The 57,121-nt window shown below is 67.1% G+C and carries 50 protein-coding genes and 1 tRNA gene (2 of these 51 only partly in view); 22 read left to right on the top strand and 29 right to left on the bottom strand.

The window, feature by feature from the left end; genetic code table 11:
- From B7Z76_RS09125 to B7Z76_RS09095, 7 genes are all read right to left on the bottom strand, one after another.
- Positions 1-597 carry the beginning of an amidase gene (locus B7Z76_RS09125; protein WP_291343494.1) on the bottom strand. Its footprint begins 885 nt before the window's first position, so 597 of the gene's 1,482 nt are visible here — the first part of the coding sequence; it begins with the start codon at positions 595-597; its stop codon lies off the left edge, out of view.
- Between the two features lie 6 nt (positions 598-603).
- A complete protein-coding gene (locus tag B7Z76_RS09120; protein ID WP_174504862.1) occupies positions 604-1,539 on the bottom strand; it encodes a branched-chain amino acid ABC transporter permease in 936 nt (311 codons plus the stop codon).
- Positions 1,539-2,426, bottom strand: a complete 888-nt coding sequence (locus tag B7Z76_RS09115) for a branched-chain amino acid ABC transporter permease (RefSeq protein ID WP_174503761.1) — start codon at positions 2,424-2,426, stop codon at positions 1,539-1,541. Before B7Z76_RS09115 ends, B7Z76_RS09120 begins: the two co-directional genes overlap by 1 nt.
- 30 nt (positions 2,427-2,456) lie before the next feature.
- Entirely contained in the window at positions 2,457-3,692 is a 1,236-nt protein-coding gene (locus tag B7Z76_RS09110) for an ABC transporter substrate-binding protein (RefSeq protein ID WP_174503760.1), read from the bottom strand.
- Positions 3,693-3,713: 21 nt separating this feature from the next.
- Complete coding sequence (locus B7Z76_RS09105; RefSeq protein WP_291343492.1) at positions 3,714-4,406, bottom strand: ABC transporter ATP-binding protein; 693 nt, start codon at positions 4,404-4,406, stop codon at positions 3,714-3,716.
- Positions 4,399-5,157: an ABC transporter ATP-binding protein gene (locus B7Z76_RS09100; protein ID WP_174503758.1), complete on the bottom strand. Its 759-nt coding sequence runs from the start codon at positions 5,155-5,157 to the stop codon at positions 4,399-4,401. The genes B7Z76_RS09105 and B7Z76_RS09100 overlap by 8 nt, the downstream gene beginning before the upstream one ends.
- A gap of 160 nt (positions 5,158-5,317) precedes the next feature.
- Complete coding sequence (locus tag B7Z76_RS09095; RefSeq protein ID WP_174503757.1) at positions 5,318-6,322, bottom strand: NADP-dependent oxidoreductase; 1,005 nt, start codon at positions 6,320-6,322, stop codon at positions 5,318-5,320.
- A gap of 120 nt (positions 6,323-6,442) precedes the next feature.
- Between B7Z76_RS09095 and B7Z76_RS09090 the strand changes: the two genes are divergently transcribed.
- The 3 genes from B7Z76_RS09090 to B7Z76_RS09080 all read left to right on the top strand — a co-directional run bounded on the left by B7Z76_RS09090 (position 6,443) and on the right by B7Z76_RS09080 (position 8,833).
- The gene (locus B7Z76_RS09090; protein ID WP_174503756.1) at positions 6,443-6,862 is read left to right on the top strand and encodes a ketosteroid isomerase-related protein; all 420 of its coding nucleotides are present in this window, start codon (positions 6,443-6,445) and stop codon (positions 6,860-6,862) included.
- Positions 6,863-6,969: 107 nt separating this feature from the next.
- Entirely contained in the window at positions 6,970-7,797 is an 828-nt protein-coding gene (locus tag B7Z76_RS09085; protein WP_174503755.1) for a UDP-2,3-diacylglucosamine diphosphatase, read from the top strand.
- On the top strand, positions 7,781-8,833 hold the full coding sequence (locus B7Z76_RS09080; RefSeq protein WP_291343488.1) for a glycosyltransferase family 1 protein: 1,053 nt from the start codon (positions 7,781-7,783) through the stop codon (positions 8,831-8,833). The genes B7Z76_RS09085 and B7Z76_RS09080 overlap by 17 nt, the downstream gene beginning before the upstream one ends.
- A 4-nt stretch (positions 8,834-8,837) precedes the next feature.
- On the opposite strand, the gene rplT is transcribed toward B7Z76_RS09080, so the two are convergent.
- The gene (rplT, locus tag B7Z76_RS09075; protein WP_174503753.1) at positions 8,838-9,194 is read right to left on the bottom strand and encodes a 50S ribosomal protein L20; all 357 of its coding nucleotides are present in this window, start codon (positions 9,192-9,194) and stop codon (positions 8,838-8,840) included.
- Positions 9,195-9,207: 13 nt separating this feature from the next.
- Entirely contained in the window at positions 9,208-9,411 is a 204-nt protein-coding gene (gene rpmI, locus B7Z76_RS09070) for a 50S ribosomal protein L35 (RefSeq protein ID WP_012040415.1), read from the bottom strand.
- A 320-nt stretch (positions 9,412-9,731) separates the two neighbouring features.
- Here rpmI and B7Z76_RS09065 point away from each other — a divergent pair, with 320 nt between their 5' ends.
- From B7Z76_RS09065 to B7Z76_RS09055, 3 genes are all read left to right on the top strand, one after another.
- The gene (locus tag B7Z76_RS09065; protein WP_291343483.1) at positions 9,732-12,335 is read left to right on the top strand and encodes a glycosyltransferase; all 2,604 of its coding nucleotides are present in this window, start codon (positions 9,732-9,734) and stop codon (positions 12,333-12,335) included.
- Positions 12,336-12,839: 504 nt separating this feature from the next.
- A tRNA-Asn gene (locus B7Z76_RS09060) sits at positions 12,840-12,915 on the top strand.
- 183 nt (positions 12,916-13,098) lie between these two features.
- Positions 13,099-14,745, top strand: a complete 1,647-nt coding sequence (locus B7Z76_RS09055; RefSeq protein WP_174503751.1) for a DUF1796 family putative cysteine peptidase — start codon at positions 13,099-13,101, stop codon at positions 14,743-14,745.
- A 131-nt stretch (positions 14,746-14,876) separates the two neighbouring features.
- Here B7Z76_RS09055 and thiE read toward each other — a convergent pair whose 3' ends face one another.
- From thiE to B7Z76_RS09030, 5 genes are all read right to left on the bottom strand, one after another.
- Positions 14,877-15,503, bottom strand: a complete 627-nt coding sequence (gene thiE, locus B7Z76_RS09050) for a thiamine phosphate synthase (protein ID WP_174503750.1) — start codon at positions 15,501-15,503, stop codon at positions 14,877-14,879.
- Complete coding sequence (locus B7Z76_RS09045) at positions 15,500-16,414, bottom strand: class I fructose-bisphosphate aldolase (RefSeq protein ID WP_174503749.1); 915 nt, start codon at positions 16,412-16,414, stop codon at positions 15,500-15,502. Before B7Z76_RS09045 ends, thiE begins: the two co-directional genes overlap by 4 nt.
- A 54-nt stretch (positions 16,415-16,468) precedes the next feature.
- A complete protein-coding gene (locus tag B7Z76_RS09040; RefSeq protein ID WP_174503748.1) occupies positions 16,469-16,879 on the bottom strand; it encodes a hypothetical protein in 411 nt (136 codons plus the stop codon).
- The gene (locus B7Z76_RS09035) at positions 16,860-19,301 is read right to left on the bottom strand and encodes a DNA translocase FtsK (protein WP_174503747.1); all 2,442 of its coding nucleotides are present in this window, start codon (positions 19,299-19,301) and stop codon (positions 16,860-16,862) included. The genes B7Z76_RS09040 and B7Z76_RS09035 overlap by 20 nt, the downstream gene beginning before the upstream one ends.
- A 125-nt stretch (positions 19,302-19,426) precedes the next feature.
- Positions 19,427-20,701: an ammonium transporter gene (locus tag B7Z76_RS09030; RefSeq protein WP_291343477.1), complete on the bottom strand. Its 1,275-nt coding sequence runs from the start codon at positions 20,699-20,701 to the stop codon at positions 19,427-19,429.
- Between the two features lie 286 nt (positions 20,702-20,987).
- Here B7Z76_RS09030 and B7Z76_RS09025 point away from each other — a divergent pair, with 286 nt between their 5' ends.
- Positions 20,988-22,178: a UbiH/UbiF/VisC/COQ6 family ubiquinone biosynthesis hydroxylase gene (locus tag B7Z76_RS09025; protein ID WP_174503745.1), complete on the top strand. Its 1,191-nt coding sequence runs from the start codon at positions 20,988-20,990 to the stop codon at positions 22,176-22,178.
- On the opposite strand, the gene B7Z76_RS09020 is transcribed toward B7Z76_RS09025, so the two are convergent.
- Positions 22,147-22,803, bottom strand: coding sequence for a COQ9 family protein (locus B7Z76_RS09020; RefSeq protein WP_291343475.1), 657 nt, complete (start codon positions 22,801-22,803; stop codon positions 22,147-22,149). The genes B7Z76_RS09025 and B7Z76_RS09020 overlap by 32 nt on opposite strands.
- Positions 22,803-23,357 carry a peptide deformylase gene (gene def / locus B7Z76_RS09015; RefSeq protein WP_174503743.1) on the bottom strand — a complete coding sequence of 185 codons (555 nt, stop codon included), beginning with the start codon at positions 23,355-23,357 and terminating at the stop codon, positions 22,803-22,805. The genes B7Z76_RS09020 and def overlap by 1 nt, the downstream gene beginning before the upstream one ends.
- A 207-nt stretch (positions 23,358-23,564) precedes the next feature.
- Between def and rpsU the strand changes: the two genes are divergently transcribed.
- Positions 23,565-23,768 carry a 30S ribosomal protein S21 gene (gene rpsU / locus B7Z76_RS09010; RefSeq protein ID WP_007421557.1) on the top strand — a complete coding sequence of 68 codons (204 nt, stop codon included), beginning with the start codon at positions 23,565-23,567 and terminating at the stop codon, positions 23,766-23,768.
- Positions 23,769-23,838: 70 nt separating this feature from the next.
- Here the strand turns inward: rpsU and B7Z76_RS09005 are convergent, their stop codons facing one another.
- Positions 23,839-24,213, bottom strand: a complete 375-nt coding sequence (locus tag B7Z76_RS09005; protein WP_236656370.1) for a DoxX family protein — start codon at positions 24,211-24,213, stop codon at positions 23,839-23,841.
- A gap of 107 nt (positions 24,214-24,320) precedes the next feature.
- Here B7Z76_RS09005 and B7Z76_RS09000 point away from each other — a divergent pair, with 107 nt between their 5' ends.
- Positions 24,321-24,962, top strand: a complete 642-nt coding sequence (locus tag B7Z76_RS09000; protein ID WP_291343464.1) for a 2OG-Fe(II) oxygenase — start codon at positions 24,321-24,323, stop codon at positions 24,960-24,962.
- A 30-nt stretch (positions 24,963-24,992) separates the two neighbouring features.
- Positions 24,993-26,204, top strand: a complete 1,212-nt coding sequence (locus B7Z76_RS08995) for an MFS transporter (protein ID WP_291343463.1) — start codon at positions 24,993-24,995, stop codon at positions 26,202-26,204.
- A 130-nt stretch (positions 26,205-26,334) separates the two neighbouring features.
- Here B7Z76_RS08995 and pnp read toward each other — a convergent pair whose 3' ends face one another.
- Positions 26,335-28,488 (bottom strand): polyribonucleotide nucleotidyltransferase, encoded by a 2,154-nt coding sequence (gene pnp / locus B7Z76_RS08990; RefSeq protein ID WP_174503739.1) that lies wholly within the window; start codon positions 28,486-28,488, stop codon positions 26,335-26,337.
- A gap of 289 nt (positions 28,489-28,777) precedes the next feature.
- Here pnp and B7Z76_RS08985 point away from each other — a divergent pair, with 289 nt between their 5' ends.
- Positions 28,778-29,539: an enoyl-CoA hydratase/isomerase family protein gene (locus tag B7Z76_RS08985; protein WP_291343461.1), complete on the top strand. Its 762-nt coding sequence runs from the start codon at positions 28,778-28,780 to the stop codon at positions 29,537-29,539.
- A gap of 104 nt (positions 29,540-29,643) precedes the next feature.
- On the opposite strand, the gene B7Z76_RS08980 is transcribed toward B7Z76_RS08985, so the two are convergent.
- The 5 genes from B7Z76_RS08980 to B7Z76_RS08960 all read right to left on the bottom strand — a co-directional run bounded on the left by B7Z76_RS08980 (position 29,644) and on the right by B7Z76_RS08960 (position 35,581).
- Positions 29,644-30,522, bottom strand: a complete 879-nt coding sequence (locus B7Z76_RS08980) for an NAD(P)-dependent oxidoreductase (RefSeq protein ID WP_174503737.1) — start codon at positions 30,520-30,522, stop codon at positions 29,644-29,646.
- 158 nt (positions 30,523-30,680) lie between these two features.
- Positions 30,681-32,606 carry an ATP-dependent zinc metalloprotease FtsH gene (gene ftsH / locus B7Z76_RS08975; RefSeq protein WP_174503736.1) on the bottom strand — a complete coding sequence of 642 codons (1,926 nt, stop codon included), beginning with the start codon at positions 32,604-32,606 and terminating at the stop codon, positions 30,681-30,683.
- 158 nt (positions 32,607-32,764) lie between these two features.
- Positions 32,765-34,114, bottom strand: coding sequence for a tRNA lysidine(34) synthetase TilS (gene tilS / locus B7Z76_RS08970; protein WP_291343458.1), 1,350 nt, complete (start codon positions 34,112-34,114; stop codon positions 32,765-32,767).
- Positions 34,015-34,896 (bottom strand): tol-pal system YbgF family protein, encoded by an 882-nt coding sequence (locus tag B7Z76_RS08965; RefSeq protein ID WP_236656368.1) that lies wholly within the window; start codon positions 34,894-34,896, stop codon positions 34,015-34,017. The genes tilS and B7Z76_RS08965 overlap by 100 nt, the downstream gene beginning before the upstream one ends.
- Positions 34,897-35,077: 181 nt before the next feature.
- Entirely contained in the window at positions 35,078-35,581 is a 504-nt protein-coding gene (locus tag B7Z76_RS08960) for an OmpA family protein (protein WP_174503734.1), read from the bottom strand.
- 894 nt (positions 35,582-36,475) lie between these two features.
- Between B7Z76_RS08960 and pheS the strand changes: the two genes are divergently transcribed.
- A complete protein-coding gene (gene pheS, locus B7Z76_RS08955; RefSeq protein ID WP_174503733.1) occupies positions 36,476-37,549 on the top strand; it encodes a phenylalanine--tRNA ligase subunit alpha in 1,074 nt (357 codons plus the stop codon).
- Positions 37,546-40,029 carry a phenylalanine--tRNA ligase subunit beta gene (gene pheT, locus B7Z76_RS08950; protein WP_291343454.1) on the top strand — a complete coding sequence of 828 codons (2,484 nt, stop codon included), beginning with the start codon at positions 37,546-37,548 and terminating at the stop codon, positions 40,027-40,029. Before pheS ends, pheT begins: the two co-directional genes overlap by 4 nt.
- 102 nt (positions 40,030-40,131) lie before the next feature.
- Here pheT and B7Z76_RS08945 read toward each other — a convergent pair whose 3' ends face one another.
- Positions 40,132-40,833, bottom strand: a complete 702-nt coding sequence (locus tag B7Z76_RS08945) for a hypothetical protein (protein WP_236656367.1) — start codon at positions 40,831-40,833, stop codon at positions 40,132-40,134.
- Positions 40,830-41,795 (bottom strand): Hsp33 family molecular chaperone HslO, encoded by a 966-nt coding sequence (locus tag B7Z76_RS08940; protein WP_236656366.1) that lies wholly within the window; start codon positions 41,793-41,795, stop codon positions 40,830-40,832. Before B7Z76_RS08940 ends, B7Z76_RS08945 begins: the two co-directional genes overlap by 4 nt.
- Positions 41,796-41,940: 145 nt before the next feature.
- On the opposite strand from B7Z76_RS08940, the gene rfaE1 reads away from it, so the two are divergent.
- From rfaE1 to B7Z76_RS08905, 7 genes are all read left to right on the top strand, one after another.
- Positions 41,941-43,401 carry a D-glycero-beta-D-manno-heptose-7-phosphate kinase gene (gene rfaE1, locus B7Z76_RS08935; protein WP_291343451.1) on the top strand — a complete coding sequence of 487 codons (1,461 nt, stop codon included), beginning with the start codon at positions 41,941-41,943 and terminating at the stop codon, positions 43,399-43,401.
- 30 nt (positions 43,402-43,431) lie between these two features.
- Positions 43,432-44,544 (top strand): four-carbon acid sugar kinase family protein, encoded by a 1,113-nt coding sequence (locus tag B7Z76_RS08930; RefSeq protein ID WP_291343449.1) that lies wholly within the window; start codon positions 43,432-43,434, stop codon positions 44,542-44,544.
- A gap of 66 nt (positions 44,545-44,610) precedes the next feature.
- Entirely contained in the window at positions 44,611-45,681 is a 1,071-nt protein-coding gene (gene pdxA / locus B7Z76_RS08925) for a 4-hydroxythreonine-4-phosphate dehydrogenase PdxA (RefSeq protein ID WP_236656364.1), read from the top strand.
- A gap of 102 nt (positions 45,682-45,783) precedes the next feature.
- The gene (locus B7Z76_RS08920; RefSeq protein WP_174503728.1) at positions 45,784-46,875 is read left to right on the top strand and encodes a substrate-binding domain-containing protein; all 1,092 of its coding nucleotides are present in this window, start codon (positions 45,784-45,786) and stop codon (positions 46,873-46,875) included.
- Between the two features lie 33 nt (positions 46,876-46,908).
- A complete protein-coding gene (locus B7Z76_RS08915) occupies positions 46,909-48,477 on the top strand; it encodes a sugar ABC transporter ATP-binding protein (RefSeq protein WP_291343446.1) in 1,569 nt (522 codons plus the stop codon).
- Positions 48,464-49,468 carry an ABC transporter permease gene (locus B7Z76_RS08910; RefSeq protein WP_291343444.1) on the top strand — a complete coding sequence of 335 codons (1,005 nt, stop codon included), beginning with the start codon at positions 48,464-48,466 and terminating at the stop codon, positions 49,466-49,468. Before B7Z76_RS08915 ends, B7Z76_RS08910 begins: the two co-directional genes overlap by 14 nt.
- Positions 49,465-50,415, top strand: coding sequence for an ABC transporter permease (locus tag B7Z76_RS08905; protein ID WP_291343443.1), 951 nt, complete (start codon positions 49,465-49,467; stop codon positions 50,413-50,415). The genes B7Z76_RS08910 and B7Z76_RS08905 overlap by 4 nt, the downstream gene beginning before the upstream one ends.
- A 109-nt stretch (positions 50,416-50,524) precedes the next feature.
- Here B7Z76_RS08905 and B7Z76_RS08900 read toward each other — a convergent pair whose 3' ends face one another.
- The 3 genes from B7Z76_RS08900 to B7Z76_RS08890 form a co-directional block, all read right to left on the bottom strand.
- Entirely contained in the window at positions 50,525-51,010 is a 486-nt protein-coding gene (locus tag B7Z76_RS08900; RefSeq protein WP_291343441.1) for a hypothetical protein, read from the bottom strand.
- Positions 51,011-51,154: 144 nt separating this feature from the next.
- On the bottom strand, positions 51,155-51,604 hold the full coding sequence (mntR, locus tag B7Z76_RS08895; protein WP_291343439.1) for a manganese-binding transcriptional regulator MntR: 450 nt from the start codon (positions 51,602-51,604) through the stop codon (positions 51,155-51,157).
- Between the two features lie 60 nt (positions 51,605-51,664).
- Positions 51,665-52,678, bottom strand: a complete 1,014-nt coding sequence (locus B7Z76_RS08890; RefSeq protein WP_291343437.1) for an MFS transporter — start codon at positions 52,676-52,678, stop codon at positions 51,665-51,667.
- Between the two features lie 254 nt (positions 52,679-52,932).
- Here B7Z76_RS08890 and gltX point away from each other — a divergent pair, with 254 nt between their 5' ends.
- Entirely contained in the window at positions 52,933-54,267 is a 1,335-nt protein-coding gene (gene gltX / locus B7Z76_RS08885; protein ID WP_291343435.1) for a glutamate--tRNA ligase, read from the top strand.
- 88 nt (positions 54,268-54,355) lie between these two features.
- On the opposite strand, the gene B7Z76_RS08880 is transcribed toward gltX, so the two are convergent.
- Positions 54,356-55,045, bottom strand: coding sequence for an OmpA family protein (locus B7Z76_RS08880; protein WP_291343432.1), 690 nt, complete (start codon positions 55,043-55,045; stop codon positions 54,356-54,358).
- A 380-nt stretch (positions 55,046-55,425) separates the two neighbouring features.
- Between B7Z76_RS08880 and pyc the strand changes: the two genes are divergently transcribed.
- Positions 55,426-57,121, top strand: partial view of a pyruvate carboxylase gene (pyc, locus tag B7Z76_RS08875; RefSeq protein WP_408736371.1) — the start only. 1,724 nt of this gene lie beyond the right edge of the window; 1,696 of the gene's 3,420 nt are visible here — the first part of the coding sequence; it begins with the start codon at positions 55,426-55,428; its stop codon lies off the right edge, out of view.

Below are 57,121 nucleotides of genomic sequence, written 5' to 3'. Positions count from 1 at the left end.
CATCGGACCCGAGGAGACTCGCCCGCGGGACGGCTTGAGCCCGAACAGCCCGCAATAGGAGGCGGGAATGCGGATCGACCCGCCGCCATCGCCCGCGCCGGCCATCGGAACGTAGCCGGCGGCAACCGCGGCGGCCGATCCACCCGACGATCCGCCCGGCGTATGGCCGGGATTCCACGGATTGCGGGTCGCGCCGTAAAGGCGGGTTTCAGTGGTCGCCTTGAGGCCGAGTTCCGGCGCCGTCGTCATCCCGGCGATCACCAGCCCGGCGGCGAGGCAGCGTTCGACGAAATGCGAGGACCGGGCGGCGACATTGCCCCGCAGCGGCAGGGCGCCCATCGTCATCGGCGCGCCTTCGTACTCCTGCGCGAGATCCTTGAGGAGAAAGGGAACGCCCGCGAAAGGCCCCTGCAATCCGGCGGCGATCTGCCGGCGGGCGCGGTCCCGCAGATCGGCGGCGATGGCGTTCAGCCGGGGTTCGCTGGCGTCGATCCTGGCGAGGGTTGCATCGAGCAGCTCCTCCGCCGTGATCTCGCCGCCCCTGATCAGGGCGGCGAGGGATGTTGCGTCGTGAGTTCCGAGTTGTTCAGCCTGCATGCCCCATCAAAGGGACAATTTGAGCCAGGATGCAACCTCTCCGGCAACGCCACGGCGGAAGGCGAGCACGCAGGCGATGAAGATCACGCCCTGGATCACCGTCACCCAGTCGCTGAAACTGGCGAGATAATATTGCATGGCGACGATGATCGCGGCACCGACGAGCGGGCCGAACACCGTCCCGATCCCGCCGACCAGAACCATCAGCACGACCAGGCCGGACGTGGCGTTGCCGACATCGGTGAGCGTGGCGATGCGGACCACCAGCGCATTCAGCCCGCCGGCAATGCCACCCAGCGCCGCGGACAGCACGAAGATGACCCATTTATACTGCTCGACCTTGTAGCCGAGCGAAATGGCGCGGCTCTCGTTCTCGCGGATCGCCTTCACCACCTGGCCGAACGGCGAGTGGATCACCCGATGGACGAACAGGAAGCCGGCGATGAACACGCCGAACACCAGCCAGTAGAGCTGCAGGTCGTTGTGCAGGGGCAGGCTGCCGAACAGGTTGCCGCGGGGGATGTTCTGGATGCCGTTTTCGCCGCCGGTAAAGCTCGTGTCCTGCACCGCGAAGAAATAGACGAGCTGCGCGAGGGCGAGGGTGATCATCGCGAAATAGATGGTTTGCCGCCGGATCGCGAGCCAGCCGAACACGACGCCGATGGCCGCGGCGGTGAGCCCACCAAGGATCAGCCCGACTTCGGTGGAAGCGTGCATCGTCTGGATCATGTAGCCGACGACATAGCCGCCCATGCCGAAGAAGGCAGCCTGGCCGAGCGAGAGCAGGCCGGTATAACCCATCAGCAGGTTCGCCCCCATCGCGAAGAGCGCGAAGCACATCACCTGCATGACGAAAATCGGATAGACGACGAAGGGCGCGACGGCGAGGATCGCCGCCATGACGACGAAGCCGATCGCCTGGGCGCGGGTGAAACCGAACATCATGCCGCCCTTCCGAACAGGCCGGCCGGACGGGCCAGCAGCACGACAGCCATCACCGCGAAGACAACGACGGACGATGCTGCCGGATAATAGACCTCGGTAAAGCCCTGGATGATGCCAAGGCCGAAGCCGGTGATGATAGCGCCGCCGATCGAGCCCATGCCGCCGATCACGACAACGGCGAACACCGTGTTGATCAGGTCGGTGCCCATGCCCGGATTGACCGAATAGAGCGGCGCCGCGAGCACGCCCGCCAGCCCCGCGAGGGAGACGCCGGCGGCAAAGGTCAGCGCGATCACCCGCGGCACGTTCACGCCGAAGGCCTGCACGAGCGCGGGATTTTCGGTCGAGGCGCGCAGCAGGGCGCCAAGGCTGGTCTTTTCGATCACGAACCAGACCGCCACGCAGATGATGATTGCCGCGGCCACCACGAAGCCGCGATAGACCGGCAGATACATGAAGCCGAGATTGAGCGTGCCGGACAGGATGTCAGGCGCCCCGTAGGATACGCCCGAGCTGCCATAGGCGTTGGTGAACAGCCCCTCCAGCACCAGCGCGAGGCCGAAGGTCAGCAGCAGGCCGTACAGAATGTCGAGCTTGTAGGTGAAGCGGATGAGGGTGCGTTCGAGCCCGAGCCCGAACGCGCCAACCATCACGGGGGCCAGCACCAGCGCCGGCCAGTAGCCGATGCCGAGATAATGCAGGAGCCCCCAGGTCACGAACGCGCCCACCATGAAGAGCGCGCCATGCGCGAAGTTGATGACGTTCAGCAGACCGAAAATGATCGCCAGCCCGAGCGAAAGCATCGCGTAGAACGAGCCGTTGATGATGCCGAGCAGCAGCTGCCCGAACAGCAGCGGCGCCGGCTTGCCGAGGATCATCAGCATGACGTGTGTCTCTTCATGGCGGGCTTGATCTCAGGCCTTGACCAGCGGGCAGCCTTCGGCGGCCATCGGCATGAACGCTTCCTTCGCCGGGGTCGTGGCGAGGAGATCGTAGTAGTCCCACGGCTCCTTGCTCTCGGACGGCGACTTCACGCGGAACAGGTAGGCCGGGCACATGAAGCGGCCATCCTCGCGGATGTAGTTCTTGCCGTAGGCATCGTCGTCGGTCGGCATCTTCTTCATCTGCGCGACGACGGCGGCGCCGTTCTTCACGTCCTTCATGTTGTTCATGGCATCGACGGCCTTGAGGAAGTGCAGCGTGCCGGAATAGCTGCCGGCCTGGCCCATCGAGGGATAGTTGTCCGGCGTGCGCGGCTTGACCCGCTTCATGAACGCGCGGGTGCGGTCGTTCAGGTTCCAGTAGAAGCTCTCGGTGAGCGTCAGGCCCTGCGCGATCTCGAGGCCCATGCCATGCACGTCGTTCAGGAAGATCAGCAGGCCGGCAATGTGCATCTTCTTGTTCAGGCCGAACTGATGCGCCTGCTTGATCGAGTTCACCGTGTCCTTGCCCGCGTTGGCGAGGCCGAGCACGTCGGCGCCGGAGGCCTGGGCCTGGATCAGGTAGGAGGAGAAGTCGGTCGTGGTCGGGAACGGATAGTTGATGTTGCCGAGCACCTGGCCGCCCATCTGCTTCACGACAGCGGCGGTCTGCTCGTGCAGCAGGTGACCGAACGCATAGTCGGCGGTGATGAAGAACCACTTCTTGCCGCCCGACTTCACGATGGCGCCGCCGGTGGAGTGCGACAGCATGTAGGTGTCGTAGGTCCAGTGCACGGTCTGCGCGTTGCAGAACTTGCCGGTGATGTCGGAGGAGGCGGAGTTGGTGTTGATGTAGGCGCGGTTCTTGTCGTGCGCGACGCCCTCGATGGCGATGCCGATCGCGGAGTTCGGGACGTCGATCACGAGGTCCGCACCCTGGTCGTAGAAGCGGCGGGCCAGCGCGGTGCCGACACCCGGGTTCTCCTGGTGGTCGCCACGGATCACCTCGACGTCATAGCCCTTCTGCTTGGCGCCGAAATCGGCGATCGCCTGCTCGACGCACGCAACCGAGGTCGGGCCGCCGATGTCGCGATAGGGGCCGGAAAAATCGCTGACGACGGCGATCTTGAGCTTCTTGGCCGAGGCCGCGCGCGCCCGCGTGCCGGGCAGCGAGGCCGCTGCAACGCCGGCGGCGGCGCCGCCGAGAAGGTTTCTTCTGCTCAGGTCCATGGATGTTTCCTTCGTTGAGGTTCAGATACCAAGTCGCCGGTTGAGCGACTCGGCGCGGGCGGCGAGCTCATTGGCCGGGATCATGTCCACGACCTGACCGTGCTCGACGAGGTAGTGCCGGTCAGCAAGCTTGGCGGCAAAGCGGAAATTCTGCTCCACCAGCAGCACGGTAAAGCCACGGCGCTTGATCTCCGCGATCATGTGGCCGATCTGCTGGACGATGACCGGCGCAAGCCCCTCGGTCGGCTCGTCGAGCAGCAGCAGCTTGGCGCCGGTGCGCAGAATGCGGGCGATCGCCAGCATCTGCTGTTCGCCGCCCGAGAGCTTGGTGCCCGGGCTTTTCGCGCGCTCGCGCAAATTGGGGAACAGCTCGTGGATATCGGCGACACTCATGCCCCCGGGTGCCACCACCGGCGGCAGCATCAGGTTTTCCTCCACCGTCAGCCCGGCGAAGATGCCGCGGTCTTCCGGGCAGAAGCCGATGCCGGCGCGGCCGATGACGTCGGGGCGGGCGGCGATCAGCTCGGCGCCGCGAAAGCGGATGCTGCCGGTGCGCTTCGGCACCAGCCCCATGATCGCCTTCAGCGTCGTCGATTTGCCGGCACCGTTGCGGCCGAGCAGGGTGACGCATTCACCCTCCCGCACCTCGAACTTCATGCCATGCAGAACGTGACTCTCGTCGTACCAGGCGTTGAGATCGGCGATTTCAAGCATCGGCGTGCTCCGAGCCGAGATAGGCGGTGATGACCGCCTCGTTGGTGGAGACGCTGGCGTAATCGCCCTCGGCCAGCACGCGGCCGCGCGCCAGCACCGTGATCCGGTCCGACAGGCCGGAGACGACGGAGAGATTGTGCTCCACCATCAGGATCGTGCGGCCCTTCCGGATCTGGCGGATGAGCGCGACGATCCGCGCCACGTCCGCCTCGGTCATGCCGGCTGTCGGCTCGTCCAGCAGCATCAGCTTCGGATCGAGCGCCAGCGTGGTCGCGATCTCCAGCGCGCGCTTGCGGCCATAGGAGAGTTCCGCCGCCGGCACCTCGACACTGTCCGACAGCCCGACATCGTAGAGCAGTTCGTGCGCGCGGTCGTTGAACACCGAAAGTGCGCGTTCGCTGCGCCAGAAATCGAAATTGCCGCCGCGCGAGCGGGCCAGCGCGACGCGCACGTTCTCGAGCGCGCTCATGTGCCCGAACACCGCCGAGATCTGGAAGCTGCGCACCAGGCCGCGGCGGGCGACATCGGCCGGCTTCAGGTCGGTGATGTCCTTGCCCTCGAATGTGATCTTGCCGGCACTCGGCTGCAGGAACTTGGTCAGCAGGTTGAAGCAGGTGGTCTTGCCCGCGCCATTCGGACCGATCAGCGCGTGAATGCTGTCCCGCTCGATCGACAGGTCGACGTCCTGCACGGCCATGAAGCCGCGAAAACCCTTCGCCAGACCGCGCGCCTCGAGTATGTTATCGGCCATGGATCGACCGATACCCTGCCGCCACGAGAGCGGGGGCCGATTTGACGATAAACGACATTTTCCCCTCGTCGGCCCCAGCCGGGCCGGTCACTGAATTGTGACGGCCTCGTGGCATATCGGCCGCGCCCACGCAAGAGCCTGAACGCGGCCAGTGATGATTTCACACTTTCGTTATGAGTTTTCCGAAATTGTCGCCGCTGAAAAGTTTCAGAAGTGTTTCCGGGAAATTTTCCAGCCCATCCACGATATCTTCACGGCTTTTCAGCTTTCCCTGCCGCAGCCACCCCGCCATCGCCTGCATGCCTTCGGGATAGCGATCGGCCCAATCGAACACGATCATGCCCTGCATGCGTGCTCGATTCACCAGAAGCGAAAGATAGTTCGCCGGCCCGCGCACCGGCGTGGTGCTGTTGTATTGGGAAATCGCGCCGCAGATCACGATACGGGCGCGCAGGTTGATGCGGGCCAGGCAGTCATCGAGGATCTGCCCGCCGACATTGTCGAAATAGACATCGATCCCGTTGGGGCAGGTCTCGCGCAGCCGCTCGGGCACGCTCTCGGATTTGTAGTCGATCGCCGCGTCGAACCCGAGTTCGTCGACGATGTAACGGCATTTGTCCTCGCGACCGGCAATGCCGACGACGCGGCAACCCTGGATCTTCGCGATCTGCCCCACCAGCGCGCCCACGGCACCGGCGGCGGCGGAGACGACGACGGTCTCCCCCGCCTTCGGCTCGCCGACCGCGAGCAGGCCGAAATACGCGGTCATGCCCGGCATGCCGAGGGTGGAGATGAACAGCGGCTTCGGCGCCAGGCTCGGGTCGACCTTCAGGCAATCCTTCGCGGCGATCGTCGCCACGCTCTGCACGCCGAACGGGCCGGTGACGACATCGCCGGCCGCAAACCCCGCCGCGCGGCTCTCGATGATGGTGCCGACCGCGCCGGCCCGCATGACCTCGCCGAGCCCGACCGGCTTGATGTAGGACTTGCCCTCGTTCATCCAGCCGCGCATCGCGGGGTCGAGCGAGATGTATTCGACGCCGACCATGATCTCGCCCTCCTCGGGCTTGCGCGCCGGCTCGACGCGATATTCGAAATCATCGCGCTTCGGCAGGCCGACGGGGCGGCGGATCAGACGGAACTGGCGGGATTCGGGCTGGCTCATGTTTCACTCCATATATTGACGTAAAGGTTAGGCCGTCAGCGGTATGACGGCAAGGGTGCCAAATCTTGAAGTGGCGCCGGAAGTCTGGAATGGTTCGGGACCACAGGGAATTTGAAGACCATGCAGAAGACCCCGGCCGAGACGACGACCGCGCTGATCGGCGCCTATTACGCCGCGTTCAACAGCGGCCAGGCGCGGGCGATGCTCGACCTGCTGTCCGACGACGTGGCGCACGACATCAACCAGGGCGCGCGGGAAACCGGGCGGGCGGCGTTTGCGGCGTTTCTCGACCACATGGACGTCTCCTACCGCGAGCATCTGACGGACATCGTCATCCTCGCCTCCGCGGATGGCAGCCGGGCGGCCGCCGAATTCGTGGTCCACGGCGAGTACCTGAAAACCGACCCGGGCCTGCCGGAGGCACGCGGCCAGCGTTATGTCCTGCCGGCCGGGGCGTTCTTCGAGGTGCGCGGCGGCAAGATCGCCCGCGTTTCCAATTATTACAATTTGCAGGACTGGCTGCGCCAGATCGGCGCCTGAACCGGCTGGGCAGAGCCCGCGAAAATCGTCATCGCTTTGTAAAGATCGTGGATCTGTCACCAGAGTTTCATTAGGAGCGGCGCGCCCGCCTGCCGTAGTGAGCGGGCATGACAGCCCCCGGCGCGATCACACGCTATCGCAGCGTGTTCATCTCGGACACCCATCTCGGCACGCGCGGCTGCCGGGCTGATTTCCTCGCCGATTTCCTGCGCAGGACCAGCGCCGAACACATCTATCTCGTCGGCGACATCATCGATGGCTGGCGCCTGCAACGCGGATGGTACTGGGACAAGCACCACGACGATGTCGTGACGCAGCTGCTCCGCAGCGCCCGCGCCGGCACCAAGGTCACCTACATCCCCGGCAATCACGACGAGGCCGTGCGGCGCTATCTTCACCTCAGCCTCGAGATCGCGGGGATCCGCTTCGCCGACGAGGCGGAGCACGTCACCGCGGCGGGGGAACGGCTGCTCATCATCCATGGCGACCAGTTCGACTCCGTGGTGTGCTACGCGCGGCTGCTCGCCGTGCTGGGCGACTGGGCCTATGGCGCGGCACTGGTCCTCAACCGCTGGTTCAATGTCGCGCGCGCGCGGCTCGGCTACCCGTACTGGTCGCTCTCCGCCTACCTCAAGCGCCAGGTGAAGGGGGCGGTCAAGGCGATCGACCGGTTCGAGGTCGCGCTGGCGGCCGAAGCCGCGTCGCGCGGGTTCGACGGCGTGGTCTGCGGCCATATCCACCACCCCGAGATGCGGGTGGTGAACGGCATTCGCTACATCAACGATGGCGACTGGGTGGAGAGCTGCACGGCGCTGGTCGAACATCACGACGGGCGGCTCGAACTGCTCGACTGGGCCGCCCTGAACCGGCTGTCCTTCCTTGCCCCCCGCGGCGCCGTCGTGCAGCCGGGCGCGATGGATGTCGCTCCTGCCTGAGCCTGCCCGGATCATGATCGTGAGCGACGCCTGGCACCCTCAGGTGAACGGCGTCGTGCGCACCCTGTCGATGCTGACCGACGAGCTGCGGCGCGACGGCCAGGAGGTCGTCGTCATCGGGCCCGACCGGTTCATGACGCTGCCCTGCCCGTTCTATGCCGAAATCCGGCTCTCGGTCGCACCGGGCCGGCTTCTGCGCCGGATGGTCGACGATTTTGCACCCGATGCGCTGCATATCGCGACCGAGGGGCCGCTCGGCATCGCGGCGCTGCGGCTGGCGCGCGCGCGCGGGTGGCGCTTCACCACCGCCTATCACACCCGGTTCCCCGAATATCTCGCGGCGCGGACCGGCCTGCCGCTCAGCCTGTCGCACGCGTGGCTGCGGCGGTTCCATCGCCACGGCGCGGGCACGATGGTCGCCACCGCCTCGATCGCGGCCGAGCTGCGCCGCTGGGGCTTTGTCAACACCAAACTCTGGTCGCGCGGGGTCGATGCCGCGCTGTTCCACCCGTCGCGGGCGGTCGATCTGCCCTATGAGCGGCCCATCTTCCTGTCGGTCGGGCGGCTCGCGGTGGAGAAAAACCTGCCCGCCTTTCTCGATCTGGACCTGCCGGGCACGAGACTCGTGGTCGGCGACGGGCCGGCGCGCGCGGCGCTGGAACGCCGTTATGCCGGGCCGCGCACCGTGTTTCTCGGCACACGACAGGGGCCGGATCTCGCCGCGCTGTTCGCGAGCGCCGATGTCTTCGTCTTTCCGAGCCGGACGGATACGTTTGGGCTTGTCGTGCTGGAGGCGCTGGCGAGCGGAACGCCGGTTGCCGCATTCCCGGTTCCCGGCCCGGCCGATATCATCGGCGGCGAGACGCCGGAGGTCGGGATTCTGGATGAGGATCTGGGGGCGGCGGCAAAGAAGGCCCTGCAGCTCGACCGTGCTGACTGCCGGCGCTTCGCAGAGCAGCATGACTGGGCGTCATGCGCGGCGCTGTTCATGCATCACCTGGTGCCGATCCGCCTCGACGGACCGGCACCAGATTGATTGTTTACGCGCGGACGGCCTTGGCCGCCTCGACGATCGCGGTGAAACCCGCGGGATCATCGAATGCCATCGCGGCGAGCACCTTGCGGTCCAGCTCGATATTCGCGGCCTTGAGGGCGGCGATGAACTGGCTGTAGGTCATGCCCTGCTCACGCACGGCGGCGTTGATGCGCTGGATCCAGAGCGCGCGGAATTCGCGCTTCTTGTTGCGGCGGTCGCGATAGGCGTAGCGGAGTGCCTTTTCGAGACGCTCGAGCGCAATCCGGTAATTGGTCGACGAGCGGCCGACAAACCCTTTGGACTGCTTGAGAACTTTCTTGTGACGGGCGTGGGTCGTCACACCCCGTTTGACGCGTGCCATGCTCTATCGCTCCTCAATCCAGACCGTAGGGGGCCCACTGCTTGACGGTCTTGCCGTCCTGCTCGGGCAGCGCCATCGTACCGCGGTTGGTGCGCTTCATCTTCTGGGAGCGATTGATCAGGCCGTGGCGCTTGTTGCCGTGGCCCGCCATCACCTTGCCGGTCGCGGTGATCTTGAACCGCTTCTTGACCGACGACTTGGTCTTCATCTTCGGCATTTCATACTCCTTCTCGTCCATACCCGGTCTCGACCGGGGGCGCGGCGTGCGGCCGGGCATGCCAAAAAGGCCCGGTCTCGCGACCTGGTCGCGCTGGAAGCGGGCGGTATAGGCAATCGCGCCGGGCTTGGCAACTCGATCCGCAGCGGCGCCGCGGCTTGCTTGCCGCCAAAACCCGATACCGGTAAACAATGGTTAAATATTATTCGATAGATTCGCTGAATTTGAGCGTCCCGACGCGGAACGCACCGACTATTTCACCACGGACCATTTCACAGGGAATTTTCATGGCAAAGCCTTCGGCGAATTCCAGGCGCAACGTGGCCGCTCCCCCCCGCGCCAGCACGGCCGGGCCGACCATCCTGGGGTTTCTCGACCGCATCGAGGAGGCATCGCTGGCCGGATGGGCGGTCGATCCCGGCGACATGTCCCGGCCGCTGTCGCTCCGCGTCATGATCGATGGCCAGATCGCCGATGTCATCACGTGCGATCTCGACCGGCCGGATCTGCACCAGCTGCACCTGCCGAACACCAGGGTCGGCTTTCACTTCGCGATCCCCTACCTCTATCAGGACGGGCTGCGCCACGTGCTGTCCCTGGCGACGATGGACGGGCAGAAGGTGACGCTGCCGGCGCGGGCGGGTTTCGCCCTGCCGGAGCTGCATTTCTGCCTGACGCGGCGTGTTCATGTCGAAGGTGTGCTCGACGGTCTCGTGGATGGGGTGGTCCAGGGCTGGGCCTTGCGCGTCGATGAGCGGGCGGGGCTGAAATCCGGCGGGCTTCGCATTCTCGTCTCCACCGGCGGCCAGCCTCTTGCCGAGCTTCTGGCCGACCAGTTCCGGGCGGACGTGGCCGAGGCGCTCGGCGCCGATCCGTGCTGCGGGTTTGCCTGGACGCCGCCCGCTTCACTTCACGCCAATGGCGCCAAGACCTTCGATTTTCATGTGATGCCGGATCGCATCCCGCTGCGGGGCAGCCCGGTCGAGCTGCGCATGCCGGGGACGTCCGAGCGAGCACGCATCAACGCGCTGATCGAGAAGGCCGACGATCTGCTGCGCTACGCCTACGGCCTGCGGCGGGATCTCAGGGCGGTGCTGCCCGCCGAGACATTTTGCCTCGCGAGATACCGCGAATGGGCCGCCCAGAGCCAACCGCTCGTCCCGGCGCGCATCGCGGCCCGCTACGGCGCGCGCGAAGATTCGCCGCTCGTGTCGGTCATCTGCCCGGTGTATCGGCCTGAGCAGGGCGCCTTCATCGCCGCGGTGGATTCGGTCCTGGCGCAGACCTATGGGAACTGGGAGCTCATCCTGGTCGATGACGGGAGCGACGATGCGCGGCTGACAGCGTTGCTGCGCCGCCTTGCCGGGGACTGCGAGCGCATCCGGGTCGAGACACTGCCGGCCAATCGCGGCATCGCCGCCGCCACCAATCGCGCGATCGAACTGGCGCGCGGCGCCTTCATCGCCTTCTTCGACCATGACGATTTGCTCGATCCCTGCGCGCTCGATGCGATGATGCGCGCGCAGGCGGCGACCGGGGCGCGGCTGCTCTATTCCGACGAGGACAAGATCGACCGGCGCGGCCAGGTTTCGGAGCCGAATTTCAAGCCGGATTTCAATTATCGCCTGCTGCTCGACCTCAACTATATCTGCCATCTGGTGGTGGTCGATGCGGCACTTGCCCGCGAGGCCGGCCGGCTCGACCCGTCGCTCGACGGCGCGCAGGATCACGACCTGCTGCTGCGGATGGTCGAGCGTCTCGGCGGGCACGAGATTCATCACGTGCCGGAAATTCTCTATCACTGGCGGATCACCGAGCGTTCCACCGCCGCCGCCGGCGCGGCCAAGCCGGCAGCGGCCGATGCGGGGGCGCGCGCCGTTGCCGCCCATCTGCGGCGCCGGGGGATCGCAGGCAAGACGGCGCGGCGCGGCGCGCTGACCTGCTACCGGACCAGCTTCGTGATCGACGACGATCCCGGCGTGTCGATCCTCATTCCGTATCGCGACCACATCGCGATGACGCAGCAATGCGTTGCCGCGATCCGCGAGGTTACGGCGGATGTTTCATGTGAAACATTGCTGCTCGACAACTGGTCGCAGGAGGCGGATGCGGAGCGCTTCGCCGTCGAACAGGGGAATCTGGCGGATACCAGGGTGCTGCGCATTCCCGAGCCGTTCAACTATTCGCGGATCAACAATCTCGGCGTGGCGGCGGCGCGGCATCCGTTCCTGCTGTTCATGAACAATGACGTGTTCGTGCGCGACCCGCTCTGGCTGCGGACGATGCTGAACGAGGCGCTGGCCGATCCGGGCGTGGGCGCGGTGGGTGCCAAGCTGCTGTATCCGAACGGCATGGTGCAGCATGCGGGGGTGGTTCTGGGTGTTGGCGGGGTGGCGGATCACGGGTTTCGCGGGCTGCCGGGCGACCAGCCTGGGTATATCGCGCATGCGATCGCGTCGCGCGAGGTTGCGGCGGTGACGGCGGCCTGCATGCTGGTGCGGCGGGAGGCGTTCGAGGCGGCGGGCGGGTTCGATGAGGCGGACCTGACCGTTGCGTTCAACGATGTCGATCTGTGCATGAAGATCCGGGCGGCCGGGTATCGGATCATCTATGCCGCCGATGTGGTGTGCGAGCATCGGGAGAGCCTGAGCCGGGGCGATGATTTCGACGATTCGAAGGTTGCGCGGTTCATGTTCGAGAACGAGGCGATGCTGGCACGCTGGGGGCGGGAGCTGGCGGTGGACCCGTTTTACAGCCCGCATTTCAGCCGCGAGGGCGGCGCCTATCGCGATTTGCGGGTGATCGACCCGGCGACGGTGGAGCGGGTAGCGCCGCAGCCGCCGGAGCGGTTTCCGCGCGCGGTTGCCCGCGCCGCCGGCACGGTGCCGGGGCGCAAGCGGCGGCGCGGGGCGGGGAGCGCCTGAGCGGCGCGCCGGCCGGCTCTTTGCAGCGCCGGCAGAATTCGATATATCCTGTAGCTACCGGCCCTCTGTCGGAATGGTAGACGAACGCGACTCATCGTAAATTGGGTGCCCGGGTGGAAATGCCCGGAGTAGAACCGCTCAAAGTCGGGGAAGGCTTGACTGCTAATCCCGAGCCAAGCCCGGAGACGGGAAGGTGTAGAGACTGGACGGGCGGCGCCTAACTCACCTGCGCAAGCGGGTGACAGGGCGAAGGGACAGTCCAGACCACGAACCCGCATGGGGCGGCGAAAGCCGAAGTGGTACGAAAATCGCGCGCCCTTGCGGGCATCCCGGTTCGAGTCCGGGGAGGGCCATTCCAAATTTTTCCAGGCGTATCTCGCCGCCCGTTTCGGCGACGGCGGGGGACAAAACTCTGCGGTGGCGTCCAGATCGGGTGGCGCAAGGCGGATATGAACCTCCCCTGTTGCCTTCCGCCGCGGCCTTCGCTAAGAGGCTTCCCACTGGTCCCGGATAGCTCAGTTGGTAGAGCAAGCGGCTGTTAACCGCTCGGTCGTAGGTTCGAGTCCTACTCCGGGAGCCAGTTTTCCTGACATTGAAAATCTTGTCTTTGTTGGCAATCGTGTCGGCAATGAAGATGCGCTTCTGCCGTTCGACGTGAATGTCCGAAACACCTTCCCGAGACCCGTTTTTTGAATTTAGATTTTCGGACCGGGTCCTCTCGATCTTGATAAACAACATTTAGTGATCTAGCCAATCGATCATATTGTCTGCGACCACATATCCAGCGCCAGCCGCGGCTATTTTTTTGGAGTTAATTATGGATTGTCGTATTTTTGATTGTTTTACTTTCTTTAATGAAATTGACCTTTTGGAAGTAAGATTTGAAGAGCTTTATGACGTTGTTGACTATTTTGTTATTTGCGAATCAGCCCTAACCTTTCAAGGAAAACCAAAACCGCTCTATTTCGCGGAAAACAAGCAGCGTTTTTCAAAATATTTAGATAAAGTAATTCATATTATCCTGAATGATTTGCCCGATACGGGAAATCCATGGGACAGGGAATTTGCGCAGCGTGATGCGTTGGCGGCAGGCTGCAATTTGGCTCGACCAGGTGATTTGGTTCTGGTCAGCGACGCAGACGAGATTTACCGACGCGACGTCATTCAAAATATTCGCGGGACGGATGGGTATATCGCTTTCGATATGCCAATGTTCCAGTACTATCTCAATTTGAGAGCTGAGCCTTCTGGATGGTCCAGAGCATTTGGTTTTACTTGGAAATACAGAGAAAAACTTCGTAATTTTACCTCTGGCCGCATAGATAAAGATTTATTAAAAGAAACTTTTGGTCATCTTTATCACGAGATACAGCAGTCCGGCTGGCACTTCACTTATCTTGGCGGCGCAGAAAAAATTCGGACGAAACTCCAGTCATTCTCGCATACAGAAGAGTGGTTCAAAGTCATGCTCTCTGAGGGGGGCATCGAGGATCAGGTCGCTTTAGGTGGAGTTGTTGGCAATTTCTGGCATCTCGCTGAATACATAAATATTGACCATAATTTTCCAACCCATATTCAAAATCGAGTCGATTATTTTAAACAGATCGGATTTATCCGCGATATTCATGAAGCCTATCGTGAGCTTCAGATCAGGTATCGGGATGTCCGTGAAAAACTAAAAGAACAAATTAGCATTAACTCACAGATTATCATATCGAAACAAATATCTGACGGCATCAAAAACGATCAAGAAACCGCCTTATCACACGCCGCACAAAATAATAGATTTGAAAATATCATCAGTATAGGAACATATTGTACAGCAGCAGCTCATCTGCGCGAAGCCGGTTTGAGGCGTGCGTCCTTCCCATTTGACTGGATTTTCTCAAATCCATCAATGATTGCTGATTGTTTCGAAGATGATTTTTCTACACTTTTAAATCGTAACTATCTGGTACCAATTGAAAATGGCTCCAAATGCCAGCATGCATTCTATCAAGAAAAATATTCGATGCCTCACGGGGCGATATTTAATCATCAAAACGTCGCTGATGATGCTGAATATCAAAAACTTACCCGACGCGTAGATCGCCTGAGACAGGCGATTTCAAATAAAGATAAAACTTTATTGCTTATGATGATGAATACTTCATCATTTTACGAAGATATGGCAGGAACAATATTCCGTATCAAAAAAGCGGCGAAAGATTGCCCGGTATTTGTTGTTGTTTTCAGCCAGAGCTATGCCGAACCGAGAGGAAAATTAGAAATCATATTTAAAGATGCAGGGGTCATAATCGCAAAACTATTTGTTCACTCAGATACTTCTGACGGGCTACTGTTCGATGACCGGCAGGACACTGAGGCTGTAATCAAATTCCTGCATAATCTGAATAGAACTGATATATAAGTTTTATTCAAAGACCAGGACATCATCCGATCGGATAAGAATGTCCTGGTTATTTATATGAAAGAGCATCATCCGATCCGAAAGGGTCGGAAAACGCTCCAGGATATTTCCCTGAATGTCATGAAATGACTTCAATCATGGCCGATCTTTTTTGAAAATCCCCGCACGCCCGCAGCCGGGCCATCCGGATGGTTCCAGACGGCGCCGATGACCGCGAGGAAATCGGCGCCCGCATCCGCGAGGGGGGCAAAATTGTCCTGGGTGATGCCGCCGATGGCAACCGAGGGGATTTCCATCAGTTCGGACCACCAGCGCAGCAACTCGATATCGGCGTGGGCTTTCGGGGTTTTGGTCGCGGTCGGGAAAAACGCGCCGAAGGCGACGTAATCCGCCCCCTGCTCGGCCGCTTCCATGGCGAGGTGCCGGCTGTCGTGGCAGGTGATGCCGAGGCTCAGCCCGGCGAGCGTCTGGCGCGCGCGGGAGAGGCCGCCATGGGCGGCGAGGTCGTCCTGCCCGAGATGCGCGCCGTCGCACCCGGTTTCGACCGCGAGGCGGGGATCGTCGTTCAGCAGGAAGGCGACGCCGCGTGATTGCGCGACGGGGCGCAGCGCATCGACCGCGCGGCGCACGTCGTCCGGCGTGGCGTCCTTGAGGCGGAGCTGGACGCAGGCCACCGGCCCGGCGTCCAGCGCGGCCGCCAGCGCATCGGCGAAATCGGGGCCGATGCGGGGCGGGGTGATGAGGTAAAGCTCGGTCAAGCCTTGCCCTGGTAGATGCCGACGATCTGCGCGAGCAGGGCCAGCGCCTCGTCCCGCGGGCGGGTGAAGGCGTTGCGGCCGATGATCGAGCCGGAGGCGCCGCCTTCGTTCAGGGCGCGCACGGTGTCGAGCAGGCTGGCCGAGTCGGTTGCCTCGCCGCCGGAGAACACCACGAGGCGGCGGCCGTTGAAGCAGGACTGGACGACGTGCTCGATGCGGCGGGCCATGGTCGAGACGTCCACCTTCTCATAGGCCTTCCGCGCGGCGTCGAGCCCGATATGCTCGGTGGGCGGCTTCACCTTGATGATGTGGGCGCCGAGCAGTGCCGCCATGTGCGCGGCATAGGCGCAGATGTCGATCGCGGTTTCGGCCTTCTTGTCGATCATCGGGCCGCGCGGATACGACCACAGCACGACGGCGAGGCCGGCGGACTTCGCCTCTTCGGCGAGTTCGCGGAATTCCTCCATCATCGCGAACTGGTGCTCGCTGCCGGGATAGATGGTGAAGCCGACCGCGGCGCAGCCGAGGCGCAGGGCGTCGGAAATCGAGCCGGTGACGGCCTGGTCCTTCTCGGTGGCCAGCGAGTTGGAGGAGTTGAGCTTGAGGATGGTGGGGATGCTGCCGGCGAAGGCGTCGGCCCCGGCCTCGATCATGCCGAGCGGGGCGGCATAGGCGGACAGGCCGGCATCGAGGGCGAGCTGGAAATGGTAGTGTGGGTCATAGGCGGCAGGATTGCTGGCGAAGCTGCGCGCGGGGCCGTGTTCGAAACCCTGATCGACCGGGAGGATGACCATCTTGCCGGTGCCGCCGAGCTTGCCCTGCATCAGGATGCGGGCGAGGTTGGCCTTGGTGCCGGGATTGTCGCTTTCGTACCAGCTCAGGATCTTCCTGACCCGTTGAGTGACGCGCATTGGGATCTCCCTCTGTAAAAGTATGCAGGCTGAAAGATGGCAAGCGGGATGCCGTTAAGCCGGATTTTTCACCGCGTCCAGCCATGCGGCGAGGGCAGCAGGGGCGATTTCGGCGGCGAGATCGAGCGCTGGCGGCGGTGCCGCGAGCAAGGTTGCGCCGGATTCATCGGCGAGGGCGGCGATGCGGGGAAAGGCCGGGGTCGCCGGATCGAGAACCAGGCCGCGCAGGCCGATCCGCAGCGCCTCCAGCGCGCGGCCGGGGGCATCGGCGCAGTCGAGCAGGGCGGGGCCGTCGAAGCGGGCGGCGGCGAGCAGGCTCTGCCACCACAGGCAGCCGGCATGGAGGGCGAAGCCGGGCGGCGAGAGCAGCGTGACCGGGCGGGCGGGGGCGAGCGCGCGGGCGATATCCGCGGCGTCGTGGACGATCAGCGCCGGGGGCAGGCGGTCAATCGCGCTCGCCGGCAATCAGCACCTCGCGCTTGCCGACATGGTTGGCCGGGCCGACCACGCCGTCCTTTTCCATCTGCTCGATCAGCTTGGCGGCACGGTTGTAGCCGATTTGCAGGTGGCGCTGGATGAAGGAGGTGCTGGCCTTGCCCTCGCGCGCGACCAGGGCGACGGCCTGCTGGTAGAGCCCGCCCTCGCCGCCCTCGGCCGCGGCGAGGCCGGGCATTGCGGGCGCGTCGTCCTCCACCGCCTCGGTCACGGCCTCGACATAGTCGGGCTCGCCCTGCTCGCGCAGATAGGCGACGACGTCCTCCACCTCGCGGTCGGTGACGAAGGGGCCGTGGACGCGGGTGATGCGGCCGCCGCCGGCCATGTAGAGCATGTCGCCCATGCCGAGGAGCTGCTCGGCCCCCTGCTCGCCGAGGATGGTGCGGCTGTCGAATTTCGAGATCACCTGGAAGGAGATTCGGGTGGGGAAGTTTGCCTTGATCGTGCCGGTGATGACGTCGACCGAGGGGCGCTGGGTCGCCATGATGACATGGATGCCGGCGGCGCGGGCCATCTGGGCGAGGCGCTGGACCGCGGCCTCGATCTCCTTGCCGGCGACCATCATCAGGTCGGCCATCTCGTCGATGACGACGACGATGAGCGGCAGGGCTTCGAGCGCCAGCGGCTGGTCCTCGAAGATCGGCTTGCCGGTTTCGGAATCGAAGCCGGTCTGCACCCGGCGGGTGACGACCTCGCCGCGGGCGAGCGCCTCGTTCACCCGATCGTTGTAGCCGGCGATGTTGCGCACCGAGAGGCCGCTCATCGCGCGGTAGCGGCGCTCCATCTCGCGGACCACCCATTTGAGGGCCGCGACCGCCTTGGCCGGCTCGGTGACGACCGGGGCGAGGAGATGCGGGATGCCCTCATAGACCGAGAGTTCCAGCATTTTCGGGTCGATCATGATCAGACGGCATTCGTCGGGCGAGAGGCGGTAGAGCAGGCTCAGGATCATCGCGTTGACGCCGACCGACTTGCCGGAGCCGGTGGTGCCGGCGATCAGCAGATGCGGCATGCGGGCGAGATCGGCGATGACGGGCTTGCCGCCGATATCCTTGCCGAGCGCGAGGCCGAGGCGGCCGGTGGTGGCGTTCCAGTCGGACGATTCGAGAAGCTCGGAGAGGAAGACGGTCTCGCGCTTCGCATTCGGCACCTCGATGCCGATCACGTTGCGGCCCTGCACCGTCGCGATGCGCACGGCGAGGACGGAGAGGCTGCGGGCGATGTCATCGGCCAGGCCGATGACGCGGGCGGAGCGGATGCCGGGGGCGGGTTCCAGCTCATAGAGGGTGACGACCGGGCCGGGACGGATCTCGACGATCCTGCCCTGCACGCCGTAATCGCCGAGAACGGTTTCGAGCAGCCGCGCATTGGCTTGCAGCGCCTCGGCATTGGGGCCGCCGGATGTCTGGCGCGAGGGCGCCTGCTTGAGCAACTCCAGCGGCGGCAGGCGCCAGAGATTGTCCGGCAGGGGCAGGCGCTCCTGACGCGGCGGCGCCTTGCGCGGCGGCGCGGCGCGGGTGAGCCGCGAGGGGGCGGATCGTCCCTCCGCCTGGCTGAACGATGCCGGCGGGTTGGCGAGGGCGGCGCCGGCCTCATCGTCGTAGGAGCCGGCGGGATCGCCGGTCTCGACGGGGCCGCGCGGGATGACGAGCGAGGCCCGATCGTCCGCCGCCGTGGTTTCGGACATCGGCTGCGAGGCCACGATGTCCCGCAGCCAGATCGACGTGCTGCCGGCCGCGCGCACGGCGCGGCGGCCCTGCCGGGCTGAGACGGCGGCCGCGGCGGCGGCGCGGCGGCCGGCCAGTTGCCACTCGCCGGAGGTCAGGCCGAAGGCAAAGACCGTGAATCCCGTGCCCAGCAGCGCGGAGAGGCCGAGCAGCGCGGCCCGGCCGATCATGCCGAGCGCCGAATGGGCGACATCGGCGCCATAGCCGCCGAGCAGCGTGCCGACAGCGCCGCCGGGGCCGGACGCGGCCGGCCAGCCGGGCGCGAAACCGGCATCGAAGGATTGCAGGACGCCCAGCGTGCAGGCCAGGGCCGGCAGCGCGAGCAGGGTGGACAGGGCGCGCAGCCGGAAGCGGGTGATCTCGCCACGATTGACGAGCGCGAATCCCCAGGCGAGCAGCACCAGCGCCGGCAGGGCGCCGGCGATGCCGAAACCTTGCAGCAGCAGGTCGGCGAGGATCGCGCCGAAGCGGCCGGCGAGGTTCTGCGGCGGCAGGGACGAGGCGGTATCGAATGACGGATCGCCCGGATGATAGGAGGCCAGCGACACCAGCACCGTCAGCCCGGCGAGAACGGCGCAGAGCGCGCCAAGCTCGGCCAGATGCCGGACGAAGCGCGCTTTCAGGGCGGGCGAGAGGAATTGACGGGTTTCAGTGGTCGCGGACATTTCGTGTGCCAGGCTCCGGCAATACGGCAGAGGTTGAACTATAACCTGAATCACACTGATCTGACAAAGAAAATGGCCGGAGGTTTCCCTCCGGCCCTTCGTATGTCCGATTTTTTGCCCGAAATTCAGAAGCCGTGCTGCAGAACCTCGCCATGTTCGGAGATGTCGAGCCCCTCGCGCTCGGCCTCCGCCGACACCCGCAATCCCATGGTCAGATCGATGACCTTGAGGATGATGAAGGAGACGATGCCACTGTAGAGCAGCGTGACGAGGATGCCCTCGGCCTGGAGCACCATCTGGTGCGGGTTGCCGGCGAGCAGGCCGTTGGTGCCGCCGATCGACTTGACCGCGAAGACGCCGGTGAGCAGCGCGCCGGCAATGCCGCCGAGCCCATGCACGCCCCAGACATCGAGTGCGTCGTCATACCCGAACATGCCCTTGAAGCCAGTGACGCCCCAGAAGCAGACGACGCCGGCGACGAGCCCGATGACCAGCGCGCCGCCGACCGGGACGAAGCCGCAGGCCGGGGTGATGGCGACGAGACCCGCGACCGCGCCCGACACGGCGCCGAGCAGGCTGGGCTTGCCCTTCATCATCCACTCCACCATCGTCCATGACAGGACCGAGGCCGCGGTGGCGAGATGGGTGTTGATCATCGCATACCCGGCCTGGCCGCCCGAGGTGAGGGCCGAGCCCGCGTTGAAGCCGAACCAGCCGACCCAGAGCAGGGACGCGCCGACCAGGGTGTAGCCCAGATCGGCGGGCGCCATGTTGGTCGTGCCGTAACCGGTGCGCTTGCCCACCATCAGGGCGGCCACGAGCCCGGCGACCGCCGAATTGATGTGCACCACGGTGCCGCCGGCGAAATCAAGCACGCCCTGGCCGCCGAGGAAGCCACCCGGCCCCCAGACCATGTGCGCGATCGGCGCATAGACGGCGATCAGCCAGATGCCGAGAAAGACCATGGCGGAGGAGAATTTGAGCCGGTCGGCCGGGCCGCCGAGGATCAGCACCGGCGTGATGATCGCGAAGGTGCACTGGAACATGCAGAATACCGTCTCGGGGATGGTGCCGGAGAGCGTGCCGGTGCCATCTCCCATCAGCATCACCCGCGACAGGCCGCCGATGAACGGCGTGCCCTTGGTGAAGGCCAGCGAGTAGCCGATCACCACCCACAGCACCGAGATGAGCGCGGTGGCGAAGAAGCATTGCATCAGCATGGCAAGAATGTTTTTCCGGCGGAGCAGGCCGCCGTAATAGAGAGCGAGACCCGGCACTGTCATCATCAGCACCAGGACCGAGGAGGTGAGCATCCAGGCCGTGTCGCCCGAGTCGAGCTTCGGCGCCGTGTCCGCGAAGGCCACCGCATTCCAGCCCATGACCCCCAGGGCAGCTCCCATGCCCCCGATGAGCAATCGTTTTTTCATCCGCCGTTATCCTTCCTGCTCTGCGATACGTTTGACCATGCTCCTCGCAATGCACAGAGCGTGCCATCGGCCTTGAGTTTGTTTATTAGGCAAAAAGGTGAGCGGCTCACTGATTTGTTGTTTTTGAAATCATATACTGCATATTTTTTAGCCATATTCGGGAATTTCCCGAACGTCGCGGCGCCGGGCAGATGAGCGCGCCGATGGCTTGCAGGATTTGCCGCAGATGCGACATCTGCAGCATCAGCGGAGGCGGGCCATGGCGGAGCAGACGGCGGATATTGCGATCATCGGCGCGGGACCGGTCGGGGCGGCGCTCGCCCTGCGTCTCGCCGCAGCCGGGCAGCGCGTCGTGCTCATCGACCGGGCGGCGCTGCCGCCGATGGAGCACCCCGCTTTCGACGGCCGCGCCTATGCCATCGCCTATGGCTCGCGCGACCTGCTCGACCGCGCCGGGCTGTGGGACAGGCTGCCCTTCCCGCCCTGCCCGATCGAGCGCATCCGCGTCTCCGACGGCAAGCCGGGCCGCCCGCCCTCGCCGCTGTTTCTCGATTTCGACCATCGCGATGTCGGCGACGAGCCGTTTGGCTGGATCGTCGAGGCGCGCTCGCTGCGGATGGCGATCAACCGCGCGCTTGCGGAGTCGACGGTCATGCTGCACGCCCCGGCGACCGCGCGCGTGACCCGCGATGACGAGGGCGCCACGGTCGCGATCGCCGGCGGGCCGGTCTATCGGGCGAAGCTCGCGGTCGCCGCCGATGGCAGGGGCAGCGCGCTGCGCGCCGAGGCCGGCATCCAGGTCACCCGCTATCCCTATCGCCAGAGCGCCGTGGTCTGCGCCGTGGAACACGAGCGGCCGCACCAGAACGTGGCGCTGGAGCATTTCCTGCCCGGCGGCCCCTTCGCGCAGCTGCCCATGAGCGATGCGGATGGCGCCCATCTCTCCGCCATCGTCTTTACCGAAAGCCACGCCAATGCCGCGCGCCTCGCGGCGATGGACGATCCGCGCTTCACCATCGAGGTCGCGCGGCGGCTGGGCGCGCATCTCGGCCGCATCCGCCTGGCGGGACAGCGCTGGACCTACCCGCTCTCGGCGCTGCATGCCCACCGCTATCATGCGACACGGCTGGTTCTCGTCGGCGATTCGGCGCATGGGGTGCACCCGATCGCGGGCCAGGGGCTCAATCTCGGCTTGCAGGACGGCATCGCCCTGGCCGGGCTGATCGAGGGGGCGGCCGATCCCGGCAGCACGGATCTGCTGGCGCGCTACCAGCGCATCCGCCGGCCGGCGAATGTGACGATGCTCGCCGCGACCGATGCGCTCGACCGGCTGTTTTCCACCGATCTGCCGCCGGTCAGGCTCGCCCGGGATATCGGTCTCGCCGCGGTGAACCGGATGCCCCGGCTCAAGCGCCGCTTCATGCGGACGGCGATGGGTCTTCGCGCATAGGGCCGCGCCGCAGCCCGGCAAGCCGCGATTCCAGGCGCTTGCGGGTACGGGTGATCAGCGCCACGCCTTTGAGCCGGCGGTCGAGAAAGGCCGCCGTATCCGCGCCAGCCTCCGATCCGTCGCGCAGCCAGTAGAGCAGCGTCGTCGAATAGACCGCGGCGAGGATCGCCCGCTTCGTGTACCAGGAAAAATCGGCGGAACGGTCGCCCGCCGCATGCCAGATCGCATCCACCGTGCGGCCGGTGATCCGTGCCGCCAGCGCCGCGTGGCGCGGCAGGGCGAGGATGGCCAAAGCGCGGCGGATCGCCTCGCGATGCGGCGCGGCGCGATCGAGCCGGAGCAGGATCAGGGCGCGCACCCGCGCCGAGAGGCGGGATTCGTCGATCGCGCCGGCGGCTTCCTCCATCTCGCGGTCGGCAAGGGCGGCCCAGGCCTCGATCATCGCCGGGGCGCCACCCTCGAACAGCAGTCCCGCCTCCGCCGGATCGCGGCCGAGCCGCGCCAGGGCGCGGCGCAGGGCCGTGCGCGTCCAGCCATCGAAGGGCACCTCCTCGATCAGGGCGCGGAGCAGCGCATCGTCATCCGCGCGGATCTCGTCCTCGCCCGTCATCGCCATCTCGTTCATCACAGCTCTCCTGCGGACCGCACGATCTCGTCGCGGAACCGCGCCACTTCCTCGTTGAACCCCATCAGCCGCGGATCGCGCAACCGCTGCGGATAGAGGATGCCGTCCAGGTGATCGGCCTCATGCTGGATCACCCGGGCGTGAAACCCCGCAGCCTCGCGGGCGAACGCGGCGCCGGTCGCGTCGATCCCGCGCAGTGTCAGGCGGGCGGCGCGGGGCACCAGCGCGCTCATGCCCGGGATCGACAGGCATCCCTCCCAATCCTCGACCGGATCGCCGGGATGCAGGACGAGTTCGGGGTTGATCACGGCGGACATGCCGCGCGGGGCATCGTGATCGCCGCCGGCGGCGCGGCTTTCCGGCACACGATAGATGAAGATGCGCAGCGGCACATGCACCTGCGGCGCCGCGAGGCCGACGCCGCCGGCATCTTCCAGCGTTTCGGCCATGTCACGCAACAGGCGCGCGATGTCCGGCGCGGCCGGATCATCGACCGGGGCGGCCTTTTCGAACAGCACGGGATGCCCGAGCCGGGCAAGCTTCAGAATCGCCATGAGCGACACATGGCGCGGATCCGCCAAATCGCAAAGGCGGATCGCGCCGGGCGGGCTGAAACAAGACGGTTGGCAAAACGGGGAATGTTGCTATAAGGGCGCCCATTGACGGGATATTCCCGCCATCGCCTATTGCTGCGTCAGGATTGGCGCAGCTTCTTTGCGTTCCATTGCAAGCGTTTCAACCGTTATGGAGTATCTGGCCAAGTGCAAGTTCTCGTTCGTGACAACAATGTCGACCAGGCGCTGAAGGCGCTCAAGAAGAAGCTTCAGCGTGAAGGCGTGTTCCGCGAGATGAAGTTGCGCCGGCACTACGAAAAGCCCTCCGAGCGCCGCGCCCGCGAGGCGGCGGAAGCCGTTCGCCGCGCCCGCAAGATGGAGCGCAAGCGGATCGAGCGCGAAGGGTTCTGATCGCACCACGCGATCGGTATTCCGAACGGGACAGGGCGCGGCCTTTACGGGCACGCGCCTTTTGCCGTTTTCAGCGCCGGTCGAGCGAATAGCGCCCCGGGCCGGCGGAGGCCAGCAGCAAAAGGCCGCCGCAAATCGCGAGATCGAGGAAGAACTGGATTTCCGCCATCGCCGCGGCGCGCCCGTGCATCAGCCAGAAGCGATGCGCCAGCCAGTTCGCGGCGATCGTGAACAGGACCAGCACGATGGCAGCCTGCCGGGTCCGCAGGCCCAGCATCACGAGACCGCCGGCGCCGAGTTCGCAGACCACGGCGATGACCCCGCCCAGGGTCGGCGCCGGGGCATCGAGATGGGTGAGCAAATGCACGATTCCCGGCCAGTGCACGAGCTTGCTCCAGCCCGCCTGCACGAAGAGTAAAGCGATCGCCAGCCTTCCGGCCAGCATTCCAACATCCGATATGCCGCGCTGCATGGTTTTCTTTCGATCCAGACCCTGTAAGTTATCCTTGAACCGGGCGCATCGCCCCGCCGCTTGTTAAACGGAACGCCATCATGACCGCCAGCCCCGTCGTCGATTTCGAAGGCCTCGCCGCGACCGAGATCTCCGCCGATCCCTTTCCGCATCTGGTGATGCGCGGCTTCGTCCGGCCGGACCGGCTCGCCGGCGTCGTTGCCGATCTGCCGCCGCTCGGCGCGCGGGGCAGTTTCCCGATCGAGTCGGTCAGGCTCGGGTCGAACGCCGCGCGGCTGATGGAGGACATGAAGGGCGAGCGGATGCGGGGGATCATCGCCGGGAAATTCGGCCTCGACCTCGACGGCGCGCCGGTGATGCTGACGCTGCGCGGCCGCACCGATGCGCGCGACGGCAAGATCCATTGCGACTCGATCGCCAAGCGGGTGACGATCCTGCTCTATCTCAATCCGGCCAGCGAGGCCTGGGCGCGGCAGGATGGCTGCCTGCGGCTGCTGCGCGGGCCGGACGATCTGGAGGATTACGCGGTCGAGGTGCCGCCGGTCGATGGCACGCTGCTGGTCTTCCCGAACGGCCCGACCACCTGGCACGGCCACCGCACCTATGTCGGCAAGCGCTACACGGTGCAGATGAACTACATGACCACCGACGCCAAGGCGCGCTACGAGATGCGCCGGCACCGGATTTCGGCGCTGGTCAAGCGTCTTCTGCCAGCCGCCTGAAAGGCTGCGGCCCGGCGCCGCAACACACCCATGACCCCTGAGACGAAGACGACGACCGCGGCCGCCGCCGAAAGCCCCCTGCGGAATCTCCTGCTCTTCGCCGGAATCCTGCTCATCGCGATGAACATGCGCGCGGCGCTGGCCTCGGTCTCGCCGCTGCTGACCCCGATCGGGGCGGCACTCGGCCTCGGCCCGCTCGGGCTGACCGCGCTCGCCACCATCCCCGTCGTCTGCTTCGCCGCCCTCGCCCCGGTCAGCATCATGCTGCAACGGCGGGTCGGGCTGGAAGCGGCGATGATGACGGTGCTGGTGCTGCTCGCTGCCGGCCTGCTGGTTCGCGTGCTCGGCGGGGCCGGCGCGCTGTTCGCCGGCACGGTGATGGGCGGGGCGGCGATCGCGATGGGCAACGTGCTGCTGCCGGGGCTGGTCAAGCGCGATTTTCCCACCCGCGTCGGCCTCGTGACCGGCTGCTATACCACGGTGATGACGACGATCGCCTCGGTCGCCGCGGCGATCAGCGTGCCGGTTGCCGATGCCAACCCCTTCGCCTGGCGCGGCGCGCTGGGGTTGTGGGCGGTGCCGGCGATCGTCGCGGCGGTGGTCTGGCTGCCGCAGCTTGCCCATGGCGCCCACCGGCTGAGCCACACGCCGAGCGCGGGCGCGTTCCGCAAGCTGGCGCGCAGCCCGCTGGCCTGGGCGGTGACGATGTTCATGGGGCTGCAATCGCTCGGCTTCTACTCGATCCTGTCCTGGTTGCCGGCCATCCTGCATGCCCACGGCATCAACCCGACCATGGCCGGGATCATGCTGTCGACGACCACGCTCGTCGCCATTCCGGTGGCGCTGGTCACGCCGGGCCTTGCCACGAGAAGCCGCGACCAGCGGTTGTTGCTCGCCAGCCTGCTCGCGATCGTCAGCGTCGGCTATGTCGGGCTGATGCTGGCGCCTGAAGCGGCACCCTGGGTGTGGGTGGTGTTCATCGGTATCGGGCAGGGCGCGTGTTTTCCGCTAGCGCTGACGCTGATGGTGCTGCGCACCGGCGGCCCGGCGGAGGCCATGGCGCTGTCCGCATTCTCGCAGATGGTGGGCTATGCGGTGTCGATCGCGGGTCCGCTCGGGCTCGGGGTGATCCACACGCTCAGCGGCCATTGGTGGCCCTCGGTCGCGTTCCTGGTGATCCTGCAGGTGCCCACGCTCGGCTTCGGCCTCGCGGCGGCGCAGCCGCGCACGATCCGGTTCTGACGTCCCAGAGCTGCCCCTCCGACCGGACAGCGAAACGGCCCCCGCGCCATCGCACGGGGGCCGTTCCTGTCATGCGTTCGCAACGCGCATCCGGTCAGGCGTTTCCACCTGACCGGACAGTGCGGATGCGTTACTCGAGGCCGTCTTCGCGCCGGCCGCCCTTGGCGCCGACCTGGTCGGAGATGTCGGCACCGGTCGCCTGATCGACCACCCGCATCGACAGCTTCACCTTGCCGCGATCGTCGAGCCCGATCATCTTCACCTTCACGGTGTCGCCGACCTTGACCACATCGCCGGTGCGGGCGACGCGGCCCTGCGCCAGCTCGCTGATATGGACCAGGCCGTCACGCGCGCCGAAGAAGTTCACGAAGGCGCCGAAATCGGCGATCTTCACGACCTTGCCGGTGTAGACCTGGCCGACTTCCGGCTCGGAGGTCAGCGAGCGGATACGGTCGATCGCCTTCTGCGCCTGCTCGTCCGAGGTGGCCGCGATCTTGATCGTGCCATCGTCCTCGATGTCGATCTTGCAGCCGGAATACTCGACGATCTCGCGGATCACCTTGCCGCCGGTGCCGATCACGTCGCGGATCTTGTCCTTCGGCACGTTGATCACGGTGATGCGCGGCGCGTTGGCGGACACGCCCTCGCGCGCGCCGGTCAGCGCCTTGGACATCTCGCCGAGGATGTGCAGACGACCGTCCTTCGCCTGATCCAGCGCGATCTTCATGATCTCGGGCGTGATCGAGGTGATCTTGATGTCCATCTGCAGGCTGGTGACGCCCGCCTCGGTGCCGGCCACCTTGAAGTCCATGTCGCCGAGATGGTCCTCATCGCCGAGGATGTCGGAGAGCACGGCGAAGCCCTTGTCCTCCTTGATCAGGCCCATGGCGATGCCGGCCACCGGGCGCGGCAGCGGCACGCCGGCATCCATCAGCGCGAGCGAGGTGCCGCACACCGTCGCCATCGAGGAGGAGCCGTTGCTCTCGGTGATCTCGGAGACGACGCGCAGCGTGTAGGGGAACTTGTCCTTGCCGGGCAGCAGCGGGTGGATGGCGCGCCAGGCGAGCTTGCCGTGGCCCACTTCGCGGCGGCCGGGGCTGCCGACGCGGCCCGTCTCGCCCACCGAGAAGGGCGGGAAGTTGTAGTGCAGCAGGAAGCGCTCGCGGTATTCGCCCTCGATCGCATCGACGATCTGCTCGTCCTGCGCGGTGCCGAGGGTCGCGACCACGAGGGCCTGCGTCTCGCCGCGGGTGAACAGAGCGGAGCCGTGGGTGCGCGGCAGCACGCCGACCTCGGCGAGGATCGGGCGGACGGTGCGGGTGTCGCGCCCGTCGATGCGGATGCCGTTGTCGAGGATCGCGTTGCGGACGATGTCCGCCTCGAGCTCCTTGAACATGCCCTTGGCCTTGTCGACCGGCCGTTCCTCGGCCGCGAGCGTTTCCAGCACAGCGGCCTTCACCGCGCCGATCTTCTCGTGGCGGGCGGTCTTCTCGCGCTCGGCATAGGCGGCGCGCAGGCCCTCGCGGGCGAGTTCGTCGACGCGGGCGGCGAGCGCCTTCTCCTCGGCGCTTTCCTCGACCAGCGGCCAGGGATCCTTCGCGGCGTGCTCGGCGAGCTCGATGATCGCCTGGATCACCGGCTGGAACGCGGCATGGCCGAAGGTGACGGCGCCGAGCATGGTCTCTTCCGACAGCTCGTGCGCTTCGGATTCGACCATCAGCACGCCCTCTTCCGTGCCGGCGAGCACGAGGTCGAGCCGGCTTTCGGCGATCTGCGCCGAGGTCGGGTTCAGGATGTATTCACCGTCGATATAGCCGACGCGGGCGGCGGCGACGGGGCCGAAGAACGGGATGCCGGAGAGCGTCAGCGCGGCCGACGAGGCGACGAGCGAGACGATGTCCGGCTCGTTCTCGAGGTCGTGGCTGAGGACGTTGACGATGACCTGGACCTCGTTGCGGAACCCGTGCGGGAAGAGCGGGCGGATCGGCCGGTCGATCAGGCGGCAGATCAGCGTCTCGCGCTCGGTCGGGCGGCCTTCGCGCTTGAAGAATCCGCCGGGAATGCGGCCGGCGGCGTAGAATTTTTCCTGGTAGTTCACGGTGAGCGGGAAGAAATCCTGCCCCGGCTTCACCGAGCGGGAGCCGACCACGGTGGCGAGCACCACGGTGTCGCCATAGGAGGCGACGACGGCGCCATCGGCCTGGCGGGCAACCTTGCCGGTTTCGAGGATGAGCTTGCGCCCGCCCCAGTCGAGTTCCTTGCGGAAATACTTGTCAAACATCATTCGGTCCTTGCAACGTCAGGACCGGGACGGCCACATCATCGGCGGCGCGGTGCGGGACGCGGCGTCTCGGGCGGCATGGGTCGGGCTGTGGGCGATGTCTCGTCACAGCCACGGGCCATGTGGCCGGAAACGCCGAAGAGACTCCGGCGTTGCGCGCAACCGAACGATCTGATCCGTTCCGATCACGACCGGAGGACGATCCCCCGGCTGAAGATGCGCCAGCGGCGCATGTCATCCTTATAGTGCAATTGCCGCCGCTCCGCTACTGCGGGGGTGTGAGGAGACCCGCATGACCGAAACGCCCCCGATTCTCGAACGCCGCGGCGGCATCGCCCGGCTGCGTCTGAACCGCCCTTCCCTGCGCAACCGGCTCGGCGCGGACGATCTCGACGCCCTGCTCGGCCATTGTGCCGCGATCGCGGCGGACGAAACGATCCGGGTCGTCGTGTTCGAGGCCGCCGGGACGGTGTTCAGCGCGGGCTTCGATCTCGATGCCCTCTCGCGCGGCGAGACCGGCGATGCCGAGGACGGGCCGGGCGGCATCGGCCGCGTGGGCACGGCGTTCGCCGCCCTGCCCCAGCCGGTGATCGCCCGGTTGCACGGCAATCTCTATGGCGGCGCGGTCGATCTCGCCCTCGCCTGCGATTTCCGCATCGGTGTCGCCGGCATGGAGCTGCTGATGCCGGCGGCGCGGATCGGCCTGCATTACTACCGCTCGGGGCTCGCCCGCGCGGTCGAGCGGATCGGGCCGGACGCGACGCGGCTGCTTTTCGTCGCGGCCCAGACGATCGATGCGGCAACGCTGCTGCGGATCGGCTACCTCACGCAGCTGGCCGACGCCGACGGGCTGGATGCGGCGGTCGACGCCCTCGCCGCCCGGCTGGACGCCAACGCGCCGCTTGCCGTGCGCGGGATGAAGGCGGCGATCGCCGGTCTCGCATCCGGGACACTGGATCATGACGCGTTCGCCGCCGGCCTCGACGCCGCACATCGCGACCCGGCCTTCATCGAAGCCATGGCAGCGTTGCGGGCGAAGAAGCGCGGCGGCTGAGCGAGAGCATCATCCGATCAGATGGAATCATCTGACCGGATAAAGATGCTGGATTTATCAGTATGATAGAGCACTTTCCGATCCAGAGGGATCGGGCACTGCTCTCAGGCGCGGAGGCTGAAGGCCGCCAGCGCCGCGAGGTCGCGGTCGCCCCAGCCTTCGCGCACGGCGTCATGCGCGGTGCGGCGGACGGCTTCGACCAGCGTAAGGTTGAAGCCGGCAGCACCCCCGGCCTCGTCCATCAGGCGGAGATCCTTCTCGACCGCCTCGATCGAGAAGCCGACCGAATCGCTGCGGGTGCCGCCCATCTCGGTGATGATCGCGGCGCTGCGGACGGCGAAGGCGGGCGCGCCGCCGGAGCTCTTGCCGATGATGCCGAGCAGCCGCTCCGGCGAAATGCCGTAATCGCGGGTGATGAGCGCGGCCTCGCCCAGCGCCTGGAACGCGGCCAGCAGCGGCAGGTTGACGGCGAGCTTCATCGCCGAAGCGGCCTGCGGCGTGTCGAACCGCTCCATCCGGTCGCACAATTCGTCGAGAACCGGCAATGCTGCGTCGATCGCCGCGGCATCGCCGCCGGCAAGGCCGAGCAGCTTGCCCGATCGCGCCGGGCCGACCGTGCCGCCCACGGGGCAGGCGACGAAGCGCCCGCCCTGCGCGGCCACCGCCTCGGCATTGGCCTGCATGTCGGCGGGTTTCAGCGTGCTCATGTCGATCACGAGGGCCTGCCGGAGAGTGGCGCCGAGCAGCCCGCCCTCGCCATGATAAACCGCGCTTGCGGCCTCCTCGTCCAGCAGCATCACGATCACGTAATCGGCCGCCGCCGCCACCTCGGCCGGGGATGACTTGACCGCCAGCCCCTCGATCGCCTCGGCCCGCGCCGCCGTCCGGTTCCAGCCACAGACCTGGTGACCGCGCTCGATCAGTCGCGCTGCCATCGCGGCACCCATCCGGCCGAGACCGATCACGCCAATCTTCAGACTCATGCTCATGCTCCTGTTCGTAATAGGGCATCATCCGATCCATCCGGATCGGAAATCGCTCCCGGGTCGTTGCGGGATATGGGCGGCGCCGGCCCATGAAAAAAGCCGGAGGCGATCGCCTCCGGCCGTTTCCGTCGATCAGGGCCCGCGGGACGCCCGGTTCAGCCCGGCGCGGGCAGCGGCCCGAGCCCGCCCGATTTCGGAACTTCCGGCTTCTGCGCGGACGGCACCGAGGCGCGGCGGCTGTCCGGCGCCGGCTCGTCGACAACCTGGCGAACCACCGGCTCGCCGCGCAGCACCGTCTGGATCTCGTCGCCGGTGAGGGTTTCGTATTCCAGCAGCCCCTTGGCGAGGCGGTGCAGGTCATCGAGCCGCTCGGTGAGGATCCGGTGGGCCTCGGAATAGGCGTGGTCGATCACCGACTTGATCTCGCGGTCGATCTCCTGCGCGGTCGCCTCGGAGACGTTCTTGTGCTGCGTCACCGAGTGACCAAGGAAGAGTTCCTGCCCGTTGTCGCCATAGGCGATCATGCCGAGCTTGTCGCTCATGCCCCATTCGGTGATCATCCGGCGGGTGATGTCGGTCGCCTGCTTGATGTCGCCGGAAGCGCCATTGGAGACGTTTTCGGCCCCGAAGATAACCTCTTCGGCGGCGCGACCGCCCATCGCCTTGACCAGTTCGCAGAGCAGCTTGGCCTTGCTCATCGAGTAGCGGTCGCCTTCCGGCAGGCTCATCACCATGCCGAGCGCGCGGCCGCGGGGAATGATCGTCGCCTTGTGCACGGGGTCGCAATGCTTCTGCGAGATCGAGCAGAGCGCATGGCCGGCCTCGTGATAGGCCGTCATCTTCTTCTCGTCCTCGCTCATCACCATCGAACGCCGCTCGGCGCCCATCATGACCTTGTCCTTGGCGTATTCGAACTCGGCCATGGCGACGACGCGCTTGCCCATGCGGGCGGCAAGCAAGGCGGCCTCGTTCACCAGGTTGGCGAGATCGGCGCCGGAGAAGCCGGGCGTGCCGCGGGCAATCACCTTCGGATCGACATCGGCGGCCAGCGGCACCTTGCGCATGTGGACCTTGAGGATACGCTCGCGGCCGTTCACGTCCGGGTTCGGCACCACCACCTGCCGGTCGAACCGGCCGGGGCGCAGCAGCGCGGGGTCGAGCACGTCGGGACGGTTGGTGGCGGCGATCAGGATGACGCCCTCGTTGCTCTCGAACCCGTCCATCTCGACGAGCATCTGGTTGAGCGTCTGCTCACGCTCGTCATTGCCGCCGCCAAGCCCGGCGCCGCGATGGCGGCCGACGGCGTCGATCTCGTCGATGAAGATGATGCACGGGGCGTTCTTCTTGCCCTGCTCGAACATGTCGCGCACGCGGCTGGCGCCGACGCCGACGAACATCTCGACGAAGTCGGAGCCCGAGATGGTGAAGAACGGCACGTTGGCCTCGCCGGCGATGGCGCGGGCGAGCAGCGTCTTGCCGGTGCCGGGCGGGCCGACCAGCAGCACACCTTTCGGGATCTTGCCACCCAATCGCTGGAATTTCTGTGGATCACGCAGGAAGTCGACGATTTCCTGCAACTCGCCCTTCGCTTCCTCGATGCCGGCGACGTCCTCGAACGTCACCCTGCCCTGCTTTTCGGTCAGCAGGCGCGCGCGCGATTTGCCGAAGCCCATGGCCCGGCCGCCGCCGCCCTGCATCTGGCGCATGAAGTAGATCCACACGCCCACCAGCAGGACCATCGGCGCCCACGACACGAGATAGTGCAGCAGCGGGTTTTCCGGCGGGTTGAGCGGCTTGGCGACGACGCTGACCTTCTTCGAGATCAGCGTGTTGACCAGGCCCGGATCGTCCGGCGCGTAGGTCTCGAAGGTCGACCCCGATTTCAGGGCGCCCGTGATATCATGCCCGCGGATCGTGACATGATCCACCTTGCCCGCGTTGACCTCCGACACGAAGGTCGAATAGGCCACTTGCGTACCGTGGCTGGTACTCGTGGTCGTGGGCTGAAACATATTGAACAATAGCACAAAGAAGAGTGCTATGATCACCCAAACCAGCAGGTTGCGCCCCAGATTGTTCATCAAGCTTCATCCAGTCCTGTTCACCCCGGAAGGCTAAAACCGAGGGGGCCGGCGGAAACCGGCCGAGAAATTCCGCCGAACCGTGTCTCGCCTCATCTTGGCACGGCTCCGGTCGGTTCGCCAATCCCTTTAGAGTGTGGGGATGATACGCGGATTTCCTATCCTTCCGGTGAACGGGAGACGCAGATCTGTCCGCCGCCGTACGCTGGCTCGAACGGCGCCGCCGCGGCGGGGCCGGGAGGGGCGAATATGACCGCGCCGGCCGGCCCCACGCCCAGATGCTGCACCGCCAGCACGCCACCATGATCGGCGAAGAAAACCGGCAGTGTCTGGCGCAGGACGGCGGGAAAGCGGGCGGCGGCGCGCGTCTCCACCGGATTCGTGCCGAGGGCGCCGAGGGTTCGCGCGCCCGGCGGCACATGACGGATGCGAAAGCGCCCGTCCCAGACCGCGCCCTCGACCGCCTGGATCGGGGGGGCGCAGGAAGCGGCCTCGCGGATCAGCATCCAGCCCGGGCCGTGCCGCCCGGCCGGCATGATCCGCACGCCGCCGAGCGTCGCGGGCTGCAACCTGCCGGCCAGCCGGGCGATCGCGGCGCGCGCCGGCGGGTAAACCTCGCCGGCGATGACCCGCAGCAGCGCGGCGAGCGCATCGGCGGGGAGCGCGTCCGCACGGACGATCGCCCACCCTTCCGGACGGAGGGTGACATCGCGCGCCAGATCGGCGGCGGCGATGCGTTCCGCCGTCGCGCGGTCAGCTGAAGCCGCCAGCGCGTCGCCGGGCGGCGGCAATGCGCCGGCAAGCCGCACCCGGACGCGCTCGAAACGGGGATCGGCATTCGAGGGATCCTCGACCCAGGCAATGCCTCGCCGTGCGAGAAAATCGCGGAGCATCGCAGGGGGAGTCCCGAGCAGGGGCCGCAGGATCAGCACCGCGTCGCGCGGCGAGACGCCGGCCATCCCCGCGAGACCGCGAACGCCACGGCGGGCGCGCATGACCCGCAGCTCGCTTTGGTCGCCCGCATGGTGGCCGAGCAGGAGGTGAACGATCCCGGCCTCATGCGCGGCACCGGCCAGCGCCGCATGGCGCGCCGCGCGCGCGCGGGCCTGCAATCCCGCGCCGGGAGGCAGGCCGAGGCGGATGACGCGGCTCGGAATGTCGAGTTCGACAAGGCGCTGCGCGGTTTCGGCGGCTTCCCGGCCTGATTCGGGGCGGAGACCATGATCGACGATGAGGGCGATGCAGCCGCCGCCGCGCTGGCGGGCCCAGGATGCGGCGAGGACGGCAAGGGCCATGCTGTCGGCACCACCGGAAACCCCGACGGCGAGCTGCGGCGCGGGGCCGAAGGGACCGAATTCGGCCATCGCCCGCCCGAACAGGGCGGGCAGGCTTTCGGTCGAATCGGGCGTCAGCGGCAGGCGGCGCGCCGTCGGGCCGCGAGAACCTGGCTCTTCAGCGCCGGCGATGGCGAGGAGAACTGGCTGGTCAGGGAGTCGAGCGTGTCGCACGCTTCCTGGTTCTGGTGGATCGCGGACAGGGAATTGGCGAGGCCCAGCAGGGCATAGGGCGCGTGCGGGCCGGCGCGATCGGCGTTGTAGGCGTCGTCGAACGCGATCGCGGCTTCCTGGTGCTTGCCCTGGTGGTAAAGGGATTCGGCGACGATCATCGAGGCCTCGCCCTTGCCCGCGCGCTTGCCCTGCTTCGCGATCACGGCGCGGGCGTCCGCTTCGGCGGCCTTGTAGTCATGATGAGCGAGAGCCGTGCGCGCGACGCCGAGCGAGGCGGTGGCCTGCGGCTGCGGCCTTTGGGGCCGGGCGGACGTTTTTCCGGCCGGCATCGTGCCGAGCGTTCCCGATGCTCCCTGGGCCGGCGAAGCCATTGCCGCCGGCGGCGTCGTGCCGGGTTTCCCCGCCTGGTCGAGCTGGAATTTCAGGTTGCCAATCTGCTGGTTGATCTCGTCGTGCTGGGTGGCGACCTCGTGCTCGAGCGTATCCACGCGGCCTCTCAAGTCCTGGACCTGGTTGTGCAGCGTATCCACCTGCTCCAGCAATGAGGCGACGAGCTCTGACGAGCTGTTCTGGGCGTGGCGTTCCGGCGCTGCCGGTGCCGTCGACCCCAGCACGGAGCTGCCGCTGCCGCCGCCCTGCTGCACCTGCGCCAGCTGGTGCTTGAGTTCGAGGATCTGGTTTTCCAGGGCAATGCCTTCCCGGCTCGAGATCATCTGGGCCCGCACCACGGCGGGCATCAGGATCAGCACGGCAATGCTGGCGGAGGTCAGGGATTTCAGCATGGGATTGCGCATCGGTTTCCTCGTTCGACGAGACGCGCCGAATCGCGCCCCCGACGCAATGTAGTGTGCTCGGCCGCATCGTTGAAGCGCCGGCCGGCGGAAAGCAAATCGGCGGCTCGGGTTGATCGAGCCGCCGATCGGTCACGTCATGCGGTCAGGGGCAAGCCCCCGAGCGACATGTTCAGTGGCAATGCTGCGGGTTGAAGCCCTGCACCGAAGTGATCGCCACGCGGTCCTGCGCGTAATCCTGCTGGGTGTTGCCCGGCGAGACCAGGCACGACTTGCCATAGGAGATCGTGCGGATGCGGGAGGCGGCGACGCCCTTGGCAACCAGGTAATTGCGGGCGGCATGGGCGCGGCGGGCGCCGAGCGCGAGGTTGTAGGTTTCCGTGCCGCGCGGGTCGGCGTTGCCGGCGATCAGAACGTCGACATTCGGATACTTCGCAAGCCAGCTGGCCTGACGGTCGAGCGTCGACTTGTCGGCGCCGGTCAGGTTGGACTTGTTGAAGCCGAAGAAGGCACGATCGCCGACGTCGGCAACAAGCTGCTGCTCGCTGCCCGGCGCGGGGCCGGACTGAGCGGCGGTCGTGCCAGAGCCGGTTGCCATGGACTGGGTCTTGGGGGCGTTGGAGCACGCCGCAAGCAGGGCAACAGCCGCAAGCGCGCCCAGAGCTTTGATATTCATGTTTACCGTCCCGATGTTGGGTGCCTGTATGACACACCGGCGCCATGCCGATGCGTTGAAACCGATAGCCTGAACTTCTAGCCAGACGTGTTGGCCATACACCCACCGCGTGGCCTCACCCGTTGGCGGGCGGCGTTCGGTGGGTATTCTGGACAACCGACGAACCCGGCCGGACCGATGTATCGGTCTGACCAGAACGTGTTACTTCATCTATTCGGATTGTGCCGGCCGTTCAAGCGGACTTTTGGCGTCATACCGCCCACCAGCCCTGTCGGCGTGTCATTCGCCAGCAACGCGACTTTTTTGACACATTACAGCCCGGATTCGGTTTTTACAGCCCTGCATCCCGATCGTTTCCATTTTGCAATCGTTTCTTAACTTTCCTGCAGTATGCACGTGAATTGAGGCCGCTGGTCTCCGTTTCCTCCCTGATGGCTGGCCACATGCCAGCTTCACCTCGAGCGTGATCGGCACTAACGATCACGCTCCTTTTTTAAAAAATTGAGACGGAATATCTTTTTAAGGAAAAATTATTATTATTAATACGTATAACGTTCTATATACTACCTATAGTTTGTAGATTGTAACGATTTCATATTATACTCACCGTGCAGACAAAAAATTACGGCGATCCACCGTCTCGGCTTTGGGTTTTTTGAGATGCCTGGCTTCGAAAACCAGGTAAGTCATCGCAAGGAATAACCTTGCCCCTACCGACGACCGCGTGGCTCGGGTTTATAAGACTAGGTTCGAATACATCTTCGTTTTTGACACAAGATTTTGATCCAGTAGCTGAAAACCTCCGGACATGGTCCGGAGGTTTTTTTATCGGCACACGGTTTCCAGCCACTGCGTTTGCTTGACATTTCGCCCGCTTCACGCTCCCTGCCGGCCATGTCCGACGATCTGCCGACCATCGAATCCCAGGCCCGCTCAGCCATCGCCGCCGCTGGCGATCTCGCGGCGCTCGACGCAATCCGCATCGCCCTGCTCGGCAAGACCGGTCAGGTCACCGCCCTGCTCAAGACGCTGGGCAGCCTGACGCCGGATGAGCGCAAGCGCTTCGGCGCCGAGGTGAACACGCTCAAGACCGCCATCGCCGCTGCACTCGATGCGCGCCGGGCGGTGCTGGAGGCCGAAGCCCTCACCGCGCGCCTCGCCGCCGAGCGCATCGACGTCACCCTTCCCGGCCGGCCCGAGCGCGCCGGCACGATCCACCCGATCTCGCGGACGATGGAGGAACTCACCGCCCTGTTCGGCGCCATGGGCTTCGGCGTGAAGGAAGGGCCGGATATCGAGGATGACTGGCACAATTTCGGCGCGCTCAACATCCCCTCGCACCACCCGGCGCGGGCGATGATGGACACGTTCTATCTCGACGCGGCGGCCGGCAGCCGACCGGTCGTGCTGCGCACCCACACCTCGCCGCTGCAGATCCGCACCATGCTGGCCGAGGCGCCGCCGATCCGCGTGATCGTGCCGGGCCGCACCTATCGTTCGGACCACGACGCCACGCACAGCCCGATGTTCCACCAGTGCGAGGGCCTGGTGATCGACCGCGGCATCACCCTCGCCCATCTCAAGGGCTGCCTGATCGACTTCCTGCGCGCCTTCTTCGAGCGGCCGGACCTCAAGGCGCGCTTCCGCTCCAGCTATTTCCCCTTCACCGAACCCTCGATGGAGGTCGACATCGCCTGGGACCGGAAGTCCGGCGAGATCGGCGCGGGCAGCGACTGGCTGGAAATCCTCGGTGCCGGCATGATCCATCCCAACGTGCTGGCGAATTGCGGGCTCGACCCGCGTGAATTCCAGGGCTTCGCCTTCGGCATGGGGGTCGAGCGCATCACCATGCTCAAGCACGGCATCCCGGACCTTCGCACCTTTTATGAGAGCGACGTGCGCTGGCTCGCGCATTACGGCACCTCGCCGCTGGCGCCGGTGACCCTGCACGAAGGGGACGCACGATGAAATTCACCCTCTCCTGGCTGAAGACGCATCTTGACACCGATGCCTCGCTCGATGCCATCGCCGAAACCCTGTCCGCCATCGGGCTGGAGGTTGAGAGCATCGCCGATCGCGGCGCGAGCCTCGCCCCCTTCCGCATCGCCCGGGTGATCGAGGCGACGCAGCACCCGAATGCGGACCGGCTGCGGGTCTGCCGCGTCGATCCCGGCGACGGCGCCGAGGTCACGGTGGTCTGCGGCGCGCCGAATGCGCGCACCGGCATGCGCGCCGTCTTCGCGCCGCCGGGCAGTTTCGTGCCGGGCACCGGGATCACGCTCAAGGTCGGCGAGATTCGGGGCGTTCCCTCGGCCGGGATGCTGGTGTCCGAGCGCGAACTCGGCCTTGGCGACAGCCATGACGGCATCATCGACCTGCCGGACGACGCGCCGGTGGGCACGCCCTATGCGAACTGGGCGGGGCTCGACGATCCGGTGATCGAGATCGGCGTCACACCCAATCGCGGCGATGCCTTCGCGGTGCGTGGCGTTGCGCGCGATCTCGCCGCCGCCGGGCTCGGCACGCTGAAGCCCTGGGCGCCGCCGCCGGTCGCCGCCGCCGGGGCCAGCGCGATCGCCTGGCAGAATACCTATCCGGAGGCCTGCCCCTGGGTGGTCGGGCGCACCGTCCGCGGCGTGCGCAACGGCGAAAGCCCGGACTGGCTGAAGCGCCGCCTCGAATCGGTCGGGCTGCGGCCGATCAACGCGCTGGTCGACATCACCAATTTCTTCACCATCGATCTCGGCCGGCCACTGCATGTGTTCGACGTCGGCAAGATTGCCGGCGACGCCCTCACCTTGCGGCGCGGCGCGGGGGAGAGCTTCCGCGGCCTGCACGGCAAGGACGTGACCGCGACGGCGGATGACTGCGTCATCGCCGATGCGGCCGGCGCGCAGTCGCTCGCCGGGATCGTCGGCGGCGAGGCGACGGGGTGCGACGAGACGACGCGGGACGTGTTCATCGAATGCGCCCTGTTCGACCGGGTGCGGATCGCCCTCACCGGCCAGCGGACCGGCATCCATTCCGACGCGCGGCAGCGCTTCGAGCGCGGCATCGATTTCGCGCTGCTGCCCGCCGCCCTCGATGCGGCGACCGCGATGGTGATCGAGCTTTGCGGCGGCACCGCCTCGGAGATCACCGAGGCGGGAGCGCAGCCGGACTGGCAGCGCTCCGCGACAATGCGCTTCGAGCGCCTCGCCAATTTCGGCCACTCGACCGTCACACCCGATCGCGCCGTGGACATCCTCGACCGGCTCGGCTTTGCCGGCATCGCCCGCGATGCGGCGTCGATCACGGTCGCGGTGCCGAGCTGGCGCAATGACATCGCGGCGGCGGACCTGCCCGGCGGCAGCGCGCTCGACCAGCATGGCGGCCTTGCCGCGGCGACCGCCGAGGCCGCGCGGCTCGGCGCACGGACGATCGAGCCGGAGGTCGACCTGATCGAGGAAGTGCTGCGGATCGACGGGCTGGACCGGATCGAGCCGGTCTCGCTTCCGGGCGCAGCACCGGTGCCCGCGGCCTCGCTCACCCCGCGGCAGGCCCGCACGGTGCGTGCCCGCCGCGTGCTCGCCGCGCGCGGCATGGCCGAATGCGTGACGTTCAGCTTCCTCGACCGCGCGACCGCCGCCCGCTTCGGCGCGACACCCGCCATGCTCGCGCTGAAAAACCCGATCGCCGCCGATCTCGACCAGATGCGGCCGACCCCGCTGGCCACCATCGCCCTCGCCGCCGCGCGCAACGCCGCCCGCGGCCATGGCGACCTCGCGCTGTTCGAGATCGGCCCGGCCTATCGCGATGTCTCGCCAGACGGGCAGGATCTCGTTGCCGCGGGGCTGCGCGCCGGGCGGACGCCGCTGTCCTGGATCGAACCGGCGAGGCCGGTCGATCTGTGGGATGCGAGGGCGGATGCCATCGCCGTGCTCGGCGAGCTTGGCGTCCCGCTCGATGCGGTGACGGTGACGGCCGATGCGCCGGCGCATTATCACCCGGGCCGCTCGGGCACGCTGCGGCAGGGGCCGAAGACCCGGCTCGGCTGGTTCGGCGCGCTGCATCCTTCCCTCTGCGCCGATCTCGACCTGCCGGAAGGCAGCGTGGCGTTCGAGCTCGATCTCGGCGCGATCGCCGATCCGAAGCGGCGGCGCAAGGCCGCGCCGTCGCTGCCGCAGTTCCAGCCGCTCCGCCGCGACTTCGCCTTCATCGCCGATGCCACGGTGGCAGCCGATGCGGTGCTGCGCGCGGCGAAGGGGGCCGAGCGCAGCCTGATCACCAATGTCGCGCTGTTCGACCGCTATGCCGGCGAGAAACTGCCGGAAGGGAAGGTCTCGCTCGCCGTTTCGGTCACGCTGCAACCGCGCGAGGCGAGCCTCACGGATGCGGAGATCGAGGCGGTTTCGGCGAAGATCGTCGCGGCGGTGACCAAGGCGACCGGGGCGACGCTGCGGAGCTGATCGCCCGCCCCTCGATCGCCTGCCCCTGAAATTCACCCTCGCATTTCAGGGGCGCACGGATCGCCGGTTTCGGTTGCGGGTTCCGCGCCGGGCGGCCTTCGGCTATCGCGCCATACCGGTTGGCAGGCTCGTCGGCTGTGCGCCGGTATCCTGCGCACCGGTATCTGGCGTGCCGGTAGCCGGAACGGGCAAGGGGTTCGCCTGGATTCCCTGATCCGCCGAATAGGGCTGCGCCACCGCGCCGCCGGCGCCCGAGTTTGGCGCGAAGGCCAGCCAGTCCGGCAGGGTGCGCTGGATCTGGTATTGCAGCTCGACATTCATGCTGTTCATCATCGATTTCGTCAGGTCGTAGAGCGCGGCGCGCATGCGGTCCGGCGTTTCATTGGCGGGGGCCGTCACGCTGTGGGAGATCGTGGCCTCGGCATAGCCGACGCGCTGGCCGTTGCTGGTGCGGACGTTGAGATCCACCGTCATGGTGCCGACGAGCGTATCGCCGACCTGGCGGAGCGAGGCCTGGCGGATGACGAAGGCGGCCGATCCGGGGCTGCCATTCGCCACCAGCCGCTCCCGCGCCATCCGCTCCAGCACGCGGGCCGGCGCTTCCGGCGCCTGCTCGATCACCTGCGCGGCATCGGGCCCGGGCTGGTAATCGTCACGGATCTGGATACTGGCCACCTTGAGGGTGATCGGCGGCAGATAGGCGTAGTCGAGCCGGGCAAAACTGGTCTGCGGCGGCGGCTCGCTCGCGCAGGCCGAGAGAGCGAGCGGCAGGATGACGAGCCCGGCCAGAATGCGGCGCTTCATGATACGCCTCCCTCGCCACCGGCTGGTGCCGCGACGCTGATCTCGCCGCGTGGAAAACGGAAATCGACATTGCAGAATTCGCAGGTCATCGTGATGTCCCCGTCGATGGTCATGTGATCGAGATCGTCTCCGGAAAAGCCGCACAGCACTTCCGAGAGGCGGGCGCGCGAACACCGGCAGCCATAGGCGAGCGGCCGCGGCCGGTCGACCGCGATGCCCTCGCCATGAAACAGCCGGTAGAGCAGCCGCTCGGGCGGCAGCGCATCGTCGAGCAATTCGGCGTCGGTGATGGTGGCGGCGAGGATTTTCGCGGTCCGCCACGCCTCCTCCTGCTCGGCCTCGCTCAGGGCGGGGTCGATCCCGCCCGCGCCGGCGATCCGCTCGATCACGAGGGCCGCGGCGCGCCAACCGGAAGGCGTTTCGGCGGCGGCGAGGTGGATCTGGCAGGGAAGCTGCTCGGATGTCTCGAAATAGTGATGCGCCATGTCGGACAGGCTTTGCCCCTCGAGCGAGACGATGCCCTGATGGCGCTCCATATCCGGCCCCTGGTCGACGGTGAAGGCCAGATAGCCATCGCCCATCATCCCGCGGGCGGTCGGCGCCTCATCCGGCAGGCCGACATCCTCGGACAGGCGGGCATAGCCGCGCAGGGCGCCGCTATCGGTGCAGTCGGCCAGCAGCAGCGGCACCGCGCCGTCGCCCTTCGCCTGGAGCGAAAAACTGCCGGAGAATTTCAGCGCGGTGGCAAGGCTGGCGACGAGCGCCAGCGCCTCGCCCAGCAGCGCGCGGACCGGCGGGGCATGGTCGTGCCTGTTGAGCAGCGCGTCGGCGAGCGGGCCGAGCCGGACGAGACGGCCGCGAACCGGCTGATTTGGCAGGAAAAACGGTGTAACGCCCCGCGGGACGACGATATCGGGGACGTCGGGTCGGGTGCGGTCGAGAAAAGGGGGCAGATCGGTCATGGCTGTTAAATAGAGGCGTTGCGCCGATTTTGCCATTGCCGCGCGGTTGGCCCCTGAAGGCCGGCGCCATGCCGCTCAACGCGGTGTCATGAGGATTGCACGAAACCGCTTGCCGGCCGGCGCCGGCCAAGCTAGCGAGAGAGTCATGTCGGAACATGTTGGGTATGATCTGATCTCGGCGATCCGGGGTCTGGCGCGGGCGAACGTTCTGGTGGTGGGCGACCTGATGCTCGACCGCTATGCCTATGGCCGCGTCGAGCGGATCAGCCCGGAAGCCCCGGTGCCGATCCTGACGGTGACGCGGGAAATCGCGATGCCGGGCGGGGCGGGCAACGTCGTGCGCAATCTCACCGCCCTCGATGCCGCGGCGGCGTTCGTCTCCGTGGTGGGGGACGACCAGGAAGGCTCCGACCTCACCGCGCTGATCGGCGGGCAGCCGAATGTGGAGCCGTGGCTGCTGGTGGAGACCGGCCGGGCGACAACGGTGAAGACGCGCTACATCGCCGCCGGCCAGCACCTGATCCGGGCCGATCGCGAACTGGCGGCGCCGCTGCCTGAAAAACTCGGCGACAGGCTGCTCAAGATCGCCTCCGATGCGATGGCGGCAACCTCGGTCACCGTCCTGTCGGACTATCGCAAGGGGGTGCTCGCGCCCGCGATCTGCCGCAACCTGATCGCCAGCGCCCGCTCGATCGGGCGGATGCTGATCGTCGATCCCAAGGGGGCGGACTGGTCGCATTATGCCGGGGCCGACGTGATAACCCCGAACCGCCGCGAACTCGCCGAGGCAACGGGAAGCGATGTCTCGACGGAGGCCGCGATCGTGGCGGCGGCGCGCGAGGCGATCGGCCGGTTCGGGTTCGGCGCCGTGCTGTGCACGCGCTCGGAGGATGGCATGAGCCTCGTCACCGCCGATACGGTCAGGCATTATCCGGCGGAGGCCTCCGAAGTCTATGACGTCTCCGGCGCGGGGGATACGGTCGTCGCCGTGCTCGCGGCCGGGCTCGCAAGCGGCCTCGACCTCGATGTGGCGGCAAGGCTCTCCAACATCGCGGGCGGCCTGGTCGTCGGCAAGGTCGGCACCGCCGTGGCCCGCCCCAACGACCTGATGGACGCGGTGAAACCGGCATCCGGGGCGCTGCGCAAGGTGGTGACCCGGCAGGTTGCCGCCGAGGCGGCGGAACGCTGGCGGCAGCGCGGCTGGCGGGTCGGCTTCACCAATGGCTGTTTCGACCTGCTGCATCCCGGTCATGTCCATCTGCTCGAACAGGCCCGCGCCGGATGCGACCGGCTGATCGTCGGCATCAACGCCGACAGCTCGGTGCACCGCCTCAAGGGGCCGACCCGTCCGGTCCAGCCGGAAGCGGCCCGCGCCGCGGTCCTGGCGTCGCTGGCGAGCGTCGATCTCGTGGTGATCTTCGAGGAGGACACGCCGCTCGACCTGCTTTCGGTCATCCGGCCGGACGTGCTGGTGAAAGGCGCGGACTATACGCACGACACCGTGGTGGGCGCCCGCGAGGTAGAGTCATGGGGCGGGCGCGTGATGCTCGCCGAACTCCTGCCCGGCCATTCCACCACGGCAACGGTCACCCGCCTGCGCGGCTGAACGCCGGAGCGATGCGCGGGAGGGGCCAGGATGACATCCATACGCCTTGTCGCCGATGACCTGACCGGCGCGCTGGATGCGGCGGTGCAGTTCACGGTCCTCGATCGTGATCTTGCGGTCCTGCTCGATGCGAAGACCCGCGGCGCAGTGCCCGCCAGCGCCGCGATCAGCACCAATGCGCGGGATCTGGACGCCGCTGCGGCAGCCACGCGGATGGACGGCGCGGCCGGCTTCCTCGCGGGGGCCGAACTCAGGTTCCTGAAGATCGACAGCCTGCTGCGCGGGCACTGGCCGGAGGCCATCGCGATGGCGCTGCGGGCCGGGCCGGACCAGCTCTGCATTTTCGCGCCGGCCTTCCCTGCCCAGCAGCGGATCACGCGGGACGGGCGGCAATACGCCCCCCGCGCGGATGGCGCGCTCGTGCGGCTGGAGCGCAGTGCTGCGCATGAGCTTGCGAGGGTGGGGCTTCGCACCGCGCACATACCGGCAGGGGTTGCGGCCGATGCCGGCCTCGCCGCCGCGCCGGGGACGGTGCTGGTCTGCGATGCGATCGAACAGGACGATCTGGACCGGCTCGTCGCCGCAGCACGGAGAGACGGCCCACCGATCCTCTGGTGCGGCAGCGCCGGTCTCGCCCGCGCGCTCGCGGGGCGCGCGCCGCCGGTGATCGTGCCGCGCCCCGGGCTGCGGCTGGTGATCATCGGCTCGAACCATTGTGTGACGCGCGGGCAGATCGCCGCGGTTCCGGCAGCGGCGGCGGCACGGATACCGCTCGGGGAGGATGCGGAACGGGCGGCCCTTCGCATTGCGGCCAGCCTTGAGCATGGCAATTGCATCGTCACACCGGGGCTGCCCGACGGATTGGCCGCCGATGCCGCCGCCGCCGCCATCGAGGCCCGCCTGCGCGCGACCCTGCCGAGGCTGGCGAAACCCGCCGAGATCGTCGTGATCGGTGGCGAAACGCTCGACGCGGTATGCAGGGCCGTCGGAGCGGACGCCCTGCATCCGGGCGGCGAGATCGTGTCCGGCGTGCCGGTTTCCCGGATGATCGGCGGCGCGTGGGACGGGACCACGCTGATCTCGCGGTCGGGCGCCTTCGGCGGGCCGGATTTCCTCGCCCGCCTGCTCGCCGCCGACGCGTGAACCGGAGGCAACGGCCGGGCCGCGATTGTTGACAGCACAACCGCGCTGGATCATGGTAGCGCTGTCATGATGTCTGGGGGCTGGCCGGTGGGCGTTGCGCGTATCGCGATCACGATGGGTGATCCGGCCGGGATCGGTCCGGAAATCGTTGCCAGGGCGGCGGCACGGCTGCAGGGGCGAATCGCCACCGGCGACTTGTCCCTCGTGGTGACCGGATCGGCGCGCAGCCTTGCGGAGGCCTGCGAGCGGCTGAACCTGCACCCGCCTTTCGAGACCCTGCCGGCCGACCGCGCGGGGGGCGCGCTGCCGCCTTTGGCCGTGGTGGAGGCGGGGCCGGACGCCGCCGGCATCGTCCCCGGCAAGGTATCGGCGGTGGCGGGCGAAATCGCCTACCAGTCCATCGCGCTCGCCGTGCGGATGGCCATGGCGGGGCAGGTCGATGCGATCTGCACCGCGCCGATCAACAAGGAAGCGCTCAACCTCGCCGGCCATCACTATGGCGGCCACACCGAGCTTCTCGCCGACCTGACCGGGGCGCGCAACTCGGTGATGTTGCTGGTTCACGGCAACATGCGGGTGAGCCATGTCTGCACCCATGTCGCGCTGCGGGACGTGCCGGGGCGGCTGACCCGGGAGCGGCTGCGCCAGGTGGTCGAACTGACATCGGGGGCGCTGCACCTTCTGGGCATCGCCCGGCCGCGGATCGCCATTGCCGCGCTCAACCCCCATGCCGGCGAGAACGGGCTGTTCGGCCGGGAAGACATCGACATCACCACTCCGGCGATCGAGGAGATGCGCCGCGACGGCCACGACCTGACCGGGCCGGTTCCGGGCGATACCGTGTTCGTCAAGCTGCGCGCCGGCCAGTTCGACGCCGTCGTCGCGATGTATCACGACCAGGGGCACATTCCGGTCAAGCTGCTGGGGTTCTCGGTCGACCCCGCGACCGGCGAATGGCAGGCCCTGAGCGGCGTGAACGTGACGCTCGGCCTGCCGATCATCCGCACCTCGGTCGATCACGGAACCGCATTCGACATTGCCGGCAAGGGGATCGCCAGCGAGCAGAGCCTGATCGAGGCGATCGACTGCGCGATGCAGCTCTCCCGCGGCCGGCAGGAAGCCGGCGCGGAGGCATGACGAGGCCGCAACGCCGCCGCACACCGGTCAAGGCCAACCCATCAACGACCAACCGGCCCGCCACGGGAACACCCCGGGCAGCCAGACAGGGAGGATAACAACATGCGTCATTCCATCGTTTCCGCTCTTGCCGCGGCGACCATGCTCGCCGCGACGGGCACCGCCGCCGCCGACAGCCTCGTCGCGCCGAAAAGCCTCGCCGCCTGCTTCGTCCCGCAGACGGCAGCGACGCCGATGGTCACGGCCAAGGCGAAGCACGGGCCCTACAAGATCGCGTTCAGCAACTCGTATTACGGCAACAACTGGCGCACCGAGATGCTGAACATCGCCCGCGCCTATGTGAAGCAGCCGGCGGTTGCGAAATACATCTCGAAATTCGAGATCCAGAACGCCGGCAACAACGTCGCCCAGCAGGTCGCACAGATTCGCCAGATGATCCTGAGCGGATACAACGCCATCGTCGTCGATGCCGCATCGCCCTCCGGCCTGAACAGCGTCATCAACGAGGCGGTCAATCACGGCATCGTCGTCGTCGCCTTCGACAATACGGTGACGACCGACAAGGCGATCAACATCAACGAGGACCAGGCGGCGATGGGCCGCATGTGGGCGCAGTTCCTCACCAAGGAAACCGGCGGCAAGGGCAAGATCCTGATGGTCCGCGGCCTTGCCGGCACGACGGTCGACAATGACCAGGGCGACGGCGCCATGGCCGTGTTCAAGACAGCGGCGGGCCTCACGGTCAAGCAGGTCTATGGCAACTGGGATGTCGGGGTGAACCAGAAGGTCACCGCCGATGCGCTCTCGACCAGCCACGATGTCGCCGGCGTCTGGGGCACCGAAGGGGCCACCGGCGCGCTGCAGGCCTTCCTGCAGGTCAAGGCGAAGCTGGTGCCGATGACCAGCGAATCGGATAACGGCTTCATGAAGCTCGCGGTCGCACATCATGTCCCCGCGCTGGTCATCGGCCAGTCGCCGGCGCTGGCCGCCGCCGCCATCCGCGCGGCGATCGCCGCCCTCGACGGCCAGAGCCTGCCGCGCACCGCGAACATTCCGCTCAACCCGGTGACCACGGCGCAGATGAAGGCCGGCGTCAACTACTTCCCGAAACTGCCGAACAGCTTCGTCACCGATATCGACATTCCGCAATGCGGGGTGAAGATCCCGGTCGGCGCCGTGGTGCACGGCAGCTGAGCACGGCGGCGCAGGAACAAGAGGGCAGGGACGGTGCCGATTGCGGCTGACGGCGCCCGGCGGGCGGACGGCGCGGATGCTGCATCCGCGCCGACGCTGTCGGCAGTCGGCCTGTCCAAGCGTTTCGGCGGCGTCGTCGCGCTGCGGCGGGCCGATCTCGCGCTCTATCCGGGCGAGGTTCACGCCTTGCTCGGCGCGAACGGCGCCGGCAAGAGCACGCTGGTCAAGCTGCTCGCGGGCATCGAGCAGCCGGATGAGGGCACGATCACCGTCGGCGGCACCGCCATGCGCTTCGCCAGCCCGCACGCCGCCCTCGCCGCCGGCATCGCCACCGTGCACCAGGAGCTGTCGCTCTTTCCGAGCCTGAGCGTTGCCGAGAACATCCTCATCGGCCAGGAAAAGCTGCGCGGCGGGCACTGGATCGACGCGGCGGCGATGCGCGAGCGGGCGCGGGACTTGCTGGAGATGCTGGGGGCGTCCGATATCGACCCCGATGCGACGGTGGGCGACCTGCCGCTGGCCCAGGCGCAGCTGGTCGAGATCGCAAAGGCGCTGTCGACCGATCCGCGCGTGCTGATCCTCGACGAGCCGACCTCAGCCCTCTCCATCGCCGAGGTCGACCACCTGATGACAGTCATCGAACGGCTGCGGGACCGTGGCACGGCCATCGTGCTGATCTCGCACCGGCTCGGCGAGATCGAGCGGCTGGCGGACCGCGTGTCCATCCTGCGCAGCGGCGAGAAGGTCGGCGAGTTTCCGCCCGGCGATTTCAGCCGCGACAAGGCGCTGGCCCTGATGCTGGGCGAGGCCTGGCAGGAGCGCCAGGGCGCCGCCGCCGCCTATGCCGGACGGCCGGACGACACGATCCTGCGCGTCGACGGCCTTACCCTTGCGCCGCACTTCACCGATATCGGCTTCGAGCTTCGCCGCGGCGAGGTGCTCGGCCTCGCCGGTCTCGAAGGCCAGGGCCAGAAGGAATTCCTGTTCGCCCTGTTCGGCCTGTTCCGCCGCGGGCTGGAGGGGATCATCGAGGTCGGCGGCAAGGCCTTGCGGCCGCGCCAGCCGCGCGATGCCATCGCGGCGGGGATCGCGATGATCCCGGATGACCGCAAGACGCTTGGCGGCTTTCTCGGCCTCAGCATCGCGGAAAACATCGCCATCACCATGCTCGGCGCGCTGCGCCGGGGTTTGCTGCTCAGCCGGCGCGCCGAGGCAGATCTCGTCGATGAATATGTCCGCCGCCTCGGCATCAAGTGTTCCAGCGGTGCGGCGCCGCTCGGCAGCCTGAGCGGCGGGAACCAGCAGAAGGTCGTCGTCGCCAAATGGCTGGCGCGGCGCATGCCGGTCTATGTGTTCTGCGACCCGACTCGGGGGGTGGATGCCGGGGCGCGGCGCGAGCTTTTCGGCGTGATCCGCGACCTCGCGGCGCAGGGCACCGCCGTGCTGTTCTACTCGACCGACATTTCGGAGTTTCCGCTGCTGTGCCACCGCGTTCTGGTCTTCCGCGAGGGCCGCGTTTCCGGATCGCTCGAAGGGGCGGCGATCACGGAGCAGAACATTCTCGATCTCTCCTTCCACGAGGCCGCGCATGAAGCCGCCTGAGACCGCGCGCCCCGCAGCACATCGCCGGCGCGGGCAGCTGGAGAAGCATCTGGGGCCGGTGTCCTGCGCCATCGGCCTTGCCGTGGTGATCGGGCTCTATGCGCTGCGCCAGCCGCTGATCCTCTCGCCCTTCGGCATCGCCAGCCTCGCCAATGTCTCGGTGCCGCTCGCCCTTGCCGCGATCGGCCAGACCATCGTGCTGCTCGGCGCCGGGCTCGACCTGTCGATCGGCGCGGAGATCACCCTGGTCAACTGCTTCGCGGCGACGACGATGCAGGGCAGCCCGCTCGGCATCGGCGGCATCGTCGTGCTGTCGCTGCTGATCGGGCTCGGGCTCGGCGCGGTGAACGGGCTGATCATCGCCTATGGGCGGGTGGAACCGCTGATCGCCACCTTCTGCACCTCGTTCATCTATGGCGGCGCGGCGCTGATCATCCTGCCGCGGCCGGGCGGGACGATTCCGGCCGGCTTCGCCAATGCGCTGACCGGGAACTGGGGCATATTGCCGTTCTCGCTGGTGCTGCTGGCGGCGGCGGTGCTGCTGGCCTGGATCCCGGTGTTCCGCGCCCGCCTCGGCCGCTTCATCGTCGCGGTCGGCGACGATGCCGAAAGCGCGCGCGTCTCCGGCCTGCCGGTGCGCCGCGTCGAAATGATCAGCTACGTGCTGGCCGGGCTGTTCGCCGCGATCGCCGCCCTGTTCCTCGCCGCCGAGACGACATCCGGCGACCCCACGATCGGCAGCATCTACACGCTGAACTCGCTGGCCGCCGCGGTGCTCGGCGGCGTTGCCCTCACCGGCGGGCGCGGCACGGTGGTCGGGCCGATCCTCGGCAGTTTCCTGCTCTCGATCATCCTCAACGCCCTTGGCGTCTTCAACGTCTCCGCCTTCTGGCAGGATTGCATCGAAGGACTGATCCTGATGACCGTCCTTGCCCTTGGCGGGCTGCGCCTGCTGCGCGGCGGCAACTGGCTCACGGTTCTACGGTCGTGACGGCGCTCTCCGGCATCGCGATCCGGCCGGCGGCGCGGCGGGCGCTGCTCGCCTATCTCATTCTCCTGCTGGTCTATGGCTGCGCCGTCGCGGTGAATCCCGAGTTCCTCGGCTGGGCAACGCTGCGGCTGCAACTCGTGCAGGCGACCTTCATCGGCCTGATCGCGATCGGCGAGACGCTCGCGATCCTGATCGGCCAGATCGACCTTTCGGTGCCGTGGACGATCACGTTCTCTGCCATCCTCAGCACCAACCTCGCCTCGGTCTACGGCCATCAATGGGTCGCCTTCGCGGTCGTCATCGCGATCGGCGTCGGGGTAGGGCTGCTGAACACGCTCGGCGTGTTCGTGCTGCGGGTGCACGCTCTGATCTGGACGCTCAGCGTCAACCTCCTGCTTCAGGGGGTCACGCTGGTCTATACCAATGCGGTCGCGCCGACGACCCATATTCCCGGCGCCGCGCGCGCCCTCGCACTCGGCAATGTGGGGAGCGTGCCGGCGGCGTTCCTGGTGTGGATTGCCTGCGGGGGCGCTGCCATCATCGCCTTGCGCAGGATGCCGTTCGGCCGCTCGGTCCATGCGATCGGCAACAGCCCGGCGACGGCGCTGCTCTCGGGCGTGCCGGTCGGGCGCGTGCATGCGCTGGTCTTCATCACCAGCGCGCTCTGCGCGGCCTTTGTCGGGCTGTTGCTGAGCGGCTATTCCTCGCAGGCCTATCTCGGCATGGGCAACGACTATCTGCTGCCGCCGATTGCCGCCGTGGTGATCGGCGGCACCCGGCTCTCCGGCGGCGAGGGCGGCTATGCCGGCAGCATCGCCGGCGCGCTCACCGTTGTCCTGCTTCAGGCCATCCTGGTGACGCTGAACATCTCCGAGGGCGCGCGCCAGCTGATCTTCGGCGCCATCCTGCTCGCGCTGGCGCTGCTGTTCCTGAAGCGCCGGTCATAGGGCACTTTCCGATCAGATGGGGTCATCTGATCGGATGATGCTCTAATTATCAATGAGATAGAGCACGTTCCGATCCAAAAGGATCGAAAAGTGCTCCAGATCCTCGCGGTCAGCGGCCGCCGCGCCCACCGCCGCCCATACCGCCGCTCCCCATGCCGCCGCCAATTCCGCCCATGCCGGTCCCGACGCCGCCGCCGGACATGCCGGGTGCGCCGCGTGTCTGCGACTGGGTTTGGGCCTGATCGCGGGCCTGGGCTCTCTCGCGCTCCTGGGCCCGCGCGTGTTCCTGCTCGCGCTCGCGGTCACGCTCGTGCAGGCGTTCCTGCTCGCGCGCACGGAGCCGCTCGGTCTCGGCGTCGTCCCTCTGGTGCAGCCGATCCTGCTGGCGCTCGCGCAGGCGCTGCTGGTCGAGCAGGCGCTGCTGGTCCCGCGTGCGGGTCTGATCCTGGGTGCGCAGCTGATCCTGGGTGCGGGTCTGGTCCTGGGCGCGGGCACGGCCGGCGGCGAGCGCGGCGAGGCCGGACGCGGTGAACACGAGAACGGCGCGGCGGGCCGGGCTGAACGATCCCGCGGAACGGGGACGATGGATGAACATGGCGACTGGTCTCCTCTGCCTGTGCGCTGCGCTGGCGCGCCGATGGCACGCCGGCAGGCAGACGCTAGGCGGAGGCAGCCGATCTCCCCTTGATCCAGCGCAAGCAGACCCCTGCCCGTTTGGACAACGACAAGCCGGGACAGATCATCTGCGGGACTGGAGATAGCGGCTGAAGGCGTTCAGCGCGATGTCCGACACGTGGTGCTCGATGCCCTCGGCATCGGCCTCGGCGGTTTCCGGCGGCACGCCGACCGCCTTGAGCAGGGCGACGACCAGCCGGTGGCGAGTGCGCACGCGCTCGGCCAGCGCCTGGCCCGCCTCGGTGAGGAAGACGCCGCGATAGGGCTTCGCGGTGGCCAGCCCCTCGCGCTTGAGCCGGGCGATGGTCTTCACCGCGGTCGGGTGCGAGACGCCGAGGCGGCGGGCGATGTCGATCGGGCGTGCCTCGCCGTTGATCGCGATCAGGTCGGCGATCAGCTCGACATAATCCTCAAGCACGGCGCTCGCCTGCGCCGTGCGCGCCTTGCCGAAGCGGCGCGCCTGGGTGGGCTCGGCAGGCAGGTCATCAGGCGGGGGGTTCACGGCAGCTGGCATCTCGGTCTCCGCATCGGCCCTGAATAGCCGCCCCGACGGCGAAACGCCAACCGCGCGCGGTCAGTGCAGCTTCGGCAACCAGAGCGCGACGATGCCAAGCGCCGGCAGCACGGCGCAGATCTGGTAGACGGTGGTGATGCCGCTCCAGTCCGCCACCACGCCGAGGCCGGCGGCGCCGAGCCCGGCGAGGCCGAAGGCGAGGCCGAAGAACAGGCCGGAAACCGCGCCGACCCGGCCCGGCACCAGTTCGTTGGCATAGACCACGATCGAGGCGAAGGCCGAGGAGAGGATCAGTCCGATGATGACGGAGAGCACCAAGGTCATCGTCTCGCCGGCATAGGGCAGGGCGAGGGTGAAGGGAAGCACGCCGAGGATGGAGCCGATGATCACGGTGCGCCGGCCCACCCGGTCGCCGATCGGCCCGCCGATCATGATTCCCGCCGCGGCGGAAGCGAGGAAGATGAAGAGGTGGATCTGCGCCGCCCGCACCGACATGCCGAAGCGGTGCATCAGGTAGAAGATGTAATAAGAGTTGATGCTGGCGAGGTAGACGAATTTCGACATCATCAGCACGCCGAGCAGGATAAGCGGCACCAGCACCTTGCGCGTGTCGACCGCGGCGGCTTTCGGGGCGGTGCGCGGGCGGGGCCTGGCGTGGCCGCTGGCGCGGAACCAGTGGCCGAGCGCGGTGAGGATCACCATGCCGCAGAGGGCGGCGATCGCGAACCAGGCCATGCTCGCCCGGCCGCGCGGCAGGATGAAGAAGGCCGCGAGCAGCGGGCCGAGGGACTGGCCGAAATTGCCGCCGACCTGGAAGATCGACTGGGCGAAGCCATGCCGGCCGCCGGAGGCGGCACGGGCGATGCGCGCCGATTCGGGATGGAATATCGAGGAGCCCATGCCGAGCAGGCAGGCGCCGGCCAGCAATATGTCGTAGCTCGGCGCCCAGGCGATGGTGACGATGCCGGACATCGACAGCGCCATGCCCACCGGCAGCGAGTAGGGCAGCGGCCGTGCATCGGTATAAAGGCCGACGAGCGGCTGCAGCAGCGAACCGGTGGCCTGGTAGACCAACGTGATCAGGCCGATCTGGGCGAAGTTGAGATTGAAACCGATAGACCGCTGGCAGCAGAACCTGCAGCAGGTCGTTCAGCATATGGCAGATGCCGACGCCGACAAGCACGGCCATGGCGGCGCGGCCGGTGGCCGGCGGACGGGTCTGGACAGTTGCGCTCACGTTTCGATCTCCCGGACGAAACGCGGTTATGCCATGAAAATGCATCCCCGGCCTCTCGCCCGGCGCAATCATGCCATGCTAGCGGAGGGACATGGTCAAGTTCCGTTTCGCACCCTCCCCCACCGGTCATCTCCACGCGGGCAATGCAAGGCTCGCGGTGGTCAACGCTCTCGCCGCGCGGGCGATGGGCGGCACGCTGCTGCTGCGCATCGACGATACCGACCGCGAGCGCTCGAAGCCGGAATACGAGGCGGGGATCGAGCAGGATCTGCGCTGGCTCGGCATTGCCTGGGACGAGGCGGCGCGGCAGTCCGACCGAATGGACCGCTATGCGGCGGCGGCCGAGCGGCTGAAGGCGGCGGGGCTGCTCTATCCGTGTTTCGAGTCGGAGGAGGAACTCGCGGCGAAGCGGGCGTTGCGGGCGAAGCGGCATCTGCCGCCGGTCTATGACCGGGCGATGCTGAGCCTGACGGCCGAGCAGCGCGCTGCGGCGGAAGCCGGCGGCAAGCGGCCCTATTTCCGGTTCAAATTGTCGGACGGGGCGGTGGCGTGGAACGACCTGGTGCTGGGCCGGCGGGAGGTGGTGCTCGGCACCGTGTCCGACCCGGTGCTGATCCGCGCCGACGGCACGCCGCTCTATACCTTCACCTCGGTGGTCGACGATCTGGAGCTGGGGGTGACGCATGTGATCCGCGGCGAGGACCATGTGACCAACACGGCGGTGCAGATCGACCTGATGCGCGCGCTGGAGCCGCGGCGGGCGGTGCCGGCGTTCGGGCATCTGCCGCTGATTTCGGACGTGACGGGCGAAAAACTGTCGAAGCGGGCGGGGAGCGTTTCGGTGCGGCAGTTCCGCCGCGACGGGATCGAGGCGATGGCGCTGGTGTCGTACCTGGCACGGCTGGGCAGCCGGCGCGATCCTGAGCCGCTGACGCTGGAGGAGCTGGCGGGGACATTCGACCTCGGCGATTTCTCGCGCGGGGCGCCGCGATTCGATCCGAAGCAATTGCTGGCGCTGAACCGGCGGGTGCTGCACGCGCTGCCTTTCGAGGCGGTGGCCGCGCGCCTGCCCGAGGGATGCGGCGCAGAATTCTGGATGGCGGTGCGGGGGAATCTGGACCTGCTGTCGGAATCGCGGCTGTGGTGGGAGGTGGTGAGCGGCGAGATCGAGACGCCGTCGCTGCCGGAGGCGGCTTCATTGCTGCGCGCCGCGATCGAGGCGTTGCCGCCGGAGCCTTGGGACGAGGCGACCTGGAAGGGATGGACCGGGGCGGTGGCGGCGGCGAGTGGGGCGCGGGGCAAGGCGCTGTATCTGCCGCTGCGGCTGGCGCTGACCGGGGAGAGCCACGGGCCGGAGCTGGCGGCGCTGCTGCCGCTGATCGGCCGGGCGCGGGCCGCGGCGCGACTGGAGCGCGCCGCAGGATAATCAACGCGACTGGAACGCGCCGCGGAATAACCGGCGCGGCGCCCGCGCCGGTGCGAATACGGCGCGGGGCGAACAGGCAGGCGCGCGGTCAGCCGGCGGGGCTGGCCGGGGCGGCGACGTAGATTTCGACGCGGCGATTGGCGGCGCGGCCGGCGGCGGTGGCGTTGCTCGCGACCGGGTTTTGCGGTCCCATGCCGGAGGTGGCGATGCGCTGCGGTGCAACACCCTGGGCGGTGAGGAACGCCTTCACGCTGTCGGCCCGGTGCAGGGAAAGCGGATAGTTGATCGCGTTCGAACCGGTATTGTCGGTATAGCCGATCACCTGCACGGATTCCGCAGGATTCTGCGCGAGGCCACTGGCGAGCTGCCCGAGAATGGGATCGATCCGCGGGTTGAGATTGGCGCTGCCGGTCGCGAAGCCGGCATTGGCGGGGATGTTGATCTTGAGCCGGTTGTCGGCGGTGCGGCTGACCTGCACCCCGGTGCCCTGGGCGGTTTGCTGGAGTTGCTGCTGCTGGGCCTGGAGATGCTGGTTCCAGAGATAGCCGCCGAGAGCGCCGGCCGCAGCGCCGCCGGCCGCCCCGATGAGCGCGCCGCGCGCATGGCCGCCGCTGGCCAGCGCGCCGATCAGCGCGCCGCCGGCCGCCCCGATCAGGGCGCCGCCGGCGGTGCTGGTGGCGGCGCCGTTCCCCTGGCCCGGTTGCTGGGCGCAGCCGGCAAGCAGGGAGACGGCGACCAGCGCCGAGGCGGTTCGTTTCAGGGCCTTCGATTGGGACATTGTCTGCTCCTTGTTCCTAGAGCACTTTCCGATCCTTTTGGATCGGATGTAGTGCTCTATCATACTGACAAACCAAGCATCTTTATCCGATCAGATGATTCCATCTGATCGGATGATGCTCTAGCGCCTGCCGCCATGTCGGGCCGGATGGCGGCGCCACCAGCGGCGGGGTGTGGTGATTAACGATCCGTCTTTAAACGTGTTGAATGTTATGGTTCGTTATTAAAGCATTCGCGGGCGAGAAGAAACCGCCGGTCTCGCCACGGGTTTTTCGCAACGCACAAAAACGCCTTGCCCTCGCCGCCGGGTGCCCATAGGCTCCAGTCTTCAAAAAATGACAAAGGAGGCACAGGGTGGTGCAGACATTCAGGCGGCTTCTGGTGGCGAACCGATCGGAAATCGCGATCCGGGTATTCCGGGCGGCGACCGAGCTCGGGATCACCACGATCGGCGTCTATGCCGAACAGGACAAGCTGTCGCTGCACCGCTTCAAGGCGGACGAGGCCTATCTGATCGGCGAGGGGATGGGGCCGATCGAGGCGTATCTGTCGATCGAGGAGATACTGCGCGTCGCCGAGGAGGCGAAGGCGGACGCGATTCATCCGGGCTACGGGTTTTTGTCGGAAAATCCGGAATTCGCCGAGGCCTGCGCGGCGCGGGGGATCGCGTTCATCGGACCGGCGCCGCAGACGATGCGGACGCTGGGCAACAAGGTGGCCGCAAGGCAGCTCGCGGAGAGCGTGGGCGTGCCGGTGATGCCGGCCTCCGCACCGCTGCCGCGCGATGCGGCGGAGATCGGGCGGATCGCCGCGGAGATCGGCTATCCGGTGATGCTCAAGGCTTCCTGGGGCGGCGGCGGGCGCGGCATGCGGCCGATCGAGAGCGCGGAGGGGCTCGCCGAACAGGTGGAGACGGCGCGGCGCGAGGCGCTGGCGGCGTTCGGCAATGACGAGGTGTATTTCGAGAAGCTGGTGCGGCGGGCGCGGCATGTCGAGGTGCAGATCCTCGGCGATACGCACGGCAATCTCGTGCACCTGTTCGAGCGGGACTGCACGATCCAGCGGCGGCACCAGAAGGTGATCGAGCGCGCGCCGGCGCCGTATCTCGATGCCGAGACGCGCGCCGGGCTGTGCGCGGCGGCGCTGGCGATCGGCCGGGCGACCGATTACCGCAACGCCGGGACGGTGGAGTTCCTGCTCGACCGCGAGACCGGGCGGTTCTATTTCATCGAGGTCAATCCGCGCATCCAGGTGGAGCACACGGTGACCGAGGTGGTGACCGGGCTCGATATCGTGAAGGCGCAGATCCGCATCGCCGAGGGCGGGCGGATCGGGCGGCCGGGCGAGACCGGGATTCCGGCGCAGGAGGCGATCGTGCTCGACGGGCACGCGCTGCAATGCCGGATCACCACGGAAAACCCGGAGAACAATTTCATTCCGGATTACGGACGAATTTCCGCCTATCGCGGGGCGTTCGGCTTCGGCATCCGCCTCGATGGCGGGACGGCCTATTCGGGCGCGGTGGTGACACGCTTCTATGACGCGCTGCTGGAGAAGGTGACGGCCTGGGCGCCGACGCCGGAGGAGGCGATCGCGCGGATGGTGCGGGCGATCCGCGAGTATCGCATCCGCGGGGTGAGCACCAACCTGCCCTTCCTGGAGGCGCTGCTGACGCATCCCGCCTTCCGCGCCGGGGATTACACCACGCGGTTCATCGACACCACGCCGGAGCTGTTCGCCCTGCCCCGCCGGCGCGACCGGGCGACGCGGCTGCTGCGCTACATCGCCGACGTGACGGTGAACGGCCACCCGGAGACGCGGGGGCGGCGGCGGCCGGCGGCGAGCGCGCGGCGGCCGGAGGTGCCGCGGCTGGCGGCGGCGCCGGTCGAGGGGACGAAGCAGGTGCTGGAGCGGCTCGGCCCCGAGGGGTTCGCGCAATGGATGCGCGCGCAGACGCGGGTGCTGGTGACCGACACGACGATGCGCGACGCCCACCAGTCGCTGCTGGCGACGCGGATGCGCAGTTACGACATCGTCGCCGCCTCGCCCGCCTATGCCGCGGGGCTGCCGGGGCTGT

The sequence above is a fragment of the Acidiphilium sp. 20-67-58 genome (genome assembly GCF_002255515.1).
GTDB lineage: Bacteria > Pseudomonadota > Alphaproteobacteria > Acetobacterales > Acetobacteraceae > Acidiphilium.
Note: the sequence above shows the minus strand (reverse complement) of the source record. Positions and strands in the feature narration are given on the sequence as shown.

What these genes read in the sequence shown, in the direction of transcription:
- B7Z76_RS09095 (WP_174503757.1), bottom strand. Translation starts at nt 6,322, where the DNA reads ATGAGCCAGCCCGAATCCCGCCAGTTCCGTCTGATCCGCCGCCCCGTC.
- B7Z76_RS08920 (WP_174503728.1), top strand. Translation starts at nt 45,784, where the DNA reads ATGCGTCATTCCATCGTTTCCGCTCTTGCCGCGGCGACCATGCTCGCC.
- B7Z76_RS09035 (WP_174503747.1), bottom strand. Translation starts at nt 19,301, where the DNA reads ATGTCCGCGACCACTGAAACCCGTCAATTCCTCTCGCCCGCCCTGAAA.
- B7Z76_RS08995 (WP_291343463.1), top strand. Translation starts at nt 24,993, where the DNA reads ATGACCCCTGAGACGAAGACGACGACCGCGGCCGCCGCCGAAAGCCCC.
- B7Z76_RS08910 (WP_291343444.1), top strand. Translation starts at nt 48,464, where the DNA reads ATGAAGCCGCCTGAGACCGCGCGCCCCGCAGCACATCGCCGGCGCGGG.
- B7Z76_RS09045 (WP_174503749.1), bottom strand. Translation starts at nt 16,414, where the DNA reads ATGCGCGTCACTCAACGGGTCAGGAAGATCCTGAGCTGGTACGAAAGC.
- B7Z76_RS08900 (WP_291343441.1), bottom strand. Translation starts at nt 51,010, where the DNA reads ATGTTCATCCATCGTCCCCGTTCCGCGGGATCGTTCAGCCCGGCCCGC.
- B7Z76_RS08960 (WP_174503734.1), bottom strand. Translation starts at nt 35,581, where the DNA reads ATGAATATCAAAGCTCTGGGCGCGCTTGCGGCTGTTGCCCTGCTTGCG.
- pheT (WP_291343454.1), top strand. Translation starts at nt 37,546, where the DNA reads ATGAAATTCACCCTCTCCTGGCTGAAGACGCATCTTGACACCGATGCC.
- rplT (WP_174503753.1), bottom strand. Translation starts at nt 9,194, where the DNA reads ATGGCACGCGTCAAACGGGGTGTGACGACCCACGCCCGTCACAAGAAA.
- rpmI (WP_012040415.1), bottom strand. Translation starts at nt 9,411, where the DNA reads ATGCCGAAGATGAAGACCAAGTCGTCGGTCAAGAAGCGGTTCAAGATC.
- pnp (WP_174503739.1), bottom strand. Translation starts at nt 28,488, where the DNA reads ATGATGTTTGACAAGTATTTCCGCAAGGAACTCGACTGGGGCGGGCGC.
- def (WP_174503743.1), bottom strand. Translation starts at nt 23,357, where the DNA reads ATGGCGATTCTGAAGCTTGCCCGGCTCGGGCATCCCGTGCTGTTCGAA.
- B7Z76_RS09120 (WP_174504862.1), bottom strand. Translation starts at nt 1,539, where the DNA reads ATGTTCGGTTTCACCCGCGCCCAGGCGATCGGCTTCGTCGTCATGGCG.
- B7Z76_RS09000 (WP_291343464.1), top strand. Translation starts at nt 24,321, where the DNA reads ATGACCGCCAGCCCCGTCGTCGATTTCGAAGGCCTCGCCGCGACCGAG.
- B7Z76_RS08945 (WP_236656367.1), bottom strand. Translation starts at nt 40,833, where the DNA reads ATGAAGCGCCGCATTCTGGCCGGGCTCGTCATCCTGCCGCTCGCTCTC.
- B7Z76_RS08930 (WP_291343449.1), top strand. Translation starts at nt 43,432, where the DNA reads ATGACATCCATACGCCTTGTCGCCGATGACCTGACCGGCGCGCTGGAT.
- B7Z76_RS09105 (WP_291343492.1), bottom strand. Translation starts at nt 4,406, where the DNA reads ATGCTTGAAATCGCCGATCTCAACGCCTGGTACGACGAGAGTCACGTT.
- B7Z76_RS08965 (WP_236656368.1), bottom strand. Translation starts at nt 34,896, where the DNA reads ATGCTGAAATCCCTGACCTCCGCCAGCATTGCCGTGCTGATCCTGATG.
- ftsH (WP_174503736.1), bottom strand. Translation starts at nt 32,606, where the DNA reads ATGAACAATCTGGGGCGCAACCTGCTGGTTTGGGTGATCATAGCACTC.
- B7Z76_RS08980 (WP_174503737.1), bottom strand. Translation starts at nt 30,522, where the DNA reads ATGAGTCTGAAGATTGGCGTGATCGGTCTCGGCCGGATGGGTGCCGCG.
- B7Z76_RS09005 (WP_236656370.1), bottom strand. Translation starts at nt 24,213, where the DNA reads ATGCTGGCCGGAAGGCTGGCGATCGCTTTACTCTTCGTGCAGGCGGGC.
- B7Z76_RS08880 (WP_291343432.1), bottom strand. Translation starts at nt 55,045, where the DNA reads ATGTCCCAATCGAAGGCCCTGAAACGAACCGCCTCGGCGCTGGTCGCC.
- B7Z76_RS09090 (WP_174503756.1), top strand. Translation starts at nt 6,443, where the DNA reads ATGCAGAAGACCCCGGCCGAGACGACGACCGCGCTGATCGGCGCCTAT.
- gltX (WP_291343435.1), top strand. Translation starts at nt 52,933, where the DNA reads ATGGTCAAGTTCCGTTTCGCACCCTCCCCCACCGGTCATCTCCACGCG.
- B7Z76_RS09080 (WP_291343488.1), top strand. Translation starts at nt 7,781, where the DNA reads ATGTCGCTCCTGCCTGAGCCTGCCCGGATCATGATCGTGAGCGACGCC.
- B7Z76_RS08940 (WP_236656366.1), bottom strand. Translation starts at nt 41,795, where the DNA reads ATGACCGATCTGCCCCCTTTTCTCGACCGCACCCGACCCGACGTCCCC.
- B7Z76_RS09020 (WP_291343475.1), bottom strand. Translation starts at nt 22,803, where the DNA reads ATGAACGAGATGGCGATGACGGGCGAGGACGAGATCCGCGCGGATGAC.
- B7Z76_RS09115 (WP_174503761.1), bottom strand. Translation starts at nt 2,426, where the DNA reads ATGCTGATGATCCTCGGCAAGCCGGCGCCGCTGCTGTTCGGGCAGCTG.
- rfaE1 (WP_291343451.1), top strand. Translation starts at nt 41,941, where the DNA reads ATGTCGGAACATGTTGGGTATGATCTGATCTCGGCGATCCGGGGTCTG.
- B7Z76_RS09110 (WP_174503760.1), bottom strand. Translation starts at nt 3,692, where the DNA reads ATGGACCTGAGCAGAAGAAACCTTCTCGGCGGCGCCGCCGCCGGCGTT.
- pdxA (WP_236656364.1), top strand. Translation starts at nt 44,611, where the DNA reads ATGATGTCTGGGGGCTGGCCGGTGGGCGTTGCGCGTATCGCGATCACG.
- mntR (WP_291343439.1), bottom strand. Translation starts at nt 51,604, where the DNA reads ATGCCAGCTGCCGTGAACCCCCCGCCTGATGACCTGCCTGCCGAGCCC.
- B7Z76_RS09030 (WP_291343477.1), bottom strand. Translation starts at nt 20,701, where the DNA reads ATGGGAGCTGCCCTGGGGGTCATGGGCTGGAATGCGGTGGCCTTCGCG.
- B7Z76_RS09100 (WP_174503758.1), bottom strand. Translation starts at nt 5,157, where the DNA reads ATGGCCGATAACATACTCGAGGCGCGCGGTCTGGCGAAGGGTTTTCGC.
- B7Z76_RS09085 (WP_174503755.1), top strand. Translation starts at nt 6,970, where the DNA reads ATGACAGCCCCCGGCGCGATCACACGCTATCGCAGCGTGTTCATCTCG.
- B7Z76_RS09025 (WP_174503745.1), top strand. Translation starts at nt 20,988, where the DNA reads ATGGCGGAGCAGACGGCGGATATTGCGATCATCGGCGCGGGACCGGTC.
- pheS (WP_174503733.1), top strand. Translation starts at nt 36,476, where the DNA reads ATGTCCGACGATCTGCCGACCATCGAATCCCAGGCCCGCTCAGCCATC.
- B7Z76_RS08985 (WP_291343461.1), top strand. Translation starts at nt 28,778, where the DNA reads ATGACCGAAACGCCCCCGATTCTCGAACGCCGCGGCGGCATCGCCCGG.